46 protein-coding genes and 1 pseudogene (2 of these 47 cut by a window edge) are annotated in these 57,671 nt (G+C 61.3%); 16 read left to right on the forward strand and 31 right to left on the reverse strand.

Annotated elements, in window-relative coordinates:
* Window positions 1-1,626, forward strand: the 3' portion of a protein-coding gene (locus VGD45_RS27420; protein ID WP_331158580.1) for a CocE/NonD family hydrolase. 120 nt of this gene lie to the left of the window's left edge; the window shows 1,626 of its 1,746 coding nt (coding positions 121-1,746); the start codon falls outside the window, past its left edge; it ends in the stop codon at window positions 1,624-1,626.
* A 56-nt stretch (window positions 1,627-1,682) separates the two neighbouring features.
* Window positions 1,683-3,974 (forward strand): malate synthase G, encoded by a 2,292-nt coding sequence (locus tag VGD45_RS27425; protein WP_331158581.1) that lies wholly within the window; start codon window positions 1,683-1,685, stop codon window positions 3,972-3,974.
* A gap of 37 nt (window positions 3,975-4,011) precedes the next feature.
* Here VGD45_RS27425 and VGD45_RS27430 read toward each other — a convergent pair.
* From VGD45_RS27430 to VGD45_RS27470, 9 genes and pseudogenes are all read right to left on the reverse strand, one after another.
* A pseudogene (locus VGD45_RS27430) lies at window positions 4,012-5,400 on the reverse strand (sulfatase family protein); the annotation flags it as partial.
* On the reverse strand, window positions 5,397-6,590 hold the full coding sequence (locus tag VGD45_RS27435; RefSeq protein ID WP_331158582.1) for an MFS transporter: 1,194 nt from the start codon (window positions 6,588-6,590) through the stop codon (window positions 5,397-5,399). The pseudogene VGD45_RS27430 and the gene VGD45_RS27435, both read right to left, overlap by 4 nt.
* The gene (locus VGD45_RS27440; RefSeq protein ID WP_331158583.1) at window positions 6,587-7,345 is read right to left on the reverse strand and encodes an ABC transporter ATP-binding protein; all 759 of its coding nucleotides are present in this window, start codon (window positions 7,343-7,345) and stop codon (window positions 6,587-6,589) included. The genes VGD45_RS27435 and VGD45_RS27440 overlap by 4 nt, the downstream gene beginning before the upstream one ends.
* Entirely contained in the window at window positions 7,342-8,880 is a 1,539-nt protein-coding gene (locus VGD45_RS27445) for an ABC transporter permease (protein ID WP_331158584.1), read from the reverse strand. Before VGD45_RS27445 ends, VGD45_RS27440 begins: the two co-directional genes overlap by 4 nt.
* The gene (locus tag VGD45_RS27450; protein WP_331158585.1) at window positions 8,880-10,226 is read right to left on the reverse strand and encodes an LLM class flavin-dependent oxidoreductase; all 1,347 of its coding nucleotides are present in this window, start codon (window positions 10,224-10,226) and stop codon (window positions 8,880-8,882) included. Before VGD45_RS27450 ends, VGD45_RS27445 begins: the two co-directional genes overlap by 1 nt.
* 19 nt (window positions 10,227-10,245) lie before the next feature.
* Window positions 10,246-12,543 carry a TonB-dependent receptor gene (locus VGD45_RS27455; RefSeq protein WP_331158586.1) on the reverse strand — a complete coding sequence of 766 codons (2,298 nt, stop codon included), beginning with the start codon at window positions 12,541-12,543 and terminating at the stop codon, window positions 10,246-10,248.
* A complete protein-coding gene (locus VGD45_RS27460; RefSeq protein ID WP_331158587.1) occupies window positions 12,540-13,628 on the reverse strand; it encodes an ABC transporter substrate-binding protein in 1,089 nt (362 codons plus the stop codon). Before VGD45_RS27460 ends, VGD45_RS27455 begins: the two co-directional genes overlap by 4 nt.
* A gap of 194 nt (window positions 13,629-13,822) precedes the next feature.
* Window positions 13,823-14,722, reverse strand: coding sequence for a hypothetical protein (locus VGD45_RS27465; RefSeq protein ID WP_331158588.1), 900 nt, complete (start codon window positions 14,720-14,722; stop codon window positions 13,823-13,825).
* A gap of 14 nt (window positions 14,723-14,736) precedes the next feature.
* Window positions 14,737-15,696, reverse strand: a complete 960-nt coding sequence (locus VGD45_RS27470) for a hypothetical protein (protein WP_331158589.1) — start codon at window positions 15,694-15,696, stop codon at window positions 14,737-14,739.
* A gap of 235 nt (window positions 15,697-15,931) precedes the next feature.
* Between VGD45_RS27470 and VGD45_RS27475 the strand changes: the two genes are divergently transcribed.
* From VGD45_RS27475 to VGD45_RS27500, 6 genes are all read left to right on the forward strand, one after another.
* Complete coding sequence (locus VGD45_RS27475; protein ID WP_331158590.1) at window positions 15,932-16,363, forward strand: DUF6152 family protein; 432 nt, start codon at window positions 15,932-15,934, stop codon at window positions 16,361-16,363.
* A 158-nt stretch (window positions 16,364-16,521) separates the two neighbouring features.
* Complete coding sequence (locus VGD45_RS27480; RefSeq protein ID WP_331158591.1) at window positions 16,522-16,989, forward strand: protein-disulfide reductase DsbD domain-containing protein; 468 nt, start codon at window positions 16,522-16,524, stop codon at window positions 16,987-16,989.
* A 23-nt stretch (window positions 16,990-17,012) separates the two neighbouring features.
* Window positions 17,013-17,438, forward strand: a complete 426-nt coding sequence (locus tag VGD45_RS27485; RefSeq protein ID WP_331158592.1) for a CHRD domain-containing protein — start codon at window positions 17,013-17,015, stop codon at window positions 17,436-17,438.
* A gap of 88 nt (window positions 17,439-17,526) precedes the next feature.
* Complete coding sequence (locus VGD45_RS27490; protein WP_331158593.1) at window positions 17,527-18,015, forward strand: DUF6644 family protein; 489 nt, start codon at window positions 17,527-17,529, stop codon at window positions 18,013-18,015.
* 14 nt (window positions 18,016-18,029) lie between these two features.
* Window positions 18,030-18,497, forward strand: coding sequence for a DUF6644 family protein (locus VGD45_RS27495; protein WP_331158594.1), 468 nt, complete (start codon window positions 18,030-18,032; stop codon window positions 18,495-18,497).
* A gap of 43 nt (window positions 18,498-18,540) precedes the next feature.
* Window positions 18,541-18,900, forward strand: coding sequence for a hypothetical protein (locus VGD45_RS27500; protein WP_331158595.1), 360 nt, complete (start codon window positions 18,541-18,543; stop codon window positions 18,898-18,900).
* Between the two features lie 100 nt (window positions 18,901-19,000).
* On the opposite strand, the gene VGD45_RS27505 is transcribed toward VGD45_RS27500, so the two are convergent.
* Window positions 19,001-20,269, reverse strand: a complete 1,269-nt coding sequence (locus VGD45_RS27505; RefSeq protein ID WP_331158596.1) for a dipeptidase — start codon at window positions 20,267-20,269, stop codon at window positions 19,001-19,003.
* Between the two features lie 188 nt (window positions 20,270-20,457).
* Here VGD45_RS27505 and VGD45_RS27510 point away from each other — a divergent pair, with 188 nt between their 5' ends.
* Window positions 20,458-21,453 (forward strand): LysR substrate-binding domain-containing protein, encoded by a 996-nt coding sequence (locus VGD45_RS27510; protein WP_331158597.1) that lies wholly within the window; start codon window positions 20,458-20,460, stop codon window positions 21,451-21,453.
* Here the strand turns inward: VGD45_RS27510 and VGD45_RS27515 are convergent.
* From VGD45_RS27515 to VGD45_RS27525, 3 genes are all read right to left on the reverse strand, one after another.
* Window positions 21,437-22,405 (reverse strand): cytochrome-c peroxidase, encoded by a 969-nt coding sequence (locus VGD45_RS27515; protein WP_331158598.1) that lies wholly within the window; start codon window positions 22,403-22,405, stop codon window positions 21,437-21,439. The two genes, VGD45_RS27510 and VGD45_RS27515, sit on opposite strands and share 17 nt — an antisense overlap.
* The gene (locus VGD45_RS27520) at window positions 22,405-23,736 is read right to left on the reverse strand and encodes a TlpA disulfide reductase family protein (RefSeq protein WP_331158599.1); all 1,332 of its coding nucleotides are present in this window, start codon (window positions 23,734-23,736) and stop codon (window positions 22,405-22,407) included. Before VGD45_RS27520 ends, VGD45_RS27515 begins: the two co-directional genes overlap by 1 nt.
* 200 nt (window positions 23,737-23,936) lie before the next feature.
* Window positions 23,937-26,489, reverse strand: a complete 2,553-nt coding sequence (locus tag VGD45_RS27525) for a TonB-dependent receptor (protein WP_331158600.1) — start codon at window positions 26,487-26,489, stop codon at window positions 23,937-23,939.
* A 222-nt stretch (window positions 26,490-26,711) separates the two neighbouring features.
* On the opposite strand from VGD45_RS27525, the gene VGD45_RS27530 reads away from it, so the two are divergent.
* The 7 genes from VGD45_RS27530 (at window position 26,712) to VGD45_RS27560 (ending at window position 35,245) form a co-directional block, all read left to right on the forward strand.
* Complete coding sequence (locus VGD45_RS27530) at window positions 26,712-27,518, forward strand: sulfite exporter TauE/SafE family protein (protein WP_349263384.1); 807 nt, start codon at window positions 26,712-26,714, stop codon at window positions 27,516-27,518.
* A gap of 258 nt (window positions 27,519-27,776) precedes the next feature.
* Window positions 27,777-28,418 carry a response regulator transcription factor gene (locus VGD45_RS27535; RefSeq protein WP_331158602.1) on the forward strand — a complete coding sequence of 214 codons (642 nt, stop codon included), beginning with the start codon at window positions 27,777-27,779 and terminating at the stop codon, window positions 28,416-28,418.
* A 122-nt stretch (window positions 28,419-28,540) separates the two neighbouring features.
* Window positions 28,541-29,530 (forward strand): alpha/beta fold hydrolase, encoded by a 990-nt coding sequence (locus VGD45_RS27540; RefSeq protein ID WP_414717613.1) that lies wholly within the window; start codon window positions 28,541-28,543, stop codon window positions 29,528-29,530.
* Entirely contained in the window at window positions 29,530-30,075 is a 546-nt protein-coding gene (locus tag VGD45_RS27545; protein ID WP_331158604.1) for a hypothetical protein, read from the forward strand. The genes VGD45_RS27540 and VGD45_RS27545 overlap by 1 nt, the downstream gene beginning before the upstream one ends.
* Window positions 29,987-33,103, forward strand: a complete 3,117-nt coding sequence (locus VGD45_RS27550) for a sensor histidine kinase (protein ID WP_331158605.1) — start codon at window positions 29,987-29,989, stop codon at window positions 33,101-33,103. The genes VGD45_RS27545 and VGD45_RS27550 overlap by 89 nt, the downstream gene beginning before the upstream one ends.
* A 118-nt stretch (window positions 33,104-33,221) precedes the next feature.
* Entirely contained in the window at window positions 33,222-34,334 is a 1,113-nt protein-coding gene (locus VGD45_RS27555; RefSeq protein ID WP_331158606.1) for a hypothetical protein, read from the forward strand.
* Window positions 34,331-35,245, forward strand: coding sequence for an alpha/beta hydrolase (locus VGD45_RS27560; protein WP_331158607.1), 915 nt, complete (start codon window positions 34,331-34,333; stop codon window positions 35,243-35,245). Before VGD45_RS27555 ends, VGD45_RS27560 begins: the two co-directional genes overlap by 4 nt.
* Before the next feature lie 46 nt (window positions 35,246-35,291).
* Here VGD45_RS27560 and VGD45_RS27565 read toward each other — a convergent pair whose 3' ends face one another.
* The 18 genes from VGD45_RS27565 to VGD45_RS27650 form a co-directional block, all read right to left on the reverse strand.
* Window positions 35,292-36,863, reverse strand: coding sequence for a long-chain-fatty-acid--CoA ligase (locus VGD45_RS27565; protein WP_331158608.1), 1,572 nt, complete (start codon window positions 36,861-36,863; stop codon window positions 35,292-35,294).
* A gap of 72 nt (window positions 36,864-36,935) precedes the next feature.
* Entirely contained in the window at window positions 36,936-37,766 is an 831-nt protein-coding gene (locus VGD45_RS27570; protein ID WP_331158609.1) for an MOSC domain-containing protein, read from the reverse strand.
* 8 nt (window positions 37,767-37,774) lie between these two features.
* Entirely contained in the window at window positions 37,775-39,064 is a 1,290-nt protein-coding gene (locus tag VGD45_RS27575) for an MFS transporter (RefSeq protein WP_331158610.1), read from the reverse strand.
* A gap of 4 nt (window positions 39,065-39,068) precedes the next feature.
* Entirely contained in the window at window positions 39,069-41,171 is a 2,103-nt protein-coding gene (locus VGD45_RS27580; RefSeq protein WP_331158611.1) for a PQQ-binding-like beta-propeller repeat protein, read from the reverse strand.
* A 64-nt stretch (window positions 41,172-41,235) separates the two neighbouring features.
* Window positions 41,236-42,033 carry an enoyl-CoA hydratase-related protein gene (locus VGD45_RS27585; RefSeq protein ID WP_331158612.1) on the reverse strand — a complete coding sequence of 266 codons (798 nt, stop codon included), beginning with the start codon at window positions 42,031-42,033 and terminating at the stop codon, window positions 41,236-41,238.
* 25 nt (window positions 42,034-42,058) lie between these two features.
* Complete coding sequence (locus VGD45_RS27590; RefSeq protein WP_331158613.1) at window positions 42,059-43,219, reverse strand: acyl-CoA dehydrogenase family protein; 1,161 nt, start codon at window positions 43,217-43,219, stop codon at window positions 42,059-42,061.
* Window positions 43,220-43,224: 5 nt separating this feature from the next.
* Window positions 43,225-44,415, reverse strand: coding sequence for a lipid-transfer protein (locus tag VGD45_RS27595; RefSeq protein ID WP_331158614.1), 1,191 nt, complete (start codon window positions 44,413-44,415; stop codon window positions 43,225-43,227).
* A 14-nt stretch (window positions 44,416-44,429) separates the two neighbouring features.
* Window positions 44,430-46,028 carry an AMP-binding protein gene (locus tag VGD45_RS27600; RefSeq protein WP_331158615.1) on the reverse strand — a complete coding sequence of 533 codons (1,599 nt, stop codon included), beginning with the start codon at window positions 46,026-46,028 and terminating at the stop codon, window positions 44,430-44,432.
* Window positions 46,001-47,773: a CocE/NonD family hydrolase gene (locus tag VGD45_RS27605; protein WP_331158616.1), complete on the reverse strand. Its 1,773-nt coding sequence runs from the start codon at window positions 47,771-47,773 to the stop codon at window positions 46,001-46,003. Before VGD45_RS27605 ends, VGD45_RS27600 begins: the two co-directional genes overlap by 28 nt.
* A 32-nt stretch (window positions 47,774-47,805) precedes the next feature.
* The gene (dapB, locus tag VGD45_RS27610) at window positions 47,806-48,612 is read right to left on the reverse strand and encodes a 4-hydroxy-tetrahydrodipicolinate reductase (protein WP_331158617.1); all 807 of its coding nucleotides are present in this window, start codon (window positions 48,610-48,612) and stop codon (window positions 47,806-47,808) included.
* The gene (locus VGD45_RS27615) at window positions 48,612-49,325 is read right to left on the reverse strand and encodes a pyridoxamine 5'-phosphate oxidase family protein (protein ID WP_331158618.1); all 714 of its coding nucleotides are present in this window, start codon (window positions 49,323-49,325) and stop codon (window positions 48,612-48,614) included. Before VGD45_RS27615 ends, dapB begins: the two co-directional genes overlap by 1 nt.
* A 34-nt stretch (window positions 49,326-49,359) precedes the next feature.
* Entirely contained in the window at window positions 49,360-50,313 is a 954-nt protein-coding gene (locus tag VGD45_RS27620; protein WP_331158619.1) for an ornithine cyclodeaminase family protein, read from the reverse strand.
* 26 nt (window positions 50,314-50,339) lie between these two features.
* Window positions 50,340-51,599 (reverse strand): D-amino acid dehydrogenase, encoded by a 1,260-nt coding sequence (locus tag VGD45_RS27625; protein ID WP_331158620.1) that lies wholly within the window; start codon window positions 51,597-51,599, stop codon window positions 50,340-50,342.
* A gap of 4 nt (window positions 51,600-51,603) precedes the next feature.
* On the reverse strand, window positions 51,604-52,425 hold the full coding sequence (locus tag VGD45_RS27630) for an alpha/beta hydrolase (protein WP_331158621.1): 822 nt from the start codon (window positions 52,423-52,425) through the stop codon (window positions 51,604-51,606).
* Window positions 52,426-52,523: 98 nt separating this feature from the next.
* Window positions 52,524-53,999: a serine hydrolase domain-containing protein gene (locus VGD45_RS27635; protein ID WP_331158622.1), complete on the reverse strand. Its 1,476-nt coding sequence runs from the start codon at window positions 53,997-53,999 to the stop codon at window positions 52,524-52,526.
* On the reverse strand, window positions 53,996-54,877 hold the full coding sequence (locus VGD45_RS27640) for a TSUP family transporter (RefSeq protein WP_331158623.1): 882 nt from the start codon (window positions 54,875-54,877) through the stop codon (window positions 53,996-53,998). Before VGD45_RS27640 ends, VGD45_RS27635 begins: the two co-directional genes overlap by 4 nt.
* A 13-nt stretch (window positions 54,878-54,890) precedes the next feature.
* Window positions 54,891-56,054 (reverse strand): dipeptidase, encoded by a 1,164-nt coding sequence (locus VGD45_RS27645; protein WP_331158624.1) that lies wholly within the window; start codon window positions 56,052-56,054, stop codon window positions 54,891-54,893.
* A gap of 19 nt (window positions 56,055-56,073) precedes the next feature.
* A protein-coding gene (locus VGD45_RS27650; protein WP_331158625.1) for a TonB-dependent receptor crosses the window boundary here: on the reverse strand, window positions 56,074-57,671 show its 3' portion. It continues 556 nt past the right edge of the window; the window shows 1,598 of its 2,154 coding nt (coding positions 557-2,154); its start codon lies beyond the right edge, outside the window — the gene reads right to left on this strand; the stop codon is at window positions 56,074-56,076.

A 57,671-nucleotide genomic window follows, 5' to 3' on the forward strand; every position in this document is an offset into this window, starting at 1 on the left:
GGCAAGTATCCCGTGCTCATGACGCATGGTCCTTACGCGAAGGGCTTGCACTTCGAGGACGGCTTTCCGGGTCCGTGGGCCAACCTGCTCCGCGATCATCCGGAGATCGCCCGAGGCAGCACGAACCGCTTCGCCAACTGGGAAACTCCCGATCCCGAACGCTGGATTCCTCACGGATATGTGTGCGTCAGAGTGGATTCACGCGGCGCGGGTTGTTCGCCAGGCGTTATCGACTTTTTCTCTCCGCGCGAAACTCAGGACTTCTATGAGTGCATCGAGTGGGCCGGCGTGCAGCCGTGGAGCAATGGCAAGGTGGGGCTGCTCGGCATCTCTTACTACGCTGCGAACCAGTGGCAAGTCGCCGCGCTGCGCCCACCGCACCTCGCCGCCATCGCGCCGTTCGAAGGCTTCACCGACTATTATCGGGATCTGGTACGCCATGGCGGAATGCTCAGCACCTTCATGATCCGGTGGTATCCCAACCAGGTGCTCAATGTGCAATATGGGCTGGGAACAAATGGCAGAGTCAGTCGCTACGCCGGTACGCCGATTGCGGGCCCGGAAACCCTCGACGAGGAAACGCTGGCGGCCAACCGGATCGATATCAAAGCCACTTTGCTCGAGCATCCGCTGATCGACGATTATTTTGCCGAGCGCACACCCGATCTTTCCAAGATCGAAGTCCCGCTGCTGTCGTGGGGCAATTGGGGCGGCATGGGCGTGCATCTGCGCGGCAACATCGAAGGCTTTGTGCGCTCCGGCTCCAAACAGAAATGGCTCGAGATGCATGGTCTCGAGCATTGGACCGAGTTCTATACGGACTACGGCCTCGCGCTTCAGAAGCGCTTCTTCGATCATTTCCTCAAAGGCGTCGACAACGGCTGGGACGAGCAGCCGCCGCTGCTGCTGCAGATTCGGCATGTCGACGGTTTCAAACAGCGCAACGAAGATCAGTGGCCATTGGCGCGGACCCAATGGGTTCGACATTATCTGGACGCTGACCGTCTTTCGATTTCGGCAGATCGCACGGCGGTATCCGGGGCACGTGAGTTTCGCGCAATGAAGGAGGAGTTGAGTTTTTCAACCGCGCCCTTCGCCGAACAGACCGAGATCACCGGACCGGTCGCTGCCAAGTTGTTTATTTCGTCCAGCACCACCGACGCCGACCTGCTGCTCACTCTTCGCCTCTTCGATCCGCAGGACAAGGAGGTGCTGTTCGTCGGCGCCGTCGATCCCAACGTGCCTTTGACGCAAGGATGGCTGCGTGCGTCCCATCGGAAGCTGGATGCGAGCAGAAGCCTTCCGTGGCGTCCGTTCCATAGCCATGACGAGGTGCAGCCTCTCGTGCCAGGGGATATCTATGAGCTCGACATCGAGATCTGGCCGACTTGTATCGTGGTTCCGAAAGGTTATCGCCTGAAGCTCACCGTCTCCGGCCACGACTTCGATCACGGCCTGCCTGAACCCATGCCGCAGATCTATGGCGTGTCCCAGCGCGGCAGCTCAGTGATGCTCCACGACGAGCCGCTCGACCGGCCCGCCGAGATATATGGCGGAACCACGACGATCTATACCGGCGCCGAACACTCCTCCTATCTGCTCTTGCCTATCATCGACGGCCGCTGAGCCGTTTTCGATCATCGGCAGAACGCCCCTAGCAATTCCCAGAAGCCCCGTTTCTCATGACGAACCGTGTTGCCCGCGCCAATTTGAAAGTCGCCGAGTGCCTGACCCACTTTATCGAGGACCGTGTGCTGCCGGGCACAGGTTTGGACGCGCAGGCCTTCTGGCTCGGCTTCGCGCAAGTGCTGGAGCGCTTTTCACCGGAGAACCGCGATCTGCTCGCCGCTCGAGACACGATGCAATCGCAGATCGACGCCTGGCACGACGCGCGACGCGGGCAGCCGATCGATCCGACTGAGTACGCGAGCTTCCTGCGATCGATAGGCTATCTGGTGGCGGAGCCTGACGACTTTCAAATCGATACCAAAGGCGTCGACGCCGAAATCGCAAGCACGGCCGGACCGCAACTCGTCGTTCCCGCGCTTAACGCGCGCTTCGCGTTGAACGCAGCCAACGCGCGCTGGGGTAGTCTGTACGACGCGCTTTACGGAACAGATGCGGTGCCCGGCAAGCCTCGCGCCGGCGGTTACGACGCGGAGCGCGGCCGGAAAGTCATCGCGCGCGCTAAACGGTTCCTCGACGATGCCGTGCCCCTGGGATCGATGCGACATGACGATGTGACCGAGTGGTCGGTGCAGAACGGCTCATTGCGCCCGGCACCTGCCGATCCCGCAGCGTTCGTCGGCTATCGAGGCGCCGCCGATCAGCCCACGGGTATCCTGTTCAAACATCATGGACTGCACATCGAGCTGGTGCTGGACCGACAGCATCCCATCGGTCGACAAGATGCCGCGGGCCTCGCCGACGTGATCCTCGAAGCTGCGCTGACGACCATCATCGATCTGGAGGATTCAATCGCGGCGGTTGACGCCGAAGACAAGGTCGCGGCGTACTCGAATTGGCTCGGGCTCATGCAAGGCACGCTCACCGCGGGATTCGAGAAGAACGGCAAGACGCTGACGCGCATCCTGCAATCGGATCGCGAGTGGGTCGCCCCTGATGGCAAAAGTTTTACCCTGCCGGGTCGCAGCCTGCTGTTCGTGAGAAACGTCGGCCATCTCATGTCCACGTCGGCTGTGCTGCTGCCGGACGGTTCGCAGGCCCCGGAAGGCATCGTCGATGGCGTGATCAGCAGTCTGATCGCCTTGCATGACGTGCATGTCCGCCAGACGAACAGCCGGGAACGCTCGATCTATATCGTGAAGCCCAAGATGCACGGACCGGCCGAAGTCGCCTTCACCGACCGCCTGTTCGATGCCATCGAAGACTTGCTGAAGCTGCCGCGCCATACGCTGAAAGTCGGCGTCATGGACGAGGAAAGACGGACTTCGGCGAACCTTGCTGCGTGCATTCATGCCGTGAGACATCGCATCGCTTTTATCAACACGGGCTTTCTAGATCGGACCGGCGACGAGATTCACACGTCCATGCGGGCGGGCCCGATGATCCGCAAGCACGCCATGAAACAAAGCGCATGGATTCAGGCATACGAGCAACGCAACGTCCAGATCGCGCTCGCCTGCGCAATGAGCGGCCGCGCTCAGATTGGCAAAGGCATGTGGGCCGCGCCCGACCAGATGGCGGACATGTTGGCTCAGAAGATCATCCATCCCGACGCTGGCGCCACGACCGCATGGGTGCCCTCTCCCACGGCAGCGACTCTGCATGCGATGCACTATCACGCTGTCGATGTGTTCGCGCGACATGAGCAACTCGCTGGCGAAACGCCTGCCCCGCTCGACTCGCTGCTGAGCGTCCCGCTCGCATCCCAAACCGGCTGGACTGCGGCAGAGATCCGCGAGGAGCTGGAAAACAATGCGCAAGGCATTCTCGGCTACGTGGTCCGTTGGATCGACCAAGGCATCGGCTGTTCGAAGGTGCCCGACATTCACGATGTCGGCCTGATGGAGGACCGCGCGACGTTACGGATCTCTTCTCAGCACATCGCGAACTGGCTGCTGCACGGCGTCTGCACTGTCGATGAGGTGAACGCCGCATTGGAACGCATGGCCCTCAGAGTCGACGAGCAGAACGCGGCCGACCGGAGCTATCGCCCCATGACTCGCGGTCTGAGCGGAAACCTGGCATTTCAGGCAGCACGCGCGTTGATCTTCCAAGGGCTCACTCAGCCGAACGGTTATACCGAGCCGCTGCTGCACGCGTTTCGAGAACAGTCGAAGCGAGGCGACGCACTCATGTCTACTTCGGCGGCGGCACAGTCAGCTGCGGTGGAAATTCCGCGGCCTTCGCCTTGTCGTCTCGACGCAGTCGCTGAACCTTGCCCGCATCGCGAGACAGCGGGATGGACATGCCATCCGTCGCCTCCAGCACGTCGAACAACTGGCGATTGAGTTTCTCTACGATTCCTTCATGGCCCGGGGAGAAGATGAGATTGTTTGCTTCGAGCGGATCGGCTTGCAGATCGAAGAGCTCATCGATGTCCCACACACCTTGATAGCGGATGTACTTGTAGCGTTCGCCGCGAATAGCATGCACCGTCGGCGTGTGTGGAAAGTTTCGCTCCCAGTAGTATTCGTAAAGCAGAGCGTCGCGCCAGGCGATGCGTTCCCCTCGTGCAAGCGGCAAGGCGGTTCGACCCGCCATCGTCTCCGGCGCACGCAGCCCCGCCACTTCGAGTAAGGTGGGTGCGATGTCGATATTTGCGACGACTTCGTTGACCTTCGTACCCGCCCGGAACAACTGCGGACAGTGCATCAGCAACGGAACGCGCATCGATTCTTCATAGGCGGTGCGCTTGTCGATCAAGCCGTGCTCGCCGAAGGCAAACCCGTTATCCCCCATGTAAACGATCAGCGTCGAGTCCAGCTCGCCGCGGCGCTGCAGATGTTCCATGATGCGCTCGAGACTTTCATCGACGGCGAGCAGCGTCTCGGCGTAACGCTTGTAGTACTCGCCCACGTCCAGGGCGCTGTGATACGGAAAGTCGACGCCGTGCCAGCTGTTGCGCTGGTTTTGCACCCACATCGGTCGCAAAGCTTCCTTGCCTGGCGCCGGATTCCAAGTCTCGGGCCGGTCGAAACGCTCCTTCGAGTAGCGGCCCTTGTGACGAGCCGCGGGAATGAACTCCGAGTGCACGGCTTTGTGAGACAGGCACAAATAAAAGGGCCGTTTCGAGTCGCGCCGCTCGAGCCATTGCAAGGCGTAATCCGTCAGCTCGTCGGTGATGTAGCCGCGCTGAGGCACCTTGACTCCATTCATGTTCAAACCTGCTTCGGTCGGTAGATAGAATCCCTGGCCGGCAAAGCTGACCCAGTGATCGAAGCCTCGCTGCGGACCATCCCCTTCACCCTCCCCGCCCATGTGCCACTTGCCGATGTGCGCGGTCTCGTAACCGATGCGCTGCAAGTATTGCGGGAAGAAAATCAGATCGGGGCGAATGGGATGATTGTTATCGACGACGCGATGCTGATGCGCGTACAGCCCGGTCAGAATGGACGCCCGCGAGGGCGAACATAACGCCGTTGTGACAAATGCATTGGGAAAGTGCACGCCGTCGCGCGCGAGCCGATCCAGAGTTGGCGTATGCGGGAAGCCGCGCTTGCTCAGAAACCCCATCGCATCGTATCGATGGTCGTCAGTGAGGACGAAGATGATGTTGCGCGGCTTGCCGCCGGGCAGACGCGGCAAATCCAGCGCAGCACCGCTGGCTGGCTTCGCCGCCCCGAACACCGAGGTCCACGAGGTCAGCGCGAACGGCGCACCTAGACCGATGGAGCTCAGCAAAAATCGACGTGTAACGACGGAACGATCGGTCATTGAGTTTGTACCTTGCTGGTTGGGTACCGGGCGATGCTTTCGTGCATCGTGAGCAACAGAATGGCCAGGACGAGCGCGACGAGAGCAATCGCACCCAGCCCGAAAGTTCGCGTCGCCATTCCGGCAAGATAAGGAGCGGCGGCGCTGCCGAGAATTGCGCTCGCCACGCAAGTGGCGATGACGCGCGCTAAATCGAGCTTCGGAAAGCGGGCCGCGCTTTGAGCAATCAGGGTGGGGAAGATTGGCGCCAGGGCGATGCCAGCCAGCACTAACCCGAGCGCCGCGACGGGGCCGTCTCCCACCGCAAAACCAGACGTGCCAACGACCGCGACGATCGATCCAACACGCACCATCCGAGTCGCGCCGACACGGTCGAGCGCCGCGCCCAGCAGCAATCGACCAGCAAAAATGCTGCCGAAGTAACAACTAGCAACCAGTCCCGCCGTTGCCACCGGAGTGCCCTTGAGCTCTGTGAGCACGGTATAGCACCACCTGCCGAGCGTTTGCTCCAGGCCGGAATAGCAGAAGAACAGGATCGCCTGTCGGACCAGCAGAGGATTGAATCCTTTCGATGGCGCCGCAGCGGCGCGCTCGCGAGCTAGCAAGGAATATTGCCATAGGCTTGCGGTGCGCACATACACAGCGACCATCGTGAGCGGCGCCAATGCGATCAAAACATAGCCCCATTGCCAACTCGCGTGTCGAGTCATCACCGCGGTCATCGCCAGTGGCCCCACAGCGGCGCCGAGGCTGTAACACGCATGCAGCCAGTTCACGTGACGGGGCGAAAAGTGCTGTGACGCGTAGGTGTTGATAGTGGTGTTGAGAATGCCGGCGCCGCAAGCGATCAAAGCAATCCCCGTGAGAAACATCCACCAGCGCGGCGCGGCTGCAATCAGCAGCATGCCCGAAGCCGAGATCAGCGAGGCGGCGATCAGCAATGCATGAGGTTTGAAGCGGCGATTGAGGCGCGCACCGAGCAATCCGTTGAGAAAGTACGATGTACCGTGCACCAACAGGACCATTCCATAGTCAGCCTGCCGGCGCGCGAAATCATCCCGCAACGACGGCCAAGCCACACTCAGGGTGCCATCGGGCAGGCCAAGGCAAACAAAGCCAGCGAAGCTGGCCAGGAGCACAGCGAACGCGCCCGCCCTTTGTTGCAGCACCCGCGTGGTAACGCCGCTCACGCTGCGCCCAGTTCCACAATCAATTGCTGACGCAGCCGATGAAACTCGAAGCTCGATCGATCTCGAACCCGCGGCAGTTGGATGCTGACGATGTTCTTGACTCGGCCCGGTCGCGCAGCCATGACGATCACCCGATCGGCAAGGAACACGGCTTCTTCGACATCGTGCGTCACCAGCAGCGTGGTGATTCGCTCGCGCTCGCGAATGGTCAGCAGTTCATTCTGCATTTGCTGGCGAGTTTGAGCGTCCAATGCGCCAAAAGGTTCGTCCAGCATGAGTATACGCGGACTCGCAACCAGACCGCGCGCGATCGCCACGCGTTGTGCCATTCCTCCCGAGAGCTGATGCGGTAACGCCTTCTGGAAACCTTCCAGCCGCACCAACCGGATGTAGTCGGCGACACGTTGGGCGCGCTGATCCTTCGTGAGTGCCTCATTGACGAGCCCGAGGGCGACGTTGTGCTCGACCGTCAACCATGGGAACAGTCGCGGTTCTTGAAAAACGATGCCACGATCGGCGCCGATACCGAGCGCCGGCTGGCCATCGATGAGGATCTCGCCCCGATAGTCGGTATCGAGGCCCATTAACAACCGCAGTAACGTGGACTTGCCACAACCGCTCTCGCCCAGGATGGCAACGAACTCACCGCGCTCGATGCTCAGATCGAACTGCCGGATTACTTCCAATTCGCCACCACCCACGTGGAATGACTTACTGACCTCTCTGAACTCGACGATCGGCGTAGTCTCGCTCATGTCGATAAGCCCGCCGTGCGCCAGCGCGTCGAGCGCGTCTCGATGACCTCGCCGAGTTTCCGCAGCAGTGCACCGCTTAAGCCAATAACGACCATGGCCCCGATCACGATATCCATGCGTGCGAGCTGCTGCGCATTGATCATCAGCCCACCGATGCCGGCGCCTGAGCGCATGAAATATTCCGAGCCGATCGCACCGAGCCACGCATAAGTCAGCCCGAGCTGTAGTCCCGCGAAAATTGCCGCCGCGGCTCCCGGCAGAATCAACACGCGCAAGCGCATGCCCGCATCCAAGCGCAACGCACGCGCCGCTTCATCGAGCTGCGAGGAGCGATTCACCACGCCGTGATGGGCCGCCACGAACATCGGAAAGAACGCAGCGATGGCCACGAACGTCACTTTCGCAGGTTCGCCGATTCCGACCCAAGCGGTAATCAAGGGGACCCAGGCGAACACCGCCACTTGTCTCAGTGTCGCAAGGCTCGGCCCCAGCAAACGATCCATCGTGCGCGACATTCCAAGCAACAGGCCCATCACCACACCGACAAGACCGCCCAATAACAAGCCCGCGAGCGCGCGGGCAAAGGAATTACCCAATGCGTTGAGCAATGTGCCGTCGAGAAAGCCGGCTCTCAGCTGAGCGATCACCGCGCTCGGCGAGGGCAGCAGATTCGGATCCGCAACGCCGCTGGCGCTCGCCCATTGCCAGACACAAAGCAAGATCGCCGGCAGCAACCACGGCAACAGGCGGACGTGGTCCTTTGGATGCTTGGTCGTGACCTCCGCCGTCGCTGCACGTGGCCAGCGAATCAGGGCGCTATCGAGCGTCTGAATGCCTCGATCCATGATCAAGCCCGCCAGTCCGATGATGACGATGCAAACGAACACGATATCCAGCATGAACAACTGTCGACCCCACACCATCAGATAGCCGATGCCTTCGCTCGAAGCCAGCAACTCCACCGCCAGTAGTGAAACCCAAGCCTGCGCCAGCGCAAGCCGCAAGCCCGCGCTGAACGCCGGCAAGCTTCCCGGAATGATCAGCGTACGCAATCGAACGAGCCATGGCAGACGCAAGGCGGCGGCAACCTCGCGGAGTTTGGGCTGCGCGTCATCGATGCCAGCCAACGTGTGCATCGCAACTGGCACGATCACCGCCTTGACGATCACCGCCAGCTTCAATGCTTCGCCGATCCCGAACAGGATCATGAACATGGGCAGCCAGGCGAGTGTTGGAATCTGGATCAAGGCGAAGAAGGTCGGATAGACGATCTGCCGCGCGCTTCGGCTCGTGCCCATCAGCACGCCGAGCACGAGGCCCGCGGCGATGCCGCCGGCGAGGCCCAATAAGAGGCGGCGCACACTGATCCATAGATTGATAAATAGATCTTGCGTGGCCAGATCGACCGCCGCCTGCCACACCAAAGCGGGTGTGGGCAGTATCTGTGCCGGCATCCATTCGTAGTGCGAGGCGAGCCACCACAGAACGAACATCGCAGCCGGCACGATCCAGCCGGCGATCGCTCTCACGGACATCAAGCTGTGCCGATACGCGCCACAGGCTCCGTCAGCTGCTGCGAACGCCGACGAGACAAGCCCAGCCGATCTCTCAAGGTGCTTCCCTCATATTCCTTACGGAAAATGCCCCGACGCTGCAACTCGGGCACGACGTAGGTCGCAAAGTCTTCCAGTCCCGTTGGCAACAACGCCGGCATCACGTTGAAGCCGTCCGCGGCACCCTCTTCGAGCCAGCGCTGCAACTCATCGGCGATGGTCTCGGCCGTTCCGATGACGGTCAGATGACCGCGACCGCCTGCGATCCGCAGGTACAGCTCACGAATCGTCAGGTTCTCGCCGCGCGCCAGCTCGGTGAACAACTGCTGACGGCTGCGCTGGCCGGTCTGGGTTTCGGGCAGCTCGGGCAATGGGCCGTCGATGGGATATTTCGAGAGGTCGAAGTTACCGATCATGCGACCCAGCAGCGCGACGCCGGCGCGCGGATCCACCAGATCCTGCAGCTGCTGGAACTTCGCCTGCGCCTCCTCCTTGGTTCGCCCCACTATGGGCAGCACGCCGGGCATGATCTTCACATCATGCTCGTCGCGACCGAATGCGGACAAACGTCCCTTCAAGTCGCGATAGAACTTCTGCGCGTTGCCAAGATTGGACTGCGCAGTGAATACAACATCGGCCGTCTGCGCCGCCAGCTGCTTGCCCGCTTCGGAACTGCCCGCCTGCACAATCACTGGCCAGCCTTGCGGGGAACGCGCCACGTTCAGCGGGCCCTTCACCGAGAAGTGCTCGCCTTTGTGATCGAGCCGCCGCACCGCTGACGGATCGAAGTATTGACCGCTCGCTTTATCGGCGAGCACGGCGTTCTCATCCCATGTATCCCAGAGCCCTGTGACGACTTGGTAGAACTCGCGCGCCCGCGCATAACGATCTGCATGGGCGACATGCTCCTCGCGATGAAAGTTGCCCGCCTCAGCGGCGTTGTCCGAGGTGACGAGATTCCAGCCCGCGCGACCGCCGGAGATACGATCCAGCGATGCGAACTTGCGAGCGACGTGAAACGGCTCGTTGTACGTCGCCGTTGCGGTCGCAATCAAACCGATGTGCCGGGTGCTCGCCGCGAGTGCACCGAGCAACGTCAAGGGTTCGAGCCCGTCGATGCGCGCCAGGCCCGACGCGAAGTGGCCTTCATCGACCGCGAGCGAGTCGGCGAAGAAAACGGCGTCGAACAATGCGCCCTCCGCCGCCTGCGCCGCGCGTCGATAATTCTCGAACAGACTCCCATGCTGGGCGTCAGGATGCCGCCACGCGGCCACGTGATGACCGTTGCCGATCAGGAACGCATTGAGCTTCAGTTGTTTCTTCGACATGGATACTCCCGAAGCTCGATCAACGAAAGTCCTTGCGGACACTGATGCCGAAGTAGCGCCGGTCGTCTCGAGGCACAACGCGGGTGATGTTATTCGCGCCAGCACCCAGGAAGGTCGAATACGACTGGTCCGTGATGTTCTTGACCAGCACACTCGCGCGCCAGCCCTGCTCCGCCTCGACGAACGCGACACTTGCGTTCCAGATGCCGTAAGCATCCTGGATGGCGTCGGGCGCCTGCGCGATGTCGTATTGCGTATCGCTCTGCCAGCTGTAATCCGTGCCCAGCTCCAGATCCCAATTGCCGAGCGCGCTCAGCGGAATGGTGTAGTTGCCACGGACATTTCCCTTCCAATCGGGCGAGTATGGCAGCGGCTTGCCGTTCACTGCGCAGCTCGATGCCGCTCCCGGCGGGCAATTGAAATCCTCGATGCGCGCTTCGATGTAAGCAAGGCCGCCGCTCAACGTGAGCTGAGGCAGCGGACGCACGGTGAAGTCGACCTCCGCGCCGCGCGTGTTTACTTCACCCGCGTTGATGAGGCGCGTCACCACCGACGTGCCCACCAGGTCGAAGAAGTTGGCCTGGTAGTTGTCGTAGGTCGTATCGAACAGCGCCAGGTTCGCCGTCACACGATTGCCGAACAGCCGGCTCTTCAAGCCCACTTCGTAGGAGTCCGACTCCTCCGGAGCGAGCACCGGCGTGTCGATGGCCTGCATGTTGAAGTAAACGTTGTAGGCCGGACCTTTGTATCCGCGCGAGTACGTCGCGTAACTTGTGATGCTGTCCGTCAGGTCGTACTGCACGCCGGTGCGGCCGGAGTAGCCATCTTCAGAGTGAGAGCCGAAGCTCGCATAACCGATTCGGATGCCCGGCGGCGAGTTCGTCGGGGTGGCGCTCGAGACTCGCGCGTGGTTGTAGCTCAGATTGTCGTGCGTCCAACGTGCGCCGAGGATGGCGCGAAAGTCGCCGGTGATGTTGAACGTCGCTTCGCCAAAGGCCGCATAGTTCGTGTTGCGCGTTCCATAGTCTGCCCGACCGAAGTCGTCAATAAAGGTCGCCGATCCGGCAACGCACGGGATGGCGCCCGGCGCGATCGCGGGCGTCGTGGAGCCAGTGCATCGAGTTACATTGCGGCGGTAGGTTTCTTCATCCACACCCCGAAACCAATACAAGCCCGCCACATAGTCGATCAGCCCGCCCTGTGGCGAGGCGATGCGCAGCTCCTGCGAGTACTGCTCGAAATCCAGATCGCCGCGATCGTGCGAGCGAGGGAACTGCTGATAAATCTGGCTGAGGCGATCGCCATCCTGGAACTGCGTGTTCTGCCAGCTGCGGTACGCAGTGATCGAAGTCAGCGTGTAGTCTCCCAGAGACCAGTCGACCTGACCCGAGACGCCCCAGTTGTCGTCCTCGACGTGAGTATTCATATCGCTGTTGATGCGCCGGTTCTCGGGGCCTGGGACGACTGGCCCGACCGCCGCGGCGAAGCCGGGATTCTGCGTTACCACGCCGCTCGGATAGGCAGTGAGTGTCGTACCCGCGATTACCGTAGGCACGTTGTCGTTGGAATGCACGAAGTCGGCGCTCAGGCTGATCTTGATGTCATCGCTCGGCTCGATTGCAAACTTCGCGCGGGCGCCAGTATGACGGTAGCCGTTCACTGTCTCGCCGTTATAGACGTTAGTGACATTGCCATCATACGTGGCGTACAGGCCGGTCAGCGAAGCTGTTACCGAGTCGGACAACGCACCGGAGAGGCCCGAGCGAACTCGCAACTCATCGCCACCGCCGAAATAGCTCACATCGACGTAGCCAGCCGTCTCTGCATCCGGCGTGCGGGTCACGATGCTCACCACACCCGCTGAAGCATTCTTGCCAAACAACGTGCCCTGTGGACCGCGCAGAACCTCGACTCGCTCCAGATCCAACAGGTCGAGCGTGGCTTGGCCTCGCGCGCCATACACGACGCCGTCGATGACCGTCGAAACTGACGACTCGACGCCAGGCGACGTTGAGATCGTGCCGACTCCGCGAATGAACAGCGACGTATCCTTGTTGGACGACTGCGTGCGGAAATTAACCGTGGGCACCTCCGTGGCCAGTGCTCCAACCGCGGTTCGATTCGCACGCTCCAAGTCGGCGCCGCTCACGATCGATACGGCGAGCGGAACGCGCTGCAGATCTTCATCGCGTCGGGTGGCGCTGACGATCACCTGTTCGAGCGTGCCCTCAACGTCGGCGTTGTCCGCCGCGTGCGCAGCCGAGGCACCCAGCAGCGCGTAAACGATGCCGAGGCGCAGAGATAAGGAAGTATTCATTGTGCTTTACGGAGGTCTTGAGAAGAGGAAACTCGTGTCGAACCGCCGGCGTAGCGGTCGTAGGGCTGCCATGCGTTCTGCCAGCCGAGCTGATCCAGCGCCGCGCGCAAGTAACGATCGTCGACCCAGGCATTCACATCGAAGGTGCGACGAATCAGGCCGAACTGCCGCGCCAGCTCCACGTTGCGCTTGAAGTTGTCGAGGAAATACGCGTCGAGTAACGGCGAGTAGACGAAGGCAAGGTTGCTCCCGCGCAATGCTTCATCGATGGCGCTGGCTGGATAGCTCGATTGCGAGGCAACCAGTTGCACTTGCGCCTGACGGTTCTCCTCTGCCGACAGCCAGCGCGATGCCGCGAGCACCGTTTTCACCACCCGCGTGGCGATGTCGGGATGCTGCTGCAGGAAGGACTGCGTGCCGACCAAGCCGCCTTGTAAAGAGCCCGTGCCCTCGAGCTGCTTCGTGCTCACCGGTATGCGAACGATGCCTCGGTCACGCAGCGCCAGCAGCCGGTGCGGCGCCCAAGTGGCATCGATCTGCTTCGCGACCAATGCCGCGTTCACTGCGTTGAAGTCGAGGTTCACGATCTTGAGATCGCGCTCGGTCAGGCCCACGCGCTCCAGGACGCGCGCGAACGACAATTGATCCGCAGTGCCTCGAAAGATGCCGACACGCTTTCCCTTGAGATCGGCGAGGGACTTGATCCCCGACTCGGGCGTCACTGCCAGGTACACGGTGACGCCGCGAGTTGCAGCGAGCAGCAAGCGAGTGTCGAGCCCGTTGGCGCGGCCGATGATCAGCGGCAGATCGCCGATGAATGCAAAGTCGAGCTGGCGGTTCGCGAGCGCCTCGTTGATACCTGGGCCCGCGCCCTTGAAGAAACTCCACTCGACCTCGATGCCCTCCTTGGCGAACTCCTTCTCGAGCAATCGATGGGTCGTCAGGTAGTCGACCTGCCCGCCATAGCTTGGCTTGGCGCCTGCGCTCAAATCCGGCGCAGCAATGCGAATGACTTTCGGCGCCGCCGCCTGTGCGGCGAACGCAAGCAATGCCGTCGCCAGCACCGCGATTACACGACTCAACATCGAGTGGGACCCGCTTTGGACCGCGTCGTCGAGGACGCGATCGAGTTGATAGACCTCGCTCGGGCAATGCCTGAGCGCGGTAATCAATGTACCGAAGCGTTGGTAACAAACCGGAGACCGAAACGGTTAGTAATCGGTCACACCGGACGGCGCACAGAGCTCGGATCGTTTGGTGGTCAGAATGTTTTGTTATGTCACTCCTTGTTTTCGTAGGCTTCCGGTCCCGGCGGCACCTCCGGCAGAGGCTCGCTGTAGCCGAAGCCGCGGTTGCCGTCCGGACCGATCACGCCGGCGCCGGGCCCGATCAGCTCGCCGGACAGGTTGCTCTCGTTGCAGGCATATTCCTTCTGCCCCAGGCCTTCATCGGCGCGCACCCAGGTGCGTTTGAACGTGAACGGCCGGGTGTAGTACTTCAGATCGGTCACCGTCATCTCGAGATTGATGTGGTGATAGTCCGGCCGCGACCAGCGCTCGACCACCGTGGTCCGATCGCTCGTCGGGTTGCCGTTCTCGTCGAGCCAGATGCGATCCTTGACGCTGTCCTTCAGGCCGCGCGTCTCGATGACCAGTGTGTCGCCCTCCCAATGCGCGATCGGATGACCGAAGTACAGAGGCTCCAGGTCCTTGCCATGCTTCAGCTTGGGATCGATCGTGACCAACCGCGAGGTGTTGTAGTTGTAGGTCGTCGCCAAGCGCCGTGGCGTGTGCAGGATCTCGAACGGCAGGCCGCTGCCGTTGTGACGAGGGATACCGCCGAGAATGCACTGAGCTTCGGGATCGACAGTATGGTTCTGCGTGTAGATCAGCGCCCGCTTGCCAACTTCGTTGAATGGCAGAATGAAATTGGGTTCGTCCTTACCGAGATTGCCACCCGGCTTGCCCGGTTCTTTCAACGGCCGCCAGAACCCGGTCAGATCCGGCTTGCCGTCCAAGCCCCGCGGCGTGGGTTGCGAAGGCCCGGTATAGGCCTGGCCGCGCATCAGTTGAGATGTTTGATCGCCGTCGGCCGGGTTGGCAGGCGGAGTCTGGGCTCTGACGATCAAGGACAGCGACGCAAGCATTGCGCCGCCAATGAAGCGATGAATGTTCAGCATCTTCGTGACTCCATTTATCGTGCGGCGGCGGACGCAGGCGGCGCAGGCAGGTCCGACGGTTTGGGCTTGTTTGGACGGAACAGCCAATACGCCGTGCCACGCGAGGAATCCACGGAGCCGAGCGGCAAGTCAGGCACGATCTGGAAATTCGGCCCATAGCCGCGATTGCCGTTGGGTCCGATGACGCCCGGGCCCAGTTCGAGATGAGTCACTACCCACGGCGTGTTCCATTCACACGAGAACTCCTTCAGCCCCTCGCCCGGAGCGCCTATGACCCAGCTGCGTCGGTACTCGATCGGCTGGTCGTAGTACTCGCTATCGATATAAGTCAGCGACAGGTTCAGATGATGAAAGTCCGGGCGCGTCCAGCGCTCGATGACCCGAGCCTTGGCGCTCTGCGGATTGCCATTGTCGTCCAGCCAGATGCGGCCATCGGCGCTGTCCTGAAAACCGATGGACTCGATCACCAGCGTATCGCCCTCCCAATGGCCCACGGCATTGCCCAGATACTCCGGATCGGGGTCGTCCTCGTGCTTGCGGCCATCGAGCCACACCCAGCGATGCCAGCTGAGCTGATGAAACGTGCCCAGCCGCTTCGACGTATGCAGGATCTCGAATGGCAGCACGCTGGTCAGCAGACGCGGGATGCCGGTGATGATGCAACGGGCCTCCGGATCCACGACTTTCGTCAGGTTGTCGTTCAGAACCTGCGCGCCCTTCGCGCTATACGGCAGGCGAAAACCCGGTTGGTCCTTTGCCAGATTGCCGTCTGGCTTGCCGCTCTCGTGCAGCAGCTTCCAGTAGCCGGTCAGCAAGGGCTTGCCAGCAGCGTCGCGCGGCGTCGCCACCTTCGGGCCACGATATTCCTTACCCAGAATAGCTTCGGCCGATGGCGGCAAGCTCTGCGCCAACCCCGCGTGCGCCATCAAAACCGCAACTGCCGCCAGCAGTGGCCGGCATCGGAAAGCAAACATATCGTCGTCGCCCTCTTGATTCGAGAAGCGACCATGACACCACAAATGCGCACGTTCTACGCGAATCGTCGCAATGCATCGGCGGCCGTTACTTGCCTGATAAAACAAATATCTCGTTTGTTACCGTAAAACGACTGCACCCGATCCATTTCAGTGACCGCGTATCGAACGACTCGACTCGCGGCGCGCGCGTGATACTGTGAGCTGACATAGCCGACACATCTCAACAAACACTATGAACATTCGTATCTCCCTCGCGCTCAGCGCCACGCTCGCATCAATGTTGCTTGGCTCGGCTCAAGCCCATCATTCCTTCGCCGCCATGTACGACGCCAACAAGCCCGTGCGCCTGGTCGGCAAGCTGGTGAAGGTGGAATGGACCAATCCGCACTCGTACTTTCATCTGGAAGTGACAGGCAAGGACGGCAATGTCTCTAACTGGGCATGCGAAGGCGCAGGCCCGGGCGCGCTGTCACGCCGCGGCTTCAACAAGAGCGACATCAAGATCGGCGACACGCTGATCGTCGACGGATACCTGGCCAAGGCGGGCGGCAAGATCATCGATGCGCGTCGCGTGACTCTGCCGGATGGCAAAGTCGTCAGCGGCGGCACGCCGGGCGATGGCGGCCCGGGAGAAGCTGCTGGAGCGCGTCCGCCGCGCAGCTGAGCCTGCCTCGCGTCGGTCGATATATAACCATTCGTTCTCAGCGCGCGGCCTTTCGTTCTGTGACTCATATTTCTCCCTGAATCGACTGACACAGTGACCGCGCGGCCTCTATCTTCAGAGCATCGGCCCCTGCGCGCCCGCAAACATCGGAGAGAAGTATGAGTCTGCGCACCTTGTTGCTTGCCGGATCGCTCGCGGTGGCAACGCTTTCTAACGCGTATGCCGATGAGACCGGCCTGCAATGGCAGTGGCGTGTCGAGCCGAATACGATCAAAGCAGGCGATGAAGCCGAGATTGTGTTCTCCGCCGCGATTCCCGAGGGCTTGATTCTCTATTCGTCGGACTTCGCCGCCGAGCTCGGCCCGCGGCCCGCGAAGTTCGTATTCGAAGCAAATGACGCGGTCGAGTTGCAGGGATCGATCAGCGCCGTTCAGTCACAACGTCGCAAGGACAAGGTATTTGGCACCGAGTACACCTACTTCGCGAACCGCGCCGAGTTCCGACAGAAGGTTCGGGTGCTGAAGACCGGCGCGAACGTGACCGGCCGCATCGACGGACAGACATGCCAGGAAAGAGACGGCGTCTGCGCTCTGTTTAAAGAGCCGTTCTCGGTTCGTTTGAATTGATCACCCCAATGACCGGAGGTCTCATGCTCGCGTGGAAGAACGAGAAAGCAATTGGCGTTGCGGGAATCGTCGTCGCACTGGCGCTCGCCAGCGGCGTCGCATCCGCGGACGGCAAAGTGACATTGTCAGGCAGTGAAGAAGTACCGGCCGTGACCACCACCGCCAGCGGTACCGGCACGATCGTTATCAAGGCGGACAAGACCGTGACGGGCAGCGTCACGACCAAAGACGTGGTCGGCGTGGCCGCGCACATTCATCTGGCGCCCGCCGGTAAGAACGGCCCGCCAGTGATCACCCTCACCAAGAAATCCGACAACGAGTGGAGCGTGCCGGAAGGCTCGACGCTCACCGACGAACAGTACGCCGCTTACAAGGCGGGCAACCTGTACGTCAACGTGCACAGCGCCGCCAACAAGGCCGGCGAGATTCGGGGACAGCTCAAACCCTGATGTTCCCAAGGCGCGGCCGCACAGCTGGCCGCGCCTGAAATAACAATGCAGCGGCGGCGACACGCCGCGAACCATAACCAAGACTGGCATGTCCCTTTCCGTACTGATTCAGACAATTTACGACTCGCCGCTCGCAACCGCGATCCGTGAGTCGGAAACCCTGTTCCCGGTGCTGCAAACATTTCATATCGTCGGCACCATCCTGCTCGCGGGTGCGATTGCGATCGTCGATCTCACCCTGCTCCGTGTCCTGTTCCGTGACACGGCGCCCGAATCCATCAGTCGCTCGCTCCTGCCCATCACGTGGCTCGGCTTCGCCGTAATGCTGATCAGCGGCGGCTTGCTCTTCATCGCTCAGTTGGCGCGCGTCTATACCAACATGTTCATGCAGCTGAAGCTGGGCCTGTTGGCCGTCGCCCTGCTCAATGTGGCTTTGTTCCATGCAACGACGTTCCGCAACGCTACTCGCTGGAGCAACGCCGCCGAGGCGCCCGCCAGCGCCCGAGCCTTTGCGGCCATCTCGCTAGCTTCCTGGACCGCAGTCATCGTCACTGGCCGCTTCATTGCCTATTTCTGAGCCTGTCGCCCGGTATGTTTCTTTACGATTTCTTTGTGTGGCTGGGCGAAACCGCCATCGGCAGTTACCTCGCGCAGTCTACAGCCGCATTCGCCACGACCGAATCTATACACATCATCGGGTTATCGCTGGTGGGCGGGGCCGTGCTGATCACTCATCTCGCGGCGCTCGGGGTGGCGCTCAATGCGCTCGCGCCCGTGACGATCGTGCGCAATCTGCAGCCGCTCGCGTATCTCGGACTCGCGCTCGTGACGATCTCGGGTCTGTTGCTCGTGGCGGCGGGGCCGTTCAAGTACTACACGAACCCACTGTTCCCAGTGAAGCTGGTGCTGCTCGTCGCAGCACTCGGAACGCATACCTGGCTGACTCGCCGCCTTGCTCGTGGCCATGGCGCATCCGGTGCCACTCGCGCTCTCGCGCTCACATCCCTGCTTCTGTGGACCGGCGTCGTCGTCGCCGGTCGCTGGTTGGGCCTCATCTGAACGTCCTGCCGCAACGTCTCATCCCGATACTTTGGAGAACTACATGTCCTGGCCGATCCACAACAATGGTTTGAGACACGTCGTTGCGGCCGTGCTCTCAATGGCAGCAGTAACAGCCGACGCCCAACAAGTGGAGCCGCTCGATGTCGTGATCGTCACCGGCACTCGGATCAATCAGGGCCACGCGCCTTTCCGCCTGGAAGCATTCACTGTCGATGCGGGAACTGACCTGACGGAAAGCATCGAGCTCTATTCATTCGCTTCGTATGCTCAGCGCGAGTCCTCTGCTCCTCAGAATTTCCGCCATCCTAGTCGCGACGAGGTGGTGCGCGCCATTTATCCCGACGGCTTTACGCCCGTGGAGGCTATTGAAGAAACCGATTACGCCGCGACCCGCTGGTAAGGGACTCGGCGCCGGCGGTTATCGCCGGCGCCCTGCCGCTCTCAACGAAGCTCTCGCGGTCATGCAGTTGCAGGTGCAGACGCTGCGCAGAGCGTACGCTTCAAGTGCGCTGTGCCTTGGCCGCCTGCTCTACCGCTCGAAACACGCGAAGGAAATTGCCGCTCCAGATCTTACCGATCTGCTCTTCGGTGTAGCCTCGCTGCACGAGCTCGCGCGTCACGTTGAGGGCTTCGGCCTCGTTGCTGAACCCCTGCACGCCTGCGCCGTGATTGAAGTCAGTGCCGATGCCGACGTGATCGACGCCGATGCGCTTGGCGATGTAGTCGATGTGATCGACGTAGTCTTTCAGGGTGGCGACTGGTCGCAGCGCCGCGATGGCATTCAAGTATTGCTCATTGCGTTCCTTCGACAATCCCTCGGCCCCTTCCGTGTAGTTGTTCCTGGCCGCCACATACTGCCCCTTCACACCAAACTGATCTCGGACGGCCTGGACCTTGGCACCAAAGTCCGGTGGCGTCTTAGCGATGTAAGGATTGAATGGGGTGACGTGCACCACGCCGCCATTCTTCTTAATGGCGTCGAGCTCCGCATCGCTCAAGTTACGTGTGTTGTCCACCAGCGCTCTCGCTGCCGAATGGCTCGCGATCACGGGCGCCTTGGTCAGCTGCAATACCTGGAACACTCCTTCTGGCGTGAGCTGCGACACGTCGATGATGATGCCCAGCTGATTGAGCTTGGCCACCGCTTGTTTGCCGAGCGGCGACAGTCCCTTGTGCTCCGCCTGCTCCCCCGCGGAAGGCCGCGAGGAATCTGCGAAAGCATTGTTGCCTGCGTGCGTGAACGCAAAGATACGCACGCCTTGCTCGTACAACTTATCGATCCCTTCCACCTTGCCGCCGAGCGAGCGCGCATTCAGGAAACTTGGAATGACAACGATTTTGCCCTCGCGATGCAGGCGCTCCACGTCGGTTGCCGTTTTGGCAAACGCCACCTCGCGTGCGTTGTCGCGAACGAAAGCCTGAATCGCTGCGATCTTTGCGTCGGCTTCGGCTTTGGCTTGCGTATCGCCTTCGGGGGTTCTCGGTCCCGGACCGACCGCGATGGCAAGCGCAACGGCATCCACGCCGCCGGCCTTGAGCTTGGAAACATCCGCCGCCGACTTGCCATCTTTATCCCAGTAGCGCTTCGGCGTGTCCGGCAGCAAGACATCGACGTGACTATCGAGCGTCAGCACCTTCGAGTGAATCTGGCGCGCGCGGGCTTCGAGCGATGCCTGATCGGCGCCCGCGGCAAACGCAAAGGAAGCGACAAGAGCCAAGGAGACGGCAAACCCACGAACCGAACGCGAGCGCCGCGAATGCGTGTCCATACATGCCTCATGACGATGGTTGGGACCCGCAGATTAACCAGCGTCCAGTAGCGGCGTCGGTAGGCGCAAGGAAACATATGAGTCACAGTCGAGCATTGCCACCGAACCTTACGTCATTTGTAAATGCCATCGGGTTCTATGGACCCATCTCTCAGTTGGAATAAGGTGAGCACAGGACGGGCAGGCACATGACTCTCACCCAACTGCGGTATTTCGCCGCCATCGTCGATGCCGGACTCAACATCACCGTTGCAGCGAAACGGATGCACGGCACACAGTCGGGCGTCTCCAAGCAGATCAAGCAGCTGGAAGACGAGCTCGGCTTCCGCCTGTTCACACGCCAGGCCCGCGGCCTCAGTGCCTTGACGCCCGAAGGCGAGCGCGTGCTCGAACACGTTCGTCCCCTGCTCAATCACGCAAGAAACATTCGTGCCCTGAGCGCCAACCTTCGCAACGCGGCCGATGGCGAGTTGCACATCGCGACCACCCACACGCAAGCTCGTCACGTACTGCCAGCGGCGCTCGCCCGCCTGAAGCAATCGTTCCCTGCAGTCACTGTGCACCTCTCCCCGGGCAACAACAGCGAATCTCAGGCGCGCCTGCGCAGCGGCGAGTCGGACCTGGCCATCATCAGCACTGGCGCCCAGGCGCCGGATGCGGACATGGCATTGCCACTGTATCGATGGGAACGCGTCGTGGTGGTACCGGCCCGGCATCGCTTGGCCCAGCTGCCACGACCACTCCAGCTGAACGATCTGGCGCACTTGCCGCTGATCAGTTATGAGTCGAGCCGCGATAGCGACTCTTCGCTGCGCCGCGCCTTTCGCCAGGCCGGCATCGATCCAATCATCGCGATGACGGCGCCGGACGCCGACCTGATCAAGACTTATGTGCGCGCCGGGCAAGGCATCGGCATCCTGGCGGAGATGGCCGTCGGGGAGCTCGACGAAGATCTGGTGACGCTGGCTGCCGATGGTTTGTTTCCGACGTGCACGGCCTGGCTGTTGTTGCGCAGAGACCGGCTGCTACGCGACTACGCGCTGGCATTCATCAACGACCTGCTACCGCATCTACACAGCGCCGACCTGCGATACGTCATCGAGGAGGCCCTCGAATACAGCGGACCGATACCGCATTGGCGCGATCTGCCTGCTCCCAGGCGCCTACTCAGCGCTGTGTCGTAGCCCGAGCGGTAAAGCGCCGGTCGGTCAGGGTCAGCAGGAAGTTCTCCAGATCGTCCACTTCGGCTGGCGTGAGTTGGAGCGGCACGATCGAAGCATCGCGGCCCTTCTGAGCGGGAACGATCTTGTCAGGCTCGTTGTAATACTCGATGACTTCGCGCAGCGTCTTGAACATGCCGTTGTGCATGTACGGCGCGGTCACTGCGACGTTTCGCAGTGTCGGCACTTTGAATTGACCGTCGTCGCCGGGATTGCCGGTCACCTTGCCCCGTCCGCGATCGCTCAGCTTGCTGCCGTCGAACAGACCGATGTTTCGAAACCGCTCCGACGTGAAATCGGTGCCCGAGTGGCAGTCGGCGCATTTTGCCTTACCGATGAACAACAGCCGGCCACGCTTGGCCGATTCGGAAATCGCCGAGTCGTCGCCGAGATTGAAACTGTCATAGGGTGTATCGAAGCTCTTGAGCGTTTTCTGAAACGCCGCCAGCGCACGTCCGATCGTGCGAGGCGTGATTTTTCCTTCGTAGGCAACGGCGAAAAGATCTTGGTACTCTGCGCTCGCCTCGAGGCGCTCGATGGCCACGCCGATCGGCAGATTCATTTCGATAGGATTTTCGATCGGAAAGATCGCCTGCTCTTCCAACGTCTCGGCGCGCCCGTCCCAGAACATCGAGGTGCGGCCGCCGACATTCAACAGCGTGGGAGTATTGCGCTCGCCTTTGGCGCCGCCGACACCCACACTGAAAGACACATCGTCGGCAAACGCCCGCTCCGGCTTGTGACACGAGGCGCAGCTGACGCTGCGATCGCTCGACAGCAATGGATCGGAGAACAGCTTGCGTCCGAGCTCGACCCGGGCAGTGTCGCGCTCGTGGGTTGCGGTGCCTTCAGACAGAGCAGGCGCCGCCCAGAGGACGGCGCCCAGCACAATCGTCGAGTACAGTGAACGTCGCATCAGGGCCCTGTGGCCTGGCTCACGTTGGCGTACGGATCGGGCTCGGCAATCAGCTCGTCCAGCACGTGGTTGAACTTGGTGACATAGTCCTTGAAGTACTCTCCGGTCACTTCACCGGTGTAGCCGGTATAGATCTCGCGCACCTCGCCCTTGCGGTCGATGAGCAGCGTCGTTGGGAATGCCGCCATGTAGTTCAGGCCCGCCAGCTTCTCGGTCGCGACCTTCTTGTCGGCAATGCCGCCGAACACGATGTCGTATTGGATATCGAAGTAGCTCTTGAACTTGCCGAGCGTCTTCTGGAAGTACTCGAAGCTGTCCTCCTGCTCGAACGCGATGGCAATCGCCTCGACGCCTCGGTGCTTGTTCTGCTTGAACCAGGGCGACAGGAAGTAAGTCTGATCCGTGCAGTTCGGGCACCAGGTGCCGATCACTTCGACGATCACGACCTTGCCACGATACTTATCGTCCTTCAGCGAGACCGGCTGACCCTTCAGGTCCGGGAACGTGAAGTCGATGCGGGTCTGCCCTTCTTTCAAGCGGGTCAGCTTGTACGGGTCGGCGAGCTCGACGTTGTCGCTGCGCTCGCCCTCGAAGCGGGCGACATTGTAGATGCCGCTGCCGGAAGAGCCTTGCAGATTGCCGTCTTCATCCACCGTGCCCTTGATCAAGCGCGGGCTCGGACCGCTGAAGTGCGACAAATAGAAGCGATTGCCCTGGACGATACCTTCCAGCTCACGCGTGTCGCCAACGGAGGTCATGATGACACCGCTTAGATGCGTACCGTTCTGCTTGAACAAACCGACCTGGTTGCGGCGGTTGTCGCGCTCGTTGGTGTTGTTGTCGCGCAGCTGCGTGTCGTCGGCCTGGCGCAGAGCCCACTTGCCATTCAAGTCCACTTCAGCGGCAGCCTGTTTGGCAGGCTCGACAAAACGCCAGCTCTTGCCATGCTCGGCCGTGAACGGCAGATTGCGCGCTCCTTTGCGCTTCGGGACCAGGTCGCGGTACTCGCCCTGGATGTGTTTGGGATCGACGATCTTGAACACCAGCGCCGCATCGTAGGTGTTCATCGGCACGGACAGTTCGTCGTCCGACACACGCTCGACGATGAAGTTGTCGCGACGCGCGCCGTTGATCAATGAGAACTTTGCGTCAGCCGCATCCTTGCCCTTCACCTCGAAGTTGAATGGAATGGCTTCGCCGTCGACGGTGAACTCGCCGCGCCACACGCCTTCATTGGGAAACTTTTTGGTGCCGGCGAAAGCCGCTGCCGCCGACACGCACGCTACCAGCAGCACGGCCGCCTGGCCGATCCTCAACGCGCGCTTGATCATGATTCTGCTCCTTGAGTATCCCGGGGTTCTAAACAGGTCACACTACTTTCATCGGCGTCTGGCACGTCCGGCGACTGGCGACTATAGTCCGGCGTCGACGCACTCGATCCACGCACCTCGCTGTTTCCAGCATGATGTTTCGTCATGACGAAACAACTTCAGCTCCTCGGCAGCCCGTCGTTACCAATCGCAAACCGCGCTCAGAAGCGAACGCCCACTCGCGCGTAGAGCTGGCGGCCCTCGTTCTCGTACGGCGCCCCGCCCGGGTAGCGACGACCGTTGTTACGTATCGTCACCAGCCCAACCTCCTGGATGTAGTTATCGAGTGCGTTCTCGACACCGAGCGTGATGCTGACGCTATCGCTGAACTGGTAATTACCGATCAGATCTAGGAAGGTTTCCGCGCCGATCTGCTCGTAGACGTAGGGGACCGTGGTATTCGCGACATAAGTCCACTCGCCGAAGTGCCTGCCGCGAGCCGTGAACTGCCACTTGCCCAATGAATAGTCGGCAGACAGATGGCTGGTGAAGCGAGGAATTGTTTTCAGGAACGTCACGCGCGCCTGCTCGTCGAGCAGGACGGGATCGTAGTGTCGGTACTCGGTATAGTTGTAATTGCTCGCCCAGGTCACTCCGATTGCGCCCGGCCCCGCCGCCCCCTGCCAATTGGCGACCAGGTCGAGGCCCGTGGTGCGGGTATCGAAGCTGTTGGTATAGAACCTGACGTGCGTCAGTTCGCTGGCCAAGGGCACGTCCGCGGCAATCAGTTGCTGCCGCTGAGCGGCGGTCAACTCGAAATCGCTTGATAGCCCGATACGATCGTCTACATCGATCCGATAAGCATCGAGGGTGACCGATGCTCCCGAGAATGGTTGCAGCACCACACCGAAGCTCAAGTTCACAGACTCCTCGGGTGTGAGCGCCTTGCCGCCGAACAACGCTGCCGCTTGTGAATTCGAGGGCAGCTGCGCGCGGATGTCGACCGAGCGGGCGACCAGCGGATTCACGTTCGGGTTCTGAGCGACGTTCTGCAAGTACTGCTGACCCGGCGTCGGCGCGCGGAATCCAGTGCTCACCGCACCACGCAGGCTCACAGCGTCGGTCAGCTCGAAGCGAGCCGCGAGCTTGCCGTTCGTCGTCGTGCCGAACAGCGAATAGTCCTCAAACCGCCCGGCGACGCCCACGTTCAGTCGATCGGTCAGCTTCACATCGAAGTCGACATACGCAGCCGTGTTATAACTATCCCAGGCGCCGGCGGTCGCTGGGTGCGCGCCGGGAAAACCGTTCGACGCCGGCGAAAGGTCCCTTAATGGGCCCACTGCCCAAGAGGCGTACTCGCCGGCGGTGATGCGGAACTCTTCGCGTCGATACTCGAGGCCGAAGCCCACGTTGATTGGATTGGCGAGCGCCGTCTGCCACTGATATACGAAATCCAGGTTTACATCCTGCTCACGCTGCTCGCGTGCGCCGTTGTCGAACTCTGTCGGCGATAGTGAGCCGAGCGAGAGATTGATGGATTCCTTCAGCCAGTATTCGATGCGATTGCTGCCGGTTGACGCCGATAAATCCCAGTCGAGCTTCGAACCCAACGTACCTTTGACGCCTGCGACGAAGCTATAGTCGCGCGTGTCTGACCCAAAGCGCGGCGTGAAGCCACCGGGATAGATACTCAGCAGGTTGAAGTCTGGATCGATGGCCGCCCATGTATTCACGCCATCGGTGCCAGCCGTCTGGTAGATCGAATGTCGGCCGTTGGCCTTGATGTTATAGCCGCCGTTCCGCGCGAATGTCACAATGTTTCCATCGGCATTGGGTCCCGTCACCGTGAGTGACGGGCGGTAGTTGAAGTCGGCGACGCCGGTGTCGTCCGCGAAGCTGCCGAAGGTGTAGAGCTGCGTACTCTCGGTCAGATTGAACCCGGCATTCACGAACACCTTCTTCGTCTCCTGCTCGGGCAATCCATAGCGCTGCACGACCTTGCCGATGCTGCGCACGGCGCTCGCGTACGGCTCGCCTTGGGCGGCGATCAGCTCAGCTTGAGGGCGCTGACGACCGTTGTTGGTCGCATCGGCATCGATGTACTCCGCTGCAAAATTCAGGTGCCCACTGTCTCCGAGCTCGAATCCGCTCGACCAGCCGACCTGCAGGTTCTGTCCGTCCCCGCCGCTGTACTCGCCGAATTGCACATAGGTGTCCGTGCCCGGCTCGTCGTTCAGAATGAAGTTGATTACGCCCGCGATCGCGTCGGAGCCATATTGCGCCGCTGCTCCATCTCGCAACACCTCGGTGCGCTTGAACGCATTGGCTGGCAGAAGAGCGAGATTCACGGCTTGCGCGCCGCGCGCTGTGACATCCACAAACGCGGATCGATGGAAACGTTTGCCGTTCACCATCACCAGCGTGTGATCCGGCGAAAGGTTCCGCAGCGAGGCGGGTCGAACGAAGATAGAACCGTCCGACGTTGGCAGGCGCCGGACGTTGTAAGACGGAACCGCAGCCTGCAGCTTGCTGTTCAAATCGGGCGTTGCCGTTCGCCGCAGATCGTCATTGCTCACCACGTCGATCGGCACGTTCGACTCGAGCACGGTGCGCTCGGCGCGCCGCGTGCCTGTGACGATGATTTGCTCCAGCCCCGCTGTCCGCTCTTCAAGGCTGGCGCCTTCGGCTGCCTGCGCCGAGCCGTGCGGCCAGGCAAACGCCGCAACAATGGCGAGTCCGACGCGCGACGATGAGTGAACCAGTGACGCTGCCATGATTCGAGTCCCGTATTGTTCTGCTTACAGGGACTCTATCCACGGCACGATACGGCGCGGAAATAGCGAAATACCATCACGACATACTTGGTTACAAGTATATGTAACTAGTCGATAACCTCTGCTTTCCCCAGACTATGTTTCGGTAATGAATGTTACGGCATGCAACTGGAAACAAACCTGAACTGGAGATATTGTTACTTCTTGAACACCCCAATACCTATGTCTACACCGGCTATCGATCGTCCGAAGCGTCACGCTGCTGCTGCGATCTGGGGAGCGGTGATCGGCACCCTGGGCGGCCTGATCGGGCTCGGCGGCGCTGAATTCCGGTTGCCGGTGCTGATCGGCGTCTTCCGGTTCGCTGCTCTCGAAGCAGTGATACTGAACAAGGCCGTGAGCCTGGTCGTGGTCGCATCGGCAATATTATTTCGTACCAGCGCCGTTCCGATGGATGACGTTGTGAATCAGTGGCCGATCATCGCGAACCTGCTCGCCGGCAGCCTGTTGGGAGCATGGCTGGGAGCAAGTTGGGCGACGCGCCTTCGCTCGGAGACGCTGTATCGGGTCATCTCCGTGCTGCTTCTGGTCATCGCCGTTGTGCTTCTCATCAAGCATCAGGGTGGCGGCCAGCCGCTGCTCACAGGACTTCGACAGATCGCCCTTGGCGTCGTCGCCGGACTCGGCATCGGTGTGATCGCTTCGTTGCTGGGTGTCGCTGGCGGCGAATTCCTCATCCCCACGCTGATTTTACTCTTCGGGGTGGACGTGAAACTTGCCGGCAGTCTATCGCTGGCGATCAGCCTTCCGACGATGCTGATGGGATTTGCACGCTACAGCCGAGACAAAACTTTCGTGGTTGTTCGCCAGAACGTCCCGTTCCTGACTTTCATGGCGGTCGGCTCGCTAGTCGGGGCCTTCTGCGGTGGTCTGCTACTCGGCCTCGTTCCAGCAGCAGCGCTGCTGCCTCTGCTTGCTGCCATTCTCGTGCTGTCGGCGATCAAAGTGTGGAGGCATGCGCGAAGATAAATCGCAGCAGCAACAACGGAAATTCGAGCGAGGTGAGTTCGAAGAACCGGCTGGGGCGCAAGGATTCGAACCCCCGAATGGCGGGATCAAAACCCGGCATTCCTTCGTACTTGCGTCCTCAGTTGAAACAAGCCTAGTGGCAGGTCTGGTTCCGTCCTGCCTTATTTGTGCTGCTCTTCCGGCGCCCCGCGATCTTGCGGACGCGCGCGCTTTGCGTAAGCCGTCGCGAAGCGGCACCATAGCCCGATGCTGGACCCGATGATCCCTGCAGACCCGATCCGCATCATGGTGGTCGATGATCACCCCATGATTCGTGAGGGCGTCGGCAGCATGGTGGGGTCCGAGCCGGGAATGAAACTCGCGGCCGAAGCGAGTGATGGCGTGGAAGCCATCGAGCTCTTTCGGACGTGCCGCCCGGATGTCACGCTCATGGACCTCGAGATGCCCAACATGGATGGACTGTCCGCGATCACCACCATCCTGGCCGAATTTCCGTCCGCACGTATTCTCGTGCTGACAACATTCCGTGGAGACGCTCGCGCGCTACGCGCGCTGCAAGCAGGAGCGGGCGGCTACATTCTCAAGAACCGGATTCGCAAGGAGCTGATGGACGCGATTCGTCAGGTGCACGCCGGCCGCAAGTACGTCGATGCCGAAGTGGCTGCGCAGATCTGTGAGTCCTTCACGCACGACCGACTGTCTCCCCGGGAAGTGGCAGTTCTGCAGCACGTAGCCGAGGGAGCCTCCAACAAGGTCGTCGCCACGGCAATGAAGCTCTCCGAAGAGACGATCAAGAGCCACATGAAGAGCGTGCTGACCAAGCTCAACGCCAACGATCGAACGCACGCCGTAGTAATTGCCCTTGATCGCGGAATCATCGAACGCCTGCCACAGCGCTGAACACCCACTGCCACTCACCCTAATAGGGGAGTCGCTGGCTACGCGATAGAGGCTCCCAGCGCACGGCGAGCGCGCCTAATGTCCCTTCCAACAGGGCGATCAAACCTGGAAGGGAGATTCCGATGTCCACAGAACGCGACCGCACGCCTATCGACCCGGCGCGGCGGGAACTGATCATTGGCACGGCTGGTGTCGCGGCAAGCCTCGCCATTCCAGCCACCGTCGGGTTCGCCGCCGTCAGCCCCAGGCCCGCTTCGCGCTCTTCACCCAGTACTCCGGGAGTTGATTCCATGAAAACAGTCACCGTCAAAGACGGCACGAAGATCTTCTACAAGGATTGGGGTACGGGCCAGCCCATCGTCTTCTCCCATGGATGGCCGCTGAGCTCGGATGACTGGGACGCGCAGATGCTGTTCTTCGGTCAGCACGGTTTCCGGGTCATCGCGCACGATCGTCGTGGCCATGGGCGTTCCACGCAGACCTGGGACGGAAACGAGATGAACACCTATGCCGACGATCTCGCGACCCTCCTGGATCGGCTCGACGTCCGGAACGCCATCGTCGTGGGGCACTCAACGGGTGGGGGCGAAATCTCGCGCTACCTGGGACGCCATGGAACGAAGCGCGTGGCCAAGGCGGTGCTCATCGGCGCCGTGCCTCCGCTGATGCTGAAGACTGACAAGAACCCGGGAGGCCTGCCGATCTCGGTGTTCGATGCGATCCGTGCCGGCGTGGTCGCGGACCGATCGAAGCTCTATCTCGATATCACCTTGCCCTTCTATGGATACAACCGGCCGGGCGCCGTCGTTTCCGAAGGTGTGCGCCAGCACTTCTGGTTCCAGGGAATGCTGGGCGGCATGAAACCTCATTACGACTGCATCAAGGCGTTTTCGGAAACCGACTTCACGGCGGATCTCCAGAAGATCGACGTGCCGACGCTCATCATGCATGGCGACGACGACCAGATCGTTCCCATCGGCGCGTCGGCGCTCATGTCCGCCAGACTCGTCCAGAAACCGACACTCGAGGTGTATCCGGGCTTCTCGCATGGCATGTGCACGGTGAATGCCGACCGCATCAATGCCGATCTGCTCGCCTTCATTCGAAGCTGATGACCGGCCAACGAGTCACCACCTGCTACCCGCGCGTCAACGCGATCCTCGACTTGTACGCCGATCGGCTCGGGAAAGACGGCCGTGGCTACAGGAATCACGTCTATCGCACGGTCAATTACTACGCAAAGCTCTCCGGGGCAGAAGAGGTCCCGGAGAGCGTGCAGATTGCAGCCGCCTTCCACGATATCGGTATCTGGACCGCGCGCTCGTTCGACTATCTCGCCCCTTCGGTGAGCGAGGCGCAGGCCTATCTCGACAGGCAACAGCTGGAAGGTCTCGAGCCTGAGATTCGCGCCATGATCGAACATCATCACAAGGTTCGATCCTATCGGGCGCAATTTGCCCCGCCGGTTGAAGCCTTCCGGCGTGCGGACCTCGTGGATCTCTCCGTCGGAATGATTCGCTTCGGATTGCCGCTGCGATTTGTCGTCTCGGTCAAGGAGGTGTTTCCGAATGCCGGATTTCATCGACGTCTGCTGGGGCTTGCAATCCGCCAGTTCGCGCGCCAGCCGTGGCGGCCGCTCCCGATGCTGCGGTGGTAGCTATGTCTTCCTGCCCGTTTTACTGGCGAGCGCATTGCTGCTGGCGATCCCATCGGCCGGGGCTTTGCCTTCTGAGCTATCGCTCGATCAGCTTCATCACACCGCCTGGACCTTGAAAGACGGCGCTCCGCCGGACGCCTGGGCCATAGCACAAACCTCCGACGGCGCCCTCTGGCTCGGAACGCCGACCGGCCTCTTCCGGTTTGACGGCGTTCGATTCGAGCGCTTTCGAAAAAGTGACGGAGCCTCGTTTGCCGGTGACGTATCCGTACTGCGCGCCACTGCGGACGGTGGACTCTGGATCGGCATGCGCTTTGGGTCGATCTATTTTCTCGGTCGGGGGGAGCTGACTCAGTTTGGAATCGAGAGTGGCCTGTCGGGCCGGGCTGTTCTCGGAATCGCGACCGACGTCGAGGGCACGACGTGGGCAGCCACGGTCGGAGGACTCTTTCGGAAAGAAGGCAATCGCTGGCGCCACATTTCGAAGGACTGGTCGCTCACCGGTGACTACTTCACGTCGGTGCGTGTAGATCACAACGGCAATCTCTGGTGTGCCGGACCGGCCGGCGCCTTCTTGCTGCCGCAAGGCGCGCGACACTTTCAGAAGCTGAACGATGAGGCAGGTTACGGATACCTTGCCGAGCTACCGAACGGCGAGATGTGGTTCGCAAACTTTCAAAGCATCTACTCGATGAGTGCACGCATCGGTCATGCGGGGATTTCGGCGCCGGGGCTGACCATATCTCTCGAGGATGGGACCGGGCCGCTGATAGCGGACCGCGATGGAGGACTCTGGTTCGGCATCGGCGAGACCCTTGGACGAGTCGTGGACCCCGCTGCCCTCCCACCCGCCACGACGCAAGGCATCCCCAAAGCGGTCCAACGTTTTGGAGTCGAGCAAGGCCTGAGCGGGCTGGTTCGTACGGTCCTTGAAGACGACGCCGGCAATGTGTGGGTCACGACCAACCGCGGGATCGATCGATTCCGCGCACCGAAGCTGCAACCGATCGGGCCGAAATGGGCCTTGGACGCAACGTTCGCGGAAACATCAGCGGGCGAGTTATGGATTGCGGGCTCCAACGGAATGATGGCATTCGGTTCGAGCGCAAGAGAACGTCTAGGATCCGACCTTTATCTCTCCTCTTTGCATGCGCCCTCGAATGGCCCGCTACTGGTCGGCTCGTGGAATGGCCTGTACACGTTTCGAAACGGCAGTTTTTCCAGCGTTCCACTTCCTGCGCACGCGCCCGATAACCTCGTGCAGGTCGTCACGACAGACCGACAGGGTTCGATTTGGGTTTCGCTGGTTCGCGCTGGCCTTTACTGCCAGAAGAATCACCAATGGATCGAGAGGTGCGGGTACGAAGAACTCCCTCGGGAAACCCCGGTGACAATCGTCGCTGACGATCGCGACCGCATCTGGGTCGGCTATCCCCGAAACCGGGTCGCGCTATTGGAAGCTGGACGAGTCGCGTTCCTGACACGCAACGAAGGTCTCGAGGTCGGGGACCCGCAGACGATTGTTGCACTCGGCGACGAGATATGGATTGGCGGCAGTGCCGGGCTCGCGCGCCTCACCAACGGTCGCGCGCGAATGGTTAACGGCGTGGGCGACGAGCAATTCGAGGGCGTGTCCGGCATCGTGTTCGCAGATGACGGATCGCTATGGCTCAATGCCGCCGCCGGCGTCGTGCGTATCGCCGCCGAGGAAGTAAACGCCATTCGCGTGGAAACCGGCCACGCAATCGAGTTCGAGTTATTCGATCACAACGACGGGCTTCGCGGCGTAGCCAATCAGCTCCGCCCCCTGCCCTCCGCATTCAAGGATTCACGGGGACGGCTGTGGTTCTCGACGGGAGCCGGAACACATTGGATCGATCCGCTTCGCATTCCGAGAAACGCGCGCGCGCCGTATCTCGAAATCCGGAACGTCCAAGCGGCCGGTCAGAACTACAAGCCTATGACGCGAGTCATGCTTCCGGTCGGCACTTCGGCGCTCGACATCGAGTACACGGCATTCAATCTCTCCATCCCGGACAAAGTCCGTTTCAGGTATCAGCTCGAGGGCGTCGACGACGGATGGCAGGACGGCGGGACACGCAGAACAGCCTTTTATACAAACGTTACACACGGAGAATACAAGTTCACGGTGATTGCCGCGAACGAGGACGGCGTTTGGAACACCGCAGGGGCCGCGATAACGGTCGTTGTACCGCCAACTTACTACCAGACCCTGTGGTTCAGGCTTCTGTGCGCGTTCAGTGTTGCAGTGGTTGTCTGGATGCTCTATCGCATGCGCGTACACCAGGTCGCGGCTGCCGTTCGTAGCCGGCTGGAGGGCAGGCTGCAGGAGCGCGAGCGTATCGCACGCGAGCTTCATGACACGCTTCTCCAGGGAACACAGGGCTTGATTCTTTCCTTTCAGGGGATCGCCAAAGAGCTTCCTCGAGACAGCGCTCTCCGTCAGAGAATGGAACGGTCGCTGGATCGCGCTGACGAGATACTCGGCGAGGGACGAGATCGAGTGCAGGAACTGCGCACCGTCGATCTCCACGAGCGCCGCGACCTTCCGCACGCGCTTGCGCTCGTTGCAGAAGGGCTCAATGAATTGAGACCCATGACGACGCGCCATCAGGTTGGTGGTGTACCGCGCCCGATTCGCCGGAGCGTGCGTCATCACGTTTACCAGATCGGGCGGGAAGCGCTGATCAATGCGTTCAAACACTCGCAAGGCACGACGATCGAAGTCACGTTCGACTTCGGTACGGAGGACTTTCGATTGACTGTGCGTGACAACGGGCCCGGCGCGGGGAATCTGGCGCGGGGTCAGACGGGCCAGTCCCGGCAATGGGGCGTGCGCGGCATGCAGGAGCGGGCGCGCATAGTGGGCGCGGAACTGCGCCTCAAAAGCCCTTCTGGCGAGGGAACGACCGTCGAGCTCATCGTGCCTGCTTCAATCGCTTATTCGCGCAAGCGAGGGCGTGCGTTCTGGAGAAGATTCATCCGACGATCGCAGGGTCACGGCTGACTCCAGATCATTCACTCGAAAGAGTGAAGCACTCAGCCTCGATCCGGTGTGGTGCGGGCAGGCGGACTTTTCTACTCTTCCTTCGCAAGTTCAGAGTTCTCGCGCAGGAGGAACGGACATGTCGCAGTCCCGAAGCTCCCTTTTGGTCATCGTTTTTGTCATCTTTCCGGCCGCCGTCGGGACAACGAACAGCCAGGCCGGCACGCCCGTCGCGCTCACGCGGCCCGCGGTGCAGGAGTTTGCAAAGCTTCCCGACGGCATTCGCTACCCCGAAGGAATTACCGCAGATCCCGAGACCGGCAACATCTACGTCGGGACCTTTGATGCAAGGACGCAAGAAAGCGCGCGACGCAATGAGGTGCTGCGCTACTCCCCGCAAGGCAAGCTGCTGGCGCGACGACGATTCCATGCGACGCCACTGACGGGACTGGCCTTCAGAGAAGGGAAACTCTACATCCTGAATTTTGGAGCGGCGAAGTTGCAGCGCCTCGCAGCCAACTTCGACGCATCAACGCCGATTGAAGACGTCGCGACGTTTCAAACGCTGACCCCTCACGCACCGAGTCCGCGTCACGTTACGAACTTCGATGGTAGCGAGGACGTCGTCGCGTTCGGCTCGAAGGGGCAACCCGCGCCCAATGGGATGGTGTTCGATCGAAGCGGCAATCTTTACGTGTCGGACTCGTTTCAGGGCGCAGTTCTGCGCATCGCCGACGCAACACACTGCGTGAGCTGTGTCATTGTACCCATATCGCGAGATCCGTTACTCGCGACAACCGGCACGCCGCCCTTCGGCGCTAATGGGCTCGCACTCAATGAAGCCGAGACAGTCCTCTTCATCACCAATGCCGGCGACGGGCGCCTTCTGAAGCTGCCGATTGCGGGCGGATCGGTATCCGTCGTTGCGGAGAGTCTGGCAGGTGCCGACGGTCTGCTGTTCCACGGCGGTCTGCTATGGGTAGCCGCCAATCAGGCGGACTCAGTTGTAGCACTTACGGAGCAAGGACGCATCGTCGTGCGGGCAGGCGAGTTCGACGGCATCGCATCCGACGGATCTCCGAGGGGACTCCTCTTCCCCGCCAGCACTGTGGCCCAGGGCAATTGGATGTTCGTGACCAATCTCGCCTTACCACTAACGCCGCCCGCAGGAGACGAGTGGGAAGAGGACATCACGCGATGGACGATTTCACGCTTTCCACTGCCCGCCCTGACAACGAAGGAATTGCCATGAAGTCCGTTCTTTCTCTCATCGTCTGCGCGCTCTTGAGTGGGATGCCGGTCTGCGGCGCCTGGGCTCGCGATGGCGCCGCGACTGCTCCGACGCGCTATGTGGAGGTTGGTGGGACCCGAACTGCATATCGATCGATCGGCAGAGGCTCCCCGATCATTCTAGCGAATAGACTGCGTGGAACACTGGACACGTGGGATCCGCTCTTCCTGGACGAGCTGGCGAGGAAGCACACCGTTATCACTGTGGATTATCCCGGCATCGGATACTCCGCCGGCGAGCTCCCTGACGACCTGCATGTCGTGGCACGATTCATCGACGATTTCGCCAGGGCGCTCGATCTCGAGAAGTACGCGATTCTCGGCTGGTCATGGGGTGGCCTGGCTGCACAGGTACTCCTACTCGATCAGCCCGATCGCGTGACGCACGCCATCCTGATTGGGACCAATCCTCCAGGGCCCGTTCCCATGCCGACGCAGCAAGCCTTCCTGGAACGCGCAACCAAACCAGTCAACGACCTGGCAGATGAGCAGGTGTTGTTCTTCGAACCGAAGTCGCCGCGAAGCCTCGTGAGCGCATCGGCATCCCACGAGCGCATTTACGCGCGATCTGGCGTCGTGGATCGAATTCCCGCAAAGATGGAGACGCTCCAGATCTACTTTCGAGCCGCTCTGGCGTTTCGAGCAGACTCGGGGGACGCGCGACAGAAGCTGATCGTGGCGCCAACACCAATCCTCATCATCTGCGGCGACAACGACATCAGCGCGCCGGCGCCAAACTGGTTCCCCCTGGTGGGGCAGATTCGGAATGCGCAGCTGTTGATCTACCCTGAGTCGGGCCATGCACCGCAATTTCAGTACCCTGAGCTTTCTGCGGCATACATCGCCAACTTTCTGGCGAGGCCGTCGCGCTAGATTGCCATGCTAGTGCCAGCGGCACTTGGCCACTCGCCGAAGCTCTTCACTGCCTCGCAATGCCGCTGCGTCCGCCGCGCAAGATGAACTTCTGAATCTTCCCTGTTGCGGTCTTCGGCAGTTCGGTGACGAACTCGAACTTCTGTGGCGTCTTGAAGTGGGCGAGCTGATCGCGGCAGAACTGACGCAGCTCTGTCTCGTTCACATCGATGCCGGGACGCAGGACGATGAAAGCGTGTGGAGCTTCGCCCCACTTTTCATGGGGCATGCCCACCACCGCCGCCTCGAGCACGGCCGGATGCCGCAACAGCGCACCTTCGATTTCAATCGAAGAGATGTTCTCTCCCCCGCTGATGATCACGTCTTTGTAGCGGTCGCGGATCTCTACATAGCCGTCGGGATGCATCACAGCGGCATCCCCTGTCTGAAACCATCCATCGCGAATTGCCGCGGCCGTGGCCTCGGGATCGTCGTAGTAGCCCGCCATGATCACATTGCCCCGAGCAATGATCTCGCCCACTGTCGAGCCATCGCTCGGAACGTCCCGACCCGACGGGTCGACCACGCGCAACTCGCCGGACGTAATCAGTTCGACGCCTTGACGAGCTTTCAGATTGGCGCGAGCGGCCATTGGGGCTTCCGCGTCCTCCGGCCTTGCCTCGCAGATCGAGATGAACGGAGCAGTTTCCGTCAGCCCGTACACCTGAGTGATCTGCCAGCCCAGTTCAGTTTCGAAGCGCTCGATGGTGGCAGCTGCAGGGGGAGCACCCGCGGTCAGCACTCGCACGCCCTTTGGCAAAGCACGTCGTTGTTCATCAGGCCCGTTTGCTATCGTGATCAGAACGGTGGGCGCGGCGCACAGGGTGGTAACACCCTCTTCTACCACGTTCGCATATACGGATGCCGCATCGACCTTGCGCAGGCAGATATGTGTGCCCCCGACCGCAGTGACAGTCCAAACGAACGTCCAGCCATTCGCGTGAAACATCGGCAGCGTCCACAGATAGCGATCCGCCTGCGTCATGTGATGGTGTACCAGCGTGCCGACCGAGTTCATCCAGGCATTGCGATGAGTGATCATCACGCCCTTCGGGCGCGATGTCGTGCCACTGGTGTAGTTGATGGTCAGCAGGTCGTTCTCTTGAATGTCGGGGCGGATGAAGTCCGAAGTACTCTCCGCTAGCACCGCCTCATAGCTCAGCCAGCCGGCCCGCGCACCTTCCAAAGTAACAAACTGCTCCACTCCTGTGAGTTGCTCGCGAATACCGTCCACGGCATCGAGATAGTCGGGGTGCACGCAAACGACGCGCGAACCGCTGTGCCGGATCATGTATGCAAAGTCAGCGGCCGTGAGACGGTAGTTGATCGGCACGAGCACGCCACCCAACTGCGGGACGGCGTAGAACTGTTCGAGCATCGTGTGCGTATTCGGCGCGATCACGGCCACCCTGTCACCCTGCCGAACTCCACTCCTTTGCAGCGCGGCGGACCAGCAGTCACAGCGGCGGAAGAACTCCGCATAGGTGAAGCGACGTTCGCCATCCACAACCGCCTCGCGATGCGCATACAGCTTGCGAGCGCGGCGTGCAAATTCCAGCGGCGTGAGTGGGGTCTGCATGGCGTCATTACCTTCTTTGCCGACGATGCGCGTGCCAATCCTAGCGCTATTCGGTGCGCATGTGAGCGGGCATCACTTCCAGACCAGTACGACTTGTTGGTCCAGCGCCAGCCGGCCGCCCGCCCCTGCTGCAACCACAGCGTACTGGCCAAACATCGCGCCACGCAGCTCTTTGCTCCAACGGTAGGTCTTCAGAGTAGCCAGAGGTTCCGGCCCCTGCGCTTCGCCTGTTGCTTGGTTCGTGGTGGGGATGATGCAGCGGGTGCAAGGCCGCACCATTTGTAGCATCACATCGCCCACGATCAGCGAGTGAATTCGGTCCTCATCGTACGGCCGCAACCCGCGCAGCACGATGTTGGGCCGAAAGCGATTCATGGGCAGCGGCGTGCTCAACCTCGTGTTCAGATCGGCGAGCGAGGCTTCCGAGAGGATCAAGAACGGAAATGCATCGGAGAATTCGATGCCCGAGTCAATGCCACCTTTCCAGAACGACGGATGGATTGCACGCCGGGTGTCCGGATCGAAGCGTGCGAGCCTGACCGGCCTACCGAAATACTGCGTCAGCCAATCGGCTGCAACGTCGCCGCAGTCGAGGGCCGTGCAATAGTCCAGTATTACCGCAACGTCGATGAGTGTGCCGGGCGAGTCTCCCGCCACTTCGAGCGCCGGCATGCCGGGCGCGTTCAGAGCGAGCCCTCCTGCTGTAAGCGTCGGCGATATCAGGGCCATGCGGGGCAGCTCTCGCTGAGACAGATATCTGCCCTTGTCACTAACGATCAGCCAATGACGATCGCCATCGAAACCGGTCGTGCGAACCTCGCCGCTATCGAGCGAGATCCCCCGGCACGACTTCACTGGAAACAGATTGAGCTCGGCGATGGAAGCCGTCGTTGCCGTAGTCATTGGTGACATCATCGAACCGGCTGCTGCACCGGTTGCGGGGGAACGGGTTCAAAGTCGGGAGGCGCCTCGCGGTGCTGGACGCGATAGCGTATTTGGAGGGAGGGAATGATGGCAGTCAGCGAACAGGCCACCATCGAGTAGAGGACGATCTTGAAATTGCCGTCGGTGACTTTGAGCAAGTATCCGATTAACAGCGGCGAGAACAGACCCGCCGCCTGACCCGCCGTGTTGACGATGCCGAACGCGCCGCCGACCGCATGTTTCGGCACCAGAACCATTGGTAATGTCAGCACAGGCGTGATCGACAGGCCGCTGGCGAGAAACGCGGCCGCGAAGCAGGCCACCGCCCATTCCCCGGTCGACGCCGTGGCTGCAAGGTAAGTGAAGCCGGCCGTGAGCACGGCGCCGATCGAGATCAATATCCTGATGTTGTTGCGGAAGTATTTGTCACAAAGATAGCCGCCCAGGGCGAAGCCGACGACTCCGGAAAGATTGGTTGCGGCCGCAAGATAGCTCATCTTTTCGGCGCTGAAGCCCCGCGCCTGTAGCAGGTAGGTGGGCAGCCAGGTCAACATTCCCCAATTCGTCATTCCCAACATGAGAAAGCTCCCCGCGCACCACAACACCGACGGCGTGCGCAGGGATTGGAGCAGCGTTTCCTTGAGAGGCACTCGTTGAGATGAAACATCGCCGTCGTAGTCCGCAAGCTCCTGCCGCGTGACACGCCTGCTCTCGACTGGAGAATTCACCACGTAACGCCACACGACCAGCGCCAGTACAAATCCGGGCACCAACAGAGAAAAGAACACCGATCGCCATCCCCAGTTGACGATCAACGCCACGACGAAGATGGGCGCGACCGTTGCCCCCAAGGCTGTCGAGCCATTCATCAGTCCAGTCGCTCGGGACAGCTCGCGCGCGGGGAACCATTGCGCCACCGTCTTGGAGACGGCGGAAGCGAACGGCCCTTCCGCTATGCCGAACAGCACGCGAATGGCCAGCAACGCAAGCAGGCCCGATGCCATCCCCGTCAGCGCGGTCATAACCGACCATAGAGCAATGCTGGTCGTGAGGACTGCACGAGGGCCGAACCGGTCGGCCAGCAGTCCTCCCGGAATTTGCATCAGTGCGTAGCCCGCGAAGAACGCCCCGAGCACCTGCCCCATGGCCACGGGCGAGAGCTGCAGATCCGCCGCGATGAAAGGAATGGCGCTGGCCATCACCATTCGATCGACGTAACAGATCACGTACGAGACCAGGATGATCCCCAGGACCGAATAACGATGTTTCCAGCGCATCGGTCTACTCGGGCAAAGCGAACGCGACGATCTTCGACCCCGCCTCCGCACGCGGCGGCCTGCCGCCACCGGCGGCGATCACGACGAACTGTCGACCGTTCGCTCGATAAGTCGACGGAGTCGCATTGCCCGGCGCCGGCAGCACTGTTTCCCACAGCAGCTTGCCCGTTCGCTTGTCGTACGCGCGGAACTTCTTGTCGAACGATGTCGCGCCGATGAACAAGACGCCGCCCGCTGTGACGATCGCGCCTCCGTAATTGTCGCTGCCCGTGTCCTTCAATCCCTGGGCGGCCAGCTCCGGATATTCGCCGAACGGAATCTTCCACGCGTACTCACCCGTGTTCAGGTCGATGGCATTGAGAGTTCCCCAGGGCGGCGCAATCGCCGGGTATCCTTGCGGGTCGACGAACTTCGGCAACGTGTCCAGGAAATAGTCGGGGGCCTCGTTGCCGCTCGGCACCGGCACCTTGGCCGCTTGTTTCTGCTGCGCGTATGGATCGTTGCCGGTACGCAGGTACTCGACCAGCGGCCAGAGTTTCAGAATATCGGTCGCGAGCGCCGGGAATGCCGGCATGCGACCGCCTCCCGAAGCGATTTTCGCAGTGATCTGCTGGAAACTGAGACGATCGCCGATGCCGATCAGCGAGGGACTGTCGCCTACGCCGGCACGGTTCTCGCCGTGACAACCCGCGCAGTTGTCGCGATACAAACCGGTGGCGCTGCTGTCGCTACCGGGCGTGCGCTTCTTGAGCGTCAGAATCCAGGGATGCTCGTTGGCGTTGACGTACAGCAATCCTGTCTCGGGATCGTAGGCGGCCCCGCCCCAGTTGGCACCGCCCTCGAGGCCCGGCATCGTCACTGTCCCCTGCAGGCTCGGCGGATCCCAAAGCCCGCGGCTTCGCAAGGTCGCGAACTGGGCCGTCACGGCCGCAGTGGCCTCCGGAGTGCGCTTGGTGATCATGTCAGCAGTGAAATGCTGACGAATGAACGGCGCGGGCCGCTGCGGCTCGAGCTGCGTCTTCGCCATCACTTCGCCTGGCACATCGGAAGGCAGCGCCGGCTTCTCGACCAGTGGAAACAAAGATGTCCCAGTCACGCGGTCGAGCAGATATACGAAGCCGATCTTGCTGACCTGCGCGACCGCATCCACCGTCTTGCCATCGCGAACCACTGTGACCAAGGTCGGCGGCGCGGGCAGATCGTAGTCCCAGACATCATGACGGATGGTCTGGAAGTGCCAGAGTCGCCGGCCGGTGCTGGCATCGAGCGCGATCAGCGAAGTCGAGAACAGATTGTCGCCGAGATTTTTCGCGCCGTAGAATGCCCTGGGAAATCCGAGCGGCAGGAACACGATGCCCCGTGCCTCATCCAGAGTCATGCCCGCCCAGTTGTTCACGCCCCGCGTGGTTTTCCATGCGTCCTTCGGCCACGTGTCGTAGCCGAATTCGCCCGGCTGCGGGACAGTGTTGAACTTCCAACGCTCCTGGCCGCTGCGTACGTCGAAGGCGCGAACCACCTTGTCCACGCCTCCGACGACGATCGAGTCTTTATAGACGGCGCCTGGCGATGACACTCTGCCGCCGAGAGCCACCTTGCCTTCGGTCCCGAAGCTGGCGATGACGCGACCGGTGTTGGCGTCGACCGCGTAGAGATCGTTGGCGAAGGTAAAGAAGATGCGTTCCTCCTTGCCGTCGCGCCAATAGGAAACGCCGCGTCGCCAGCTGTGATAACCAGTGCCCGAGCCGATACCCGGGTCGAATGCCCAACGCTCGCGTCCCGTGGCACCATCGAGGCTGATCAAGCGCCCGTTCGGCGAGACCAGGAAAAGACGCCCCCCCACCACCAATGGATTGGACTCGAGCGTGGAGTTCGCGCCAAGTTTGTCCTTGGTATCGTAGACCCACGCGACCTGCAGCTTGCTCACATTGGAGCGATCGATGTCTTTGAGTTGCGAGTAATGAGTTCCCGCCGGATTGCCGTTGTAATAAGGCCAGTCGGAGCTGGCGGCATACGGGGTGGCTGGTGAGTCGCCGCTCGCTCCGGCGCTGAACGCGCAGACGCCTGCGGCCGCCAACAGGACGGTCGCGGTTCTTTTTAGCAAGAACATGGGTTTCTCCAGTATCGGACGTGATTCGCTGAAGCCAGTCGTCAGCGATCGATGGGCAAAACTGTTACGGCTCGAGGGTCCACGAGGGCTCGGCCGGCCGATAAGCCGCGGGGCGACTTTCCACGAAAGCTCGCAGGGCTTCCTTCGAGTCGGGATGACCGCTCATCTTCACGGTAAAGCGCTGCTCGAATTCATATCCGCTTTTCATATCCATGGTCTCGACGCAGTTCAGAACCCGCTTCGCGAGCCTGACTGCTGTCGGGCTGAAGGCGGCGATCTTTTGCGCATACGCCCGCGCCCGTGCGAACACTTCGTCGGCGGGACAAACAACGAGCGACGCGCCAGCATCGGCGAAGGCTCGCGCTGCCACGTGCTCACCGGTAAAGAACATACGGCGTACCAATGGCTGTGGCGCCATTCGGGCCAGGTGCCTGGCGCCGCCCATGACGCCAACGGTGAGCTCCGGCAGGCCAAAGCGTGCATCTTCGGCAGCGACGACGAAATCGCATGACGCAGCAAGACCTATGCCGGTGCCAAGCGCGACGCCGTGCACGGCGCCGACAACGGGGAGCGGACAAAATTGAATCGCGAAGAATGCCTCGCGCACGCGCCACATTCGTTCGGGGCCGTTCTCCGGCGTCATCGTGGCGAACTCGTCGAGGTCGTTGCCGGCACAGAAATGCTTGCCGGCGCCACGCAGTACGATGGCTCGCGCAGACGGCTCGAATCGATGCGGATCGCGGAAGAGATCCGCGACCTCGATATACATTTCTCGATCGAATGCGTTCACCGGCCCGCGCGCCAGTGTCACGGTCGCAATGCCCTCCTCACATTCGAGCCGCAGATTCTTGAAGCCAGCCATTGAGCGGGTCCCCCGTTGAGCCGAATTACGGCCGCGCCGCCGTAAGCTTGTAGATGTTGTTGCGCTGAATCGCTGACGATCCGCCGAGGATGGGCATCACCAAGGCGTCTCGAACGTAACGTTCGGCCGCGAAATCCTTGACATAGCCGTAGGCCCCCATGATCGTCTGGCATTCCAGAGCGATCGCCTTCGCGGTCTCCGTGGCAAAGAGCTTCGTCATCGAGCTCTCGATACTGCAGTTGCGCCGTTCATTGGCGAGCCAGGCAGCGTGATAAACAGTCAACCGCGCGGCGTGCAGCTGAGTTTTCATCTCGGCCAGCTTGTGCTGAATCGATTGGTAGCTCGCGATCGGCTTGCCGAACTGTTTTCGCTCCAGGCTGTAGGCCCAGGCGTCGTCGAGCGCAGCGCGGGCAATGCCAATCGCAATTGCCGCGCATTCGATCTTCTCGACTTCCAGCCCCGGTCCCACCAGCATCGGCCAGCCGCGATTCCAGGCTTGCTCGCCGCCGACGATATTGCTCGCCGGTATGCGCACGTCGGTGAAAGTCACATCGGTCGTCGCGGCGCCCTTCATGCCCATCGCGTCGATCGGCTCGATGATGACGCCGGGCGCCTTGGACGGGATCAACAAAAACGTGAGATTTCGGTGGCGCTCCGACTCCGGCCCGGTGCGCACCAGCGTGTAGATGAAATCGCAAATGTTCGCCCCGGAACAAAAGCGCTTCGCTCCATTGACGACGATGTGATCGCCGCGCCGCTCCGCCGTCGTCCGCACGCTGGCCAGATCGGCACCGGCGTCGGGCTCGGTCAACCCATAGGCAAACAGAATCTTGCCGGCCGCAAGCTGCGGCAGATACTCGCGCCTCTGCTCTTCAGTGCCGCATTCCTCGATGTTCATGCCGCCGTAGCAAGCACACATCATGTATGGGACGGAGACCGCCAGACTTCGCCGTGACAATTCCTCGAGAACGACCATTGTGGCAATGATGTCTCGACCGGCTCCCCCGTATTCCTCCGGGACGGTCAATCCCATCAAACCCAGGTCAGCCAGCTTGTCGAACACGTCGCGAGGGAAGTGATTCCGGCGGTCCCAGTCCTTGGCCAGCTCGCGCGGCATCTCCTTTTCCATGAACCGCCCCAGCAGTGATCGCAGCTCGGTGATCGTATCGCTCTCATCGAAATTCATGCCGGTCACACCTGCTCGTACAACGTCACCACGCACGCGCTGCCCGTTCCCAAGTTGTGCTGCAATCCATGTCGTACGCCTTCGACCTGGCGAGCTTCGGCCGTGCCTCGCAGTTGATGAGTGAGCTCGTAACACTGCGCCAGGCCCGTCGCGCCCAACGGATGCCCCTTGGATAACAGGCCGCCCGACGGATTCACGACGTGTCGCCCGCCGTAGGTGTTGTCTCCATCCGCAATGAGCTTCGCAGCCCCGCCCTCCGGGCACAGCCCGAGCGCCTCATAAGTCAGCACCTCGTTCTGGGCAAAGCAGTCGTGCAACTCGATCACTCGGATATCGTCCGGCCCGATTCCCGCAGCTTCGTAAACAGCGCGTGCTGCACGCGACGCCATTTCACTGCCGACCACATCGATCATGTCTCGGGACTCGAACGTCACAGGCGTGTCAGTGGTCATCGCCTGCGCCGCGATGCGCACCTTGGGGTCGAGCTTGTGTCGTTTAGCAAACTCTCGCGAGACCACCACTGCAGCAGCGGCGCCACAGCTGGGTGGGCAAGCCATGGGCCGAGTCATCACACCCGGCCACATTACTTGTGCATCGAGCACGTCCTGTGTCGTCATCACCTTGCGAAAAATCGCGAGCGGATTATTCGCGGCGTGACGGCTTGCCTTGGCTCGTACACGTGCGAAGTCCTCGAACGTGGTGCCGTACTTCTGCATATGGCTCAGACCCGCACCCGTGTAGTAACGCAATGCCGGCGGCAGATCGGCTTCGACCAACTCGGCGCAGACGGAATCGAAATCGGCGAGTGGATTGATGCGATCGGTGTACGTTGCACCGAGCGCCCCGGGATTCATCTGCTCGAAGCCAACGGCCAATGCACACTCCACAGCGCCGCTCTCCACCGCCTGTCGGGCGAGGAACAAGGCCGTCGAGCCGGAAGAACAGTTGTTGTTGACGTTGACGATGGGAATGCCGGTCATGCCGGCCTTGTAGATGACACGCTGCCCCGAGCAGCTGTCGCCAAAGACGAAGCTCGCATAGGCTTGTTCGATCTGCGGATAGCCGATGCCGGCATCCGTCAGCGCCCGCTGGATCGCTTGGTTTCCCATCTCGTCGTACGAGGCGCCGGTGCCTGGCTTGGTGAAAGGAATCATGCCGACGCCGGCGATGAGCACGTCACGAAGTGCGCGAGCCATATCGAACTCTCCTGTTACTGAATCTGTCGGCCATCCACCGGCCAGAAGCGTGCGCGCACAGCCTTGCGATCCACCTTTCCGACGGTGGTCAGCGGTATGCTGGCGATGAACTCGACGGCTTTTGGCGCCAGCGTCGAGCCCTTCGCGGCTTTTACCGACGTAATGATTTCTTCCGCGGTGACGAGCGCTCCATTGCGCAACACCACGACTGCAGTGACCGCCTCTCCCCATTTCGGATGCGGCGCGCCGACCACGCAGCACAGAGCGACCGCAGGATGCTCGGCGATGACCTCCTCGACCTCGCGGGGATAAACGTTGAAGCCGCCGCTGATGATCACGTCCTTCTTGCGATCGACGAGCGTCAGGAATCCGTTCGAGTCTTGCCGCGCCATATCGCCGGTGTGCAACCAACCATGTTGAAGCGCCGCGGCCGTCTCTTCCGGTCGCTTCCAATAACCTTCCATGACCAACGGTCCGCGCACGCAGATCTCGCCGACCTGTCCAGCTGGCACCGCTTGTCCGCAATCATCCAGCAGCGTGACCTGACTGCCGCACAAGGCAACACCACACGAGCTCAAACGATCCATCCGCTGTGGATCGTGGTCGCGTTTGAAGAGCATCGATACAGCCATCGGCGCCTCAGTCTGTCCGTACAGCTGCGCAAAGATGGGGCCGAAACGCAGGACAGCCTCTCGCAGGCGCTGCGGAGAAATCGGTGCAGAACCGTAGATGACGGTATCGAGAGTCCGGAGCGCGGCAGTGAGATCGCGGCTGTGGTCTAGCAACACGTAGATCAACGTCGGCACGAGGATGGTGGCAGTCACGGCACGCTTTTCGACCAACTCCGCAAATCCATCCGGCGTAAAGCCTGCGGTCAAACCGAACGATCCGCCGCGCAGCAGTACGGGAAGTAACAAAGGAAAGGCCGCGTGACTGATCGGAGTCACCGCCAGAAACCGAATCGGGTCACGCCATTCCCATTCAGCCATCGCGACCATCGCCGTGGTCACCAGCGAACGGTGGCGATGCACGACACCTTTGGGTCGGCCGGTCGTCCCGCCGGTATAGGCGATCACTCCAATGTCATCCGGCCGGGCGTCGCATGCGAGCGGGTCAGTCGTCGGCAACGTTCCAGCTCGAAGGGCGATCCCGAGCTTCGGGTCGTTGTGCGAAAAGATCCGCAGCTTCGGCGTAACGGTCGCGCGCAACGCGAGGACCACATCCGCGAAGTAGTCGTCGCCGACCACAAGGGCATCGATCTCAGCGTCCTGCAGAATGAAAGCGTGGTCCGCCGCGGTGGACATCCCGTTCAGCGGTGTGTAACGAAGGCCGACCAGGAACGCCGCTGCAATCGTGCATACCGCGTCGACTCGATTGCGGCTGAGCTGAGCAACAGCATCGCCGCGTTTCAAGCCGGCCGCTCGAAAGGCCGCTGCGAAAATCGCAACGCGCTCTGAGAAAGCCGCGAACGTCAGCTCTTCATCATCGTCCCACAGCGCGACCGCGTCCGGAGGGTTGCTCCGTAACGCGCGCGCGTACAGATCGCCCATCGTCGGAGTCATGTACAACATCAGAGCGCGCTCTTTCAGGTCGCTGGCATAGCGCGCCGACACGGCTGGAACTGCAGCGACCCGCAGTCCGGCGGCGCGCCCTGAGCCTTCTCTCCTGGAATAACGGGCACGAGCAACGTCGCTGGATACTTCGGCGAGTGAAAGACCTTGTTCACCGAAGGGAGCGCGACTGGCAAGCCGCCCATGACCGGCGTCGGTATCGGGCTCGGCGCCAGTATCGACAGCTCGAGTCGATGACCTTTGCGTACCACGTGTCCGATCGTCGTGATGGAGACCTCGACGTGGTACGTCTCTCCGGGTACCAGCTCCTCGATTTTCCGGAACGACTGCACGATCGCATCCGGCGTGGACTTCTCCCGGTCGACAGCCCGCATCGAAGCGCGCAGGAACGCTCGCTGCAGGTACAGCGTGTTGCCCTGGGGATCGATATCCTTCAGCGTGAACATGAAGTCCGTGTCCTTCTGTTCGCTGCTGAAAGAAAAGGCCAGCTTGGGTTGTCCGAGAATGGTCATGTCCTCGTCCATCGGCTCGGTGCGGTAGCTCAATGAGCCCAGCTGGTAAGGCGCCAGGGCAAACTGCTCGTTGTTACCGACGAGCTCCGTGCCGGTCGGATAGAGATACTGGCGCACGCCCTCGTCGTTACTTGCAGGCGGGCTGTCCGCGCTCAACTTGCCATCCGCCGTCAAATGGAACGTCGTCCACCGGGTCTGCGGCGCGGGCCAGGCGGCGTACGTCGTCTTCCACCCCGGGGTTGCCTTTGTGCCATCGAGGACGGGCGCGTTACGGACCTCCCAGAAAACAGTCACCGGCGGCTCCTTGTCGACGCCGTTCTCGATGCCTTTCACCCAGCGATCCAACCAGCGCATCCCGTACTCATGATCCATTCGGTAGCCGCGCTTCTCGAGCGATCCGACGCCGTGCCCGCCGTTCTGCAAGACGATCTTCTTATGCTGTGTCTTGAGCTTGGCGAACAGCGGCGTGGCCGCGTTGAGGTTCCATTCATCGTGCCAGCCCATCTGAATCATGGTCGGGACCTGGATGCGATCGGCATGCGCAGCGAGGCTGCGCTCCTCCCACCAGTCGTCGAACAACGGATGTTGCCTGGCATCCGAGTAGGCGGTCAGGGGCTTGCGCTTCGCGAGCAGCGCTTCGCACGCCGAATCTCCGGAGGAGAGACGAGACTCCAATCCGGTCCTTGCTTCATTGCCTTGAATCGAAAGAGTCCACGCCGCAAGGCCGCCGAGATGGGTCATTCCGCCGGGGTGGTAGCAGTCGTGATAGTCGCTCATCGCGATACCGCTCGCGACGATCGCCTTGAGATGCGGTGGATGGTTGGCCGCAACCGCAAATTGAGATCCGCCGACGTACGAATTGCCGATCATGCCGACGTTGCCGCTGCTCCACTTCTGCTTGGCAATCCACTCGACGACGGTCGCGCCGTCACGTCCTATCGTGTGCGCACGGACTCCGCCAGCTTCGGTGTCGATTCCTTCGGAGCACCCGGTTCCCCGCATATTTGCACCGACGTACGCGTAACCGGCTTCCAGAAAACGTTTTGCCTGGACAAACGGAGTGCCGCCGCTCGAATACGGTCCGTAATGAAACACCGCCGGGAAGCGGCCCGCTCTCTTCGGCAGCCACACTGCATACGCAAGCTTCACCCCGTCGTGCATCGGGATATAACCGAATTCGCGATAGGCGTCGCCTTCGGCGATCTCGGCGGCGACGGCGGCCACGGGAGTGGCGATGACAAACAGCGCAGCGGCAAGAGCCATGTAACGGGACATGGGGTTCCTCGAGGTGATTGTTTGAAACGAGATCAGGACAGCTGCAGATCCAGCACGGACTCGAGTCCCTGATGCAGCCCGACCAATGTCGGCGCCTTGCGGATCGCGAGCAGGGTGCCGTCGATATAGGGTTCGGCGTGACTGCCGACTTCGTGCTTGATGGTCAGGCGCTCTTGCGAGCGACCGAACAGGACCTCAAAACCGAACACCAACCCTGGAAGTCGCACCGCGTGAACCTGCGTGCCTTCGACCGTCGCGCCCCGAGATCGACAGTCACCGACGAATGCATTCGGCGCGATCGTCTGTTGCGGCGGGCCTTGCTGTGCGAGCCTGTGTGCAAGCTCGCGCGCCGTGCCGCTCACCGCGTCCATCTTGTCGTCGTGGGCGTACTCGACGATCTCCCAGCTCTTGATGTAGCGTGCCGCGGCAGTCGCAAAGACCTGAGCAAGCACGGCGGTAAGCGCGAAATTTCCATGCAATAGTCCCACACGACGCGATCGAGCCTCGGCGTCGAGCTGTGCGAACTGCTCCGCCGTGATTCCTGAGCTGCCGATGACGACGTGCTTGCCCACGCTCACCGCAGTCTGCGCATTTCCCAGTGCGGCAACCGCCGAGGTGTAATCCACGAGGACGTCGAACGAGTCCTTGGCGATGGCTTCGCCAACGGTGGATCGAATCTCGACAGCAGAGTCACATCCGAGCACCGCACCGACAGTGCGACCCGCAGTGCTTCGCGCCACGGCGGAGGTGAGATCCAGATCCGCCTGCGCCAGGATCGCGGCAGTGAGTAGCCTTCCCACATCGCCAGTGACACCGGCAACACAGACGCTGATCGGCATCAGTAGTCCTTCCGCGCCGCGCGCCTGATCTTCAACAATGTCTCATCGAGCCGCGCGCCATCGCGGTACTGCTCGACATCTGGCCCCCGCGGCACCCTCGGATCCAGAAACTCGCAGGGCACCGGCTTGCCGACGCGCGTCTCGATGGGAATTTCGCCTGCCCACACCGGCTGATTGCGATGCATGCTCGTCTCATGCGAGGCCGGGTACGAACGAATCTTCGCCACCGCTTGATCGATGGGCATCTTCAGGAAGCTCGCTTGTTTCAGTTCCAACGGCGTCGCCGGTACCACGAGCTCGTTGCGACCGGGCAGGAAGTTCTCGAGCAGTTGCTGCGACTCGAACAACTTCTCCTCGGGATCCTCGATGAGCGTCGCCCGGCCGAACAGCATGGCCGATCGATAATTGACCGCGTGATGGAATGCGCCTCGCGTCAGCACCAGGCTGTCCAGGAACGTGACCGTCAGGCAAACGTCGATGCCTTTGCTCTGTGCCTGCAACATCCGGCTGCCGGCCGAGCCATGCCAGATCACGTTGTTGTCACGACGCCAGAACAGTGTCGGCGTGCAAAACGGCTGGCCATCGACGACATACGCAATGTGACACACCAGCGCCGAATCCAGCATGGCGTGCACGGTTTCCACGTCGTACTTCGCACGCTCGCGCATGCGCTTGGCTTTGTTTCTATCGGTGATCGGGTATTGTTGTTCCATGGACGGCTCGGACAGCGAGTACGCTCTAGTTGAGTCAGGACAAAGAAACGCCGGCGGCCTCGACCAGCATGCGGGCGACGGCGAGATCTTCGATGGCGGTCCCGACCGATTTGAACAAGGTGATTTGGTCCGTTCCCTGCCGGCCTTGAATTCGCCCGGCTGCGAGATCCGAAAGCTCGCCGACGATGCGCTCGCGCGAAATGACACCACGCGAGATCGGATCGACCACGTCCCCGCCTTCGTGCAATGCGCCGTGCAAGGTGTCGACGAAGATGCGCGAACGCAGCACCACGGCGTCGTCCGACTCACGCTTGGTGGGCTGAAAGCTGCCAACCAGGTCGACGTGCGTACCGGGCTTCAACCACCGACCATGAAGGATGGGAACGGGGCTGCTCGTGGAACACGCGATGATGTCCGCGCTCGCTGCGCCTTCTTCGATCGAATCGATCACGCTGACTTTCATGGAGCGTGGCACGCGCGCTCGAATCGCGTCCGCCGTCAGCTCTGCCTGCACCTGCCGACGACCCCACACGCTGATTCGTTTGATCGGCCGGACGGCGGCGTGCGACGCTGCCATGGTTGGAGCGAGCGACCCCGTGCCCACGATGAGCAAATTCGAGCTGTCTTCTCGCGATAGATACTGAGATGCCAATGCGGACGCCGCCCCGGTGCGCAACTGCGTGATCACAGTGCCATCCAGAATCGCGATCGGTGCTCCGGTCTTTGCGAAGACGACGATCGCGCCCTGCACTGTCACCAAGCCCTTGGGCCGATTCTCGGGAAGAATGGTCAGCAGCTTGATGACCGGTCCGCCGCTGCGATCCATGGCCAGCATCGAGACGAAAAGCCGATCGGCGGAATCGCCGGGAAGCTGCGTCGGTGTGCGAACCGTGGTGATGCCACCCTCTGCAAACGCAGTTCGCAGCGCTTCGACCATGCGCGCGGTCGTCGCCATGGCGCGGATCTGTTCTGCATTCAATACCAGCATTGTCTGTCTCTGGAGCACTCTGTCGGTCAGCTGAAACGTTTCAGCGAGTAGGGATTTGGGTCGATGTCCGGCGCATCGCCGGACAGCAGGCTGGTGAACAAGCGCGCGGAGCCGGCCGCAAGCGTCCAGCCGAGGTGGCCGTGGCCGCTGTTCACCCAAAGATTCTCGACCGGTGTCGCACCGATGATTGCGACGCCGTCCGGCGACGACGGTCGCAGTCCACACCACGGTATGGCCGATCCTTCATTCAGCTGCGCTTCCGGCAGCAACTCACGTGTCAGTGCCAGCAGGTTGCGTACGCGAGCGGGCTTGAGCGACGAATCGAAACCCGCGAACTCTGCGGTTCCCGCGGTTCGCACGGAGCCGTCCTCGAATGGCACGAGTACCGCGTGCAAGTCGTGATCGATCATGGGACGGCGCAACCCGACAATCGAGTTCGCCTCTTTGAAGGTGACGGAGTATCCCTTGGCCGGCTGCACCGGCAAACGAATGCCCGCATCCTTCAATAAAGCTGTGCTGTAGGCGCCCGCGGCAATCACATAACGATCTGCCACGAAGCGCTCGTTCTCGGTGATCACAGCCGCGACACGGCCCCGATGCATCTCGAGACCACGTACGTTGGAACCAAAGCGGAAGTCGACGCCAAGTGCCCTCGCAACTTTGGCGAGCGCCTCACAGAAGCGCTGCGCGTCGCCGACTTCATCGCTCAGATAATGGATCGCGCCACTCAACTTGTGTGCAATCGGCCGCAACGCGGGCTCCAGCTCGACGAGCTCCGCAACAGTCAAACGCCGCGCGACCAAGCCGTCCGAGAACAGCTGCACCGTTTCTCGACAAGCGCTCCGCCACGCCTCTCGATCCCGAAACACCCCCAAACTGCCACGCGCGGCACGTCCAAACTCGACTTGAGCCTGCTCGCGCAGTGCATGCATCGCCTCGAGCGAATGCAGCGCCAGGCGCAAGTTGCTACGACAGTTTCGCTCGAAGGCGGCGGCCGTGGAGTTCCGCAGGAAACACGTTCCCCATCGCATGAGCCGCGGCAACACGCTGAGCCGCAGCTGCAAGGCTGTATCGGATCGCACCAGGGAACGCAGCAGGATCCGCCACGAGCCCGGGCCATTCCACGGCTGACACATTCCGGCCGTCAGCATGCCGCCATTGGCGAAGCTCGCCTCCCGAGCCGGTCCCTCCGCGCGTTCGAGCACAGTCACGTCGTGCCCGCGTTGGCGCAGAGAATAGGCAGTCGTCACACCGATCAGGCCACAGCCGACGATCACTATCTTCATCGGTTCACTCGGCTTTCAACAGCGTTCGTAAACCCCAGCTGAGACTTCTGGGCAGCGTCGTCGCATGGTCCTCCGCGGGAAAGAAACGCATGCGAAGTTCGAGCGAAGGATACTTTCGCTCCGTCAACACCTCGGCCATCCGCGACGTCGAGCTGACCAGGCCGATGCCTGCAATGGTGGGCTGCGTGACTTCCTCTTCTCCGGCCGCGAACAACACCTCCGCTTTCAGATCGTCATGCGTGCGCGCATAGCGATTCTCGAGTTCGAAGAAATAGCCGTTGCCACCATACAGTCCGGCGCTGGAGCAGATGTATTTCTGAAAGCCTTCCGGCCTGGCCAGCAACGCGTACGTGCAGAATGTCCCCCCGCTCGAATGGCCGAACAAAATGTGCTGATCGGCCAGGCGATATTTTTTGGCCAGCGCCGGTCTGACTTCATCCAGCAGGAACGATAGAAAATGCGGCGCGCCTCCAGCCCGCTCGGCGACACCCATGCCGGATTGCCTGGTGAACTCGTCCAACGCTTTGTTCGCTTCGTTGAAGACATCCCGACCCGGCGCTGTGGTGCGCTTCCAATCGTCGAAGGGACTGAAGTCGTAGGCTCGCCGTGTTTGAAATTCTTCCACGGCTTCGGGCGGAACTCCGACGCCCACGATGATCATGCGCGGGACCTGCGTCGTGAGTCGGCGCACTGTGTTGAGGCTCTCCGCAAAGATCGCGTGCCCGTCCATCAGCCATAGCACCGGATAACGCGCGTCGCCCTGATCGTAACCAGGTGGCAAAGCGATCTGAATCTCGTGGTCCCACGGCAGCTGCTTGCCATGCATTCGAAGCGAGGGTTCAACGCCCGCGGTCTGCGCAACGGCAGAACCGAGGACGCCTTGTAGAAGCGCGCCCAGGAGAGCTAAGTAGCAATGACGCATATTTACGCCGTGCGAGGGTACAAGCGCATGAAGGCCGAGGCATAGCGCATGCGTCCATCCGAGCCAGGCTGCACGAACTTCAGTTCCAGGTTGGGCGAGCCCGGAATCACCGCCGCTTCGAACAGATCATCGCCCATCGGAATCAGCTTGGAGGGCGGCGCCGATTTGTTCACATTCTGTAAGCCATCGATCTTTGCGCCGAAACGTGCGCCCAAACCGCCTTCGTGAGCGATCACCTCGACATGGGTGAGATTGTTTTCGTACACACCAATGTACGGACGCGGATCGGCGGGCCCACTCATGGGCTGACGCTTCTGCGGCTTGATCCCCGTCCACGTCGCGACGATCGGATCCATGAACGATTCCACGACCTGCATCGCTCCCGGAGAGTTCATCAGCAAAGCCATCGCACGGCCGCTGGCGGGATGCGCGTACAGCCTCGCGTGCACGCCACGACCGCCACCCGCGTGCGAGAGCACGCCGCCCGGCAGGAGCCACCAACCCAGTCCGATATCAGTAGGCGAAGACATCGGCACGAACGCGGCAGTCTTCTGAGCCATTCGCGCAGCTGATGCCTCCGATAGAATGCGCTTCCCGTTCGGCCCGACGCCCATTCCACCGTTCATCATCGCCCGAGCGAACGTCACCAGATCGCTCGCCGTCATCATCATCGTTGCGCCGGCGGGCGAAAGACTCGGCGCCAGGAACGATTTCGGCGACTGCACCAGCTTTCCCGTCTTGTAGTCGGTGATATCGCCGGTGCTGACACGGAAGCGCGGTACGTCCAGCGGATCGACCAGCGAATGGGTCATGCCGAGCGGCTCGAAGATTCGCGCCTTCATCAGCGTGTACCAGCTGTCCTTGAACACCCGCTGCGACAAGTATCCGGCGATCACATGTCCGATGTTGCTGTAGGACGCGGCTTCTCCCGGTGCATGCACTTGCCCGAGATCGGCGCAGCGGTCGATGCAATCGACGATGCGCTCCCGATCGGGGCCGAACTCCGGCAGCCACTCGCCGTCGATGCCGTTGGTGTGATTCACCAACATCTGGCAGGTGATCCGCTGCAGCGCTTGCTTGTCCCGCAGGCGCAGCTCTGGCACATGTTTGATCGCCGGATCATCGAGCGCGATCTTTCCATCGTCCACCGCCTGCATCATCAGCGCCGTGTTCAACACTTTCGTGACCGAGCCGATGAACATCACGGTGTCGACCGTCACCGGATCGCCGGTGACGCTGTTGCGCAGACCGGAAGCCGCTGTATGAAGCTGCTCGCCGTCCCAGTACGCAAACGAGGCTCCCGTGACACCAGCGGCAACCCGCGCCGCTTCCAGTTGCTGCGTGTAACTGCTTGCAGCCTGGGTTTTTGGCTTTGCTGCCGTAACAGCCGCCGCGGCCGAGTGAACCGATGCCATGGAAGCGACGGCAGCGACGCCCGTGCCCGCCGTGCTCCTGAGAAACTCGCGACGACTGGTCATGCAACCTCCAAATTCGATTCGCGCATTGCCGCCAGCAGCATCTGCACCGATGCATGCAGCACTACGAACACGATGAGCCAACGCAGCCAGACGATCGGCAGCGACTTCACGATCAAGCCTGCTATCAGGACGGCGGGAATACTGCCGACCGTCAGCGCCAGCGCGACACGCACGTTCAAACGACCGCTGCGTATGAAGCGCAGGCTGCCGATGGGCATCAGCAGCGCGCAGGAACCCATCATGATTGGGAACGCCGCCAGGGGATTCATGCCGAGCATGCTCACCAGCACCAGGCACGGCGCGTAGAGCCCGATGCCGAGCATCATCAGTGCACCGAGCACGAAGTTTCCGCCAATCGCCAGAACCAGCGCGCCGCCCCTCAGGCCCACGGCATCGCCGCCTCCCGGCATCAAGTTCAAGTTTGTTGCCAGAAACAAGGTCGCCGCCAGTAACAGCGCTACACCCATGCCGACCTGAATAGCACGTCGCGGCAGTCGCGAGACAACACCTCCACCGACCCACGCCCCGACGATGGCCGCCGCGATCATGCTGAAGAGCGTGATCGGATCGACCGTGACCGCGGCCACGAAGATCAGCGCCTGAGCCACAGTGGACAGCGCATAGCCGACATTGAGCGTGCCAGGAATCTGTTCGTCCGAAACACGTCCTGACAGCTTGAACATCGCCGTCGTCGTGGCGAAGGAGCCGATACCGAGCGTGTCGAAGAACTGAGCAACAAAGCCGAGCGCAGTATCGCCAGCTCGCGGCTTGCTGGATTCGTCGCCGCGACGCTCGCGAATGGCAACGAACAACTGCGACGCGTACCAAATGCCGATCAGAACGAACGCGGCCAACAACAGTCGAATGGCGGTGGTCATGAGCGAAGCTGCCTCATGCCCCCCAGACCTTTGCGTACACGCGCAGTAGATTCTCGCCGAGCAGTTTGTGAATCTCGGCATTGGACCAGCCTCGCTGAATCAGCCCGCGCGTCACGTTGGGCAGTTTGGCGATGCTGTCGAAGCCGTCGACGTACAGCCATGGCTCTTCGCCGATCAGATCAGGCGTCATGACTTCGCGATTGATGCCGCCCGCCATCGGCCCCACCATGGCCACCTCGACGTTGTCGCTGCCCAGGCTGATGTGATCCGGACCGACCCGTTTCTTGAGGTAGTCGAACTGATCCAGATAGCGATCGAGGCCGACCTGAGGGCTTTTGGCGAGCCGGGCGTCCTTGCGGCTCCGGCCCATGAAGTCGCTCACCGCGGTAATACCGATAACGCCGCCGGTGCCGGCGATCTCGTCTATCAACCGATCGCTGATACAGCGTGGATTGTCATTGAGCGCGCCGATGTTCGTATGACTGCACACGATCGGCACGCCGGGCGACATGGCGATCGCGTCGAGCGATGTTTGTTCTCCGGTGTGGCCGCCGACATCCAGCACGATGCGCAGCGTGTGGATCTGCTCGACCAGCCGCTGTCCCGCGCGCGTCAGCCCCACATGGCTTTCCAAGCAGCCGCCGCCGAAGATGTTGACCACGTTGTAACAGAGCCCCAGCATGCGTAACCCGATCTCGTGATGGATGCGCAAGGGCGCGATGGGGCTGCCAATGGGCTGGTTGAAACTGGCGCCGAGGAAGTCCGCGTGTTGATGACTGATGACTTGGGAGATCTTGCCTTCGCTGTGCAGCCGTCGGATGTCCTCCACCGACTTCGCCAGCGCGATTTCGCTCTTGTGACGGTCCAGCCACTCGAGCAATCCCGAGTAACCCTCTAGCGTGCCCGGCGAACCATTCACTCGACAGTTCACACCGCCTTGTTGCAGCAGTTTGTGATAGTTCTCACCAATGCCGTTGCCCACACCCTCGACGACCAGGGTGCCGCGTTGAACTTGTAAGGCGTCGCGCCCAGTGCTGCGATCGTTCGGATCGAGTCGCGCTTGCCGGCGCGGCGCGGACGGCTGCGCTTCCGATGCGGCCGCCGTCATCGGCGCGGATGTGATGCCGACGGCTGCGCCGGCTGCGGCGGCGGCATTCAGGAAATCGCGCCTGTTCATCGAGCCACTTCCTGGTACTTTAGAAACTCGCACGGACGCTGACACCGTAGTAGCGCGGCTGGTTGTAGATGGCACCGGTCGTGACGCTACCGAAAGGAGCAATCAGGCTCAGCGGCAGAAGCGCTGTCGTATATGTTTCATCGGTGGCGTTCTTCACGAAGGCAGACACGGTGTAGTTGCGCCAGTCGAGCGACGCGCGAAGATCGACCAGAGTAAATGGTTCGCGCTCATACAGTGGCGCATCGGCGCGATTCACCTCGCCCCGGAAATTCGTTGGCCCTACCCGGCTGATCGTCGCCAGCAGATCCAACGTCATCGTGTCGTTGAGCGGAATGTTCAGCTTGGGAGTCAGCTGCAAGTTCCACAGCGGAGCGTTCTGCAACTGCTCGCCGAGCCGCGCCTGCCCTGGCTGTATAGTCGGAGAAAGCTCGCTGGGCTCAGCCACGTTGTAACCGCCACTGAAGCTCACCGAAAATGCGTCCGTGAAGAGATAGGACGCCGACAGCTCGGTCCCGTACGACTCGATCGCTCCCACCGGCACGGTGGTGATTCCCGGTCGATTGAGGATGGGGTTATTGACGAAGGCACTGCCGTTGAACTGGCTTGCGTCGATATAGAATGCCGCGAGCTCGACATTGCCTCTGCCGTCGGCAAGCGTGCTCTTCACGCCCGCTTCATAGGACCACAGCTCTTCCTTCGGATAGGACTCGAAGACCGTGCCAACCAGTCCGCTGTTGAACCCGCCTTCCCGGAACCCCTTCGCGGCCGTCACGTAGGCCTGCCGGTCTTTTGCGAACCGATACTTCAGCGAGATTTTCGGTTGCGTGGAGCTGAAGGTGCTGGACAGCAGCGATCGACTGGCGGGATCGACCTGAGTCTTGTCGATCGAGTCGTAGCGAATGCCCGCTCCCAGGACCCAACGGTCGCTCAGCTCGTACTCCGCGTCGCTGAACAAGGCATAGCCATCGAACTCGCCCTCGCCGACCGGCTGAAACGCGATCAAGGTCGGAAACGCGACGAAGACGCCTGTTGGATCCCCGACCGGACTCGTGCCTTCGGTGTAGTACGCGCCGGCGAGCCAGTTGATCGGCCCGTCACCGCTCGAGTTGAACCGCAACTCCTGGCTGAATGCGTCGCGCTCGTAGAAATTCGCGCTGTGAGTCAGATCCAGCTCGCGATTGTCGATATCGACCAGCACAAAGCTTTCGCTCTTGTCGTAGGTGCTGGTCGTGACGATGTCGAACGCGCCCGCCGAATAGGTCAACCGGAGCGTCGCCGCTCGCTGCTGTTGCTCCGACCCTTGATGTTGGCCGGCAAAGGGGCCGACCTGAAACGGCGCGGTGAGTCGCAGCACGCCGTCGTCATCATTCAGGTCCTTGACCTGATGATAAAGATAGGCGCCGGCCGACTTGTCCACGTACGACAGTTTGAGATCGGCGCTGAATCGTTCGCTTGGCGCCAGGACGAGTCGTGCGTTGACGCCGTCATAGTCATCGAAGTCGGCGTCACTGCCGTCGACGAAGTTACGGAAGCCGTCCTGGCGTTGCGAGCCGAGGGTGATGCGACCGCGAAGTATCTCGGTGCCGAACAGCGGTCCAGCGAGCGAGACTGAACCTT

It is taken from the genome of Steroidobacter sp. (genome assembly GCF_036402275.1).
In the GTDB taxonomy this organism is placed as follows: Bacteria; Pseudomonadota; Gammaproteobacteria; order Steroidobacterales; family Steroidobacteraceae; genus Steroidobacter.

What these genes read in the sequence shown, in the direction of transcription:
- VGD45_RS27560 (WP_331158607.1), top strand. Translation starts at nt 34,331, where the DNA reads ATGAAGTCCGTTCTTTCTCTCATCGTCTGCGCGCTCTTGAGTGGGATG.
- VGD45_RS27440 (WP_331158583.1), bottom strand. Translation starts at nt 7,345, where the DNA reads ATGAGCGAGACTACGCCGATCGTCGAGTTCAGAGAGGTCAGTAAGTCA.
- dapB (WP_331158617.1), bottom strand. Translation starts at nt 48,612, where the DNA reads ATGCCGATCAGCGTCTGTGTTGCCGGTGTCACTGGCGATGTGGGAAGG.
- VGD45_RS27495 (WP_331158594.1), top strand. Translation starts at nt 18,030, where the DNA reads ATGTTTCTTTACGATTTCTTTGTGTGGCTGGGCGAAACCGCCATCGGC.
- VGD45_RS27605 (WP_331158616.1), bottom strand. Translation starts at nt 47,773, where the DNA reads ATGTCCCGTTACATGGCTCTTGCCGCTGCGCTGTTTGTCATCGCCACT.
- VGD45_RS27500 (WP_331158595.1), top strand. Translation starts at nt 18,541, where the DNA reads ATGTCCTGGCCGATCCACAACAATGGTTTGAGACACGTCGTTGCGGCC.
- VGD45_RS27470 (WP_331158589.1), bottom strand. Translation starts at nt 15,696, where the DNA reads ATGTTTGCTTTCCGATGCCGGCCACTGCTGGCGGCAGTTGCGGTTTTG.
- VGD45_RS27630 (WP_331158621.1), bottom strand. Translation starts at nt 52,425, where the DNA reads ATGCATGGCAAGCAGCTGCCGTGGGACCACGAGATTCAGATCGCTTTG.
- VGD45_RS27465 (WP_331158588.1), bottom strand. Translation starts at nt 14,722, where the DNA reads ATGCTGAACATTCATCGCTTCATTGGCGGCGCAATGCTTGCGTCGCTG.
- VGD45_RS27450 (WP_331158585.1), bottom strand. Translation starts at nt 10,226, where the DNA reads ATGTCGAAGAAACAACTGAAGCTCAATGCGTTCCTGATCGGCAACGGT.
- VGD45_RS27455 (WP_331158586.1), bottom strand. Translation starts at nt 12,543, where the DNA reads ATGAATACTTCCTTATCTCTGCGCCTCGGCATCGTTTACGCGCTGCTG.
- VGD45_RS27510 (WP_331158597.1), top strand. Translation starts at nt 20,458, where the DNA reads ATGACTCTCACCCAACTGCGGTATTTCGCCGCCATCGTCGATGCCGGA.
- VGD45_RS27425 (WP_331158581.1), top strand. Translation starts at nt 1,683, where the DNA reads ATGACGAACCGTGTTGCCCGCGCCAATTTGAAAGTCGCCGAGTGCCTG.
- VGD45_RS27620 (WP_331158619.1), bottom strand. Translation starts at nt 50,313, where the DNA reads ATGCTGGTATTGAATGCAGAACAGATCCGCGCCATGGCGACGACCGCG.
- VGD45_RS27530 (WP_349263384.1), top strand. Translation starts at nt 26,712, where the DNA reads ATGTCTACACCGGCTATCGATCGTCCGAAGCGTCACGCTGCTGCTGCG.
- VGD45_RS27645 (WP_331158624.1), bottom strand. Translation starts at nt 56,054, where the DNA reads ATGAACAGGCGCGATTTCCTGAATGCCGCCGCCGCAGCCGGCGCAGCC.
- VGD45_RS27480 (WP_331158591.1), top strand. Translation starts at nt 16,522, where the DNA reads ATGAGTCTGCGCACCTTGTTGCTTGCCGGATCGCTCGCGGTGGCAACG.
- VGD45_RS27520 (WP_331158599.1), bottom strand. Translation starts at nt 23,736, where the DNA reads ATGATCAAGCGCGCGTTGAGGATCGGCCAGGCGGCCGTGCTGCTGGTA.
- VGD45_RS27640 (WP_331158623.1), bottom strand. Translation starts at nt 54,877, where the DNA reads ATGACCACCGCCATTCGACTGTTGTTGGCCGCGTTCGTTCTGATCGGC.
- VGD45_RS27460 (WP_331158587.1), bottom strand. Translation starts at nt 13,628, where the DNA reads ATGTTGAGTCGTGTAATCGCGGTGCTGGCGACGGCATTGCTTGCGTTC.
- VGD45_RS27525 (WP_331158600.1), bottom strand. Translation starts at nt 26,489, where the DNA reads ATGGCAGCGTCACTGGTTCACTCATCGTCGCGCGTCGGACTCGCCATT.
- VGD45_RS27575 (WP_331158610.1), bottom strand. Translation starts at nt 39,064, where the DNA reads ATGCGCTGGAAACATCGTTATTCGGTCCTGGGGATCATCCTGGTCTCG.
- VGD45_RS27565 (WP_331158608.1), bottom strand. Translation starts at nt 36,863, where the DNA reads ATGCAGACCCCACTCACGCCGCTGGAATTTGCACGCCGCGCTCGCAAG.
- VGD45_RS27505 (WP_331158596.1), bottom strand. Translation starts at nt 20,269, where the DNA reads ATGGACACGCATTCGCGGCGCTCGCGTTCGGTTCGTGGGTTTGCCGTC.
- VGD45_RS27540 (WP_414717613.1), top strand. Translation starts at nt 28,541, where the DNA reads ATGTCCACAGAACGCGACCGCACGCCTATCGACCCGGCGCGGCGGGAA.
- VGD45_RS27490 (WP_331158593.1), top strand. Translation starts at nt 17,527, where the DNA reads ATGTCCCTTTCCGTACTGATTCAGACAATTTACGACTCGCCGCTCGCA.
- VGD45_RS27535 (WP_331158602.1), top strand. Translation starts at nt 27,777, where the DNA reads ATGATCCCTGCAGACCCGATCCGCATCATGGTGGTCGATGATCACCCC.
- VGD45_RS27445 (WP_331158584.1), bottom strand. Translation starts at nt 8,880, where the DNA reads ATGTCCGTGAGAGCGATCGCCGGCTGGATCGTGCCGGCTGCGATGTTC.
- VGD45_RS27475 (WP_331158590.1), top strand. Translation starts at nt 15,932, where the DNA reads ATGAACATTCGTATCTCCCTCGCGCTCAGCGCCACGCTCGCATCAATG.
- VGD45_RS27590 (WP_331158613.1), bottom strand. Translation starts at nt 43,219, where the DNA reads ATGAATTTCGATGAGAGCGATACGATCACCGAGCTGCGATCACTGCTG.
- VGD45_RS27570 (WP_331158609.1), bottom strand. Translation starts at nt 37,766, where the DNA reads ATGACTACGGCAACGACGGCTTCCATCGCCGAGCTCAATCTGTTTCCA.
- VGD45_RS27545 (WP_331158604.1), top strand. Translation starts at nt 29,530, where the DNA reads ATGACCGGCCAACGAGTCACCACCTGCTACCCGCGCGTCAACGCGATC.
- VGD45_RS27580 (WP_331158611.1), bottom strand. Translation starts at nt 41,171, where the DNA reads ATGTTCTTGCTAAAAAGAACCGCGACCGTCCTGTTGGCGGCCGCAGGC.
- VGD45_RS27550 (WP_331158605.1), top strand. Translation starts at nt 29,987, where the DNA reads ATGCCGGATTTCATCGACGTCTGCTGGGGCTTGCAATCCGCCAGTTCG.
- VGD45_RS27555 (WP_331158606.1), top strand. Translation starts at nt 33,222, where the DNA reads ATGTCGCAGTCCCGAAGCTCCCTTTTGGTCATCGTTTTTGTCATCTTT.
- VGD45_RS27625 (WP_331158620.1), bottom strand. Translation starts at nt 51,599, where the DNA reads ATGAAGATAGTGATCGTCGGCTGTGGCCTGATCGGTGTGACGACTGCC.
- VGD45_RS27595 (WP_331158614.1), bottom strand. Translation starts at nt 44,415, where the DNA reads ATGGCTCGCGCACTTCGTGACGTGCTCATCGCCGGCGTCGGCATGATT.
- VGD45_RS27515 (WP_331158598.1), bottom strand. Translation starts at nt 22,405, where the DNA reads ATGCGACGTTCACTGTACTCGACGATTGTGCTGGGCGCCGTCCTCTGG.
- VGD45_RS27485 (WP_331158592.1), top strand. Translation starts at nt 17,013, where the DNA reads ATGCTCGCGTGGAAGAACGAGAAAGCAATTGGCGTTGCGGGAATCGTC.
- VGD45_RS27635 (WP_331158622.1), bottom strand. Translation starts at nt 53,999, where the DNA reads ATGACCAGTCGTCGCGAGTTTCTCAGGAGCACGGCGGGCACGGGCGTC.
- VGD45_RS27615 (WP_331158618.1), bottom strand. Translation starts at nt 49,325, where the DNA reads ATGGAACAACAATACCCGATCACCGATAGAAACAAAGCCAAGCGCATG.
- VGD45_RS27585 (WP_331158612.1), bottom strand. Translation starts at nt 42,033, where the DNA reads ATGGCTGGCTTCAAGAATCTGCGGCTCGAATGTGAGGAGGGCATTGCG.